This is a genomic window from Thermococcus sp. LS1, from assembly GCF_012027395.1.
Classification (GTDB): domain Archaea; phylum Methanobacteriota_B; class Thermococci; order Thermococcales; family Thermococcaceae; genus Thermococcus.
On sequence record NZ_SNUJ01000006.1, the window covers coordinates 1 to 55,020 of the forward strand.

Here is a 55,020-nt window from a genome sequence, read left to right on the forward strand (position 1 = left end):
TCTCAACACGTCGGGAAGCTTTGCTTCCCACGAAGCGTTGACGGAAAAATTGCGTGCGATTCTGACGTGCTTGATTCTCGAGTGGGTTTACTCTTCAATTGCTGGTTTTACAGTGTTTCACTCTCCACAAGGCGTCCTTCGGACGCCAGAAGAAAGTGAAACCACTTAAAGGAACCATTCTTGGGGTTAAACACTCCTCCTAATGGCAATTCTTGAGAATGCACGCTCTCATCTCAGCCTTTTTGAAGGGAAAGGGACTCTTTTGGTCAAGCTTTTTGAAAAAGCCTGCTTTAGGGGGTCATACAGTCCCGTTTTCTTTAAAACTCCGGGACTAACGCGCCCCACCCCCAAACTTAGCCTTCGCGACGTTTTAATCTTGGACTATCGGGAATTAGTTCTGGGCAAACTTAATTTTGCTAATCTCGTTTAGGAAGATCAAAGAGAGCCAAACAAGAATACTGACACATCCCTTGATGATAGTTCCTATCCATGTTGGATAGGACATATGAAGGACATTGCGACTCACCATTATTGTCTTGTGGTATGTTTTATTTTCATTTAGAACAACATATTTCTCAGCATACAATGGGATAATTCCATCGCTTTTTGCAACTAATGTATAAGCTCCACCTCCAAGTTCTATGGTGCATTTCCCATTGTAGTCTGTTTTGCATATTAGTCCAGTAAATCTACCATCTTTAAAATAGTTATGAGAGAGTACGTAAACTTTAATATTTGGGAGAGGATTCTTGTTAGTATCAACAACATTGATATTTAATGTTGCGGTCTTAGTGTATCTGGAGGTTATATCAACTTTTGAGCCATTGGGATATATTGCGTAGACATAAGAGAGGGCCTTGCCCCATTTATCTTCATAAATTGAGGGAGAAGCGTTAAATATGCCTGCAGATGGGTCTACCACTATCCATGTCCCATTTATTAGAACTTCATCCCATGAATGATCCTCTCCAAGATTGTGTACCATTCTCACGGTTAAATTGGCATATTCTGCCATTCTCATAAACAACATTGCATATTCTCTACATGCACCACATTTTTTGCTCCCAATGATATCAACAACACTGTAATTTTCAATCCTCATACATATAAACCAACCATAATGTTTGCTGTGATACAACGCTACTGAGCCAATGAGGGGGATACTAATGTCGCTAAAATATGTATTTTTCATAGTGGCATGGACATATTCAAAGATAACCTCTGCTTTTTCATAGTCCGTTAAGTTTGGCGGTACTAGGTTTAATGTTGTGTTGTATAACTCTTCACGACTTCTGTGCTCCATATCTGTAAGTAGATATCCAGATGCAAGAGGGGAAAATAATGGACTCACAAGGATCAAAAGAAGTACGAGATAAAGAGGCCTAAATAATTTGATTTCAAGATGAATTCTTGACTGTTCTAGGATTTGGTGGGAATTTTGTTTGAGTATGTCCAACGCCCGAATAGACAAGACCAACCACAGCATCGAAACTCCAATTATGTATATTCCGCTTCGGACGTATGAGAAATGCACAAACAGTAGAAGGAATGCTATGAGCAATAGCACTATTGTAGTTTTCTTTGCTTGTTTAATAGTGAGAGTTATTACTCTGTCGTGCATGATTTAATCTCGAGAGTTTTTAGGACTTAAAATTTTAGGCTAAAAATAAAAAGAAAAGCTCCTCACGGATACAACCTACTGGGCGTCCTCGGGAAGAGCGTGGCCCAGCGGACGTGGTCAAGCTTCAGCACCCAGGCGACGAGCCTCTCCAGGCCGAGGCCGAAGCCGCTGTGTGGAACGCTGCCGTACTTCCTCAGGTCGAGGTACCACTCGTAGTCCTTGGGATCCATGCCCTCGTCGAGAATCCTCTGCACGAGCTTGTCGTAGTCGTCCTCACGCTGGCTTCCACCGATGACCTCGCCGTACCCTTCTGGCGCGAGCATGTCTGCCGCGAGAACCTTCCTCGGGTCCTCCGGGTCTTCCTTCATGTAGAAGGCCTTGATGTGCTTCGGATAGCCGTAGACGAAGAACGGGCTCTCGAACTCCTGCGTTAAAATCCTCTCCTCGTCGGCGCCCATGTCCTCGCCCCACTCTATCTGAACGCCCTTGCTCTGGAGTATGTCTATCGCCTCGTCGTAGCTTATCCTCGGGAACGGTGGAACCGTGTTCTTGAGCGTCGTTAAGTCCTTCCTGAAGGTCTCGATGTCGCTCCTTCTCAGCTCAAGCGTCCTCTGCACCATGTAGCTGACGAGCTCCTCCTCAACCTTCATGATGTCCCAGAGGTCCATCCAGGCAGCCTCAAGCTCGAGGTGCCAGAACTCTGTGAGGTGCCTCCTCGTCCTGCTCTTTTCAGCCCTGAAGCTCGGCGTGAGCGACCAGACCTTCTCGAGGCCGAAGATGGCCGCCTCGAGGTAGAGCTGGGCCGACTGGCTCAGGTAGGCGTAGCGGTCGAAGTACTTGAGCTTGAAGAGCGTTGCGCCGCCTTCAACAGCTCCAGTGACGAGTATCGGCGGGAAGACCTCGTACCAGCCGTCCTGGAGGAGCCACTCGCGAGCGGCCTGCATCATGGTTGCCTTGACCTTCATTATGCTCGCAACCTTCGGCGAGTGAAGGTGCAGGTGTCTCACGTCGAGCAGGAACTCGTCGCTCGCGTCCTTCGTTATCGGGAAGAAGTCCACGTTCTGAATGACCTGAATCTTATCGGCCTGGACTTCCACACCAGTCGGAGCCCTTGGATCGGCCTTAACAACGCCCTCAATGATAACGCTCGACTCAATTCCGACCTTCTTGGCCTCGGCGTAGGCCTCTTCGCTCAGCTCCTTCTTGAATATCGTCTGAACTATTCCGCTCGAGTCTCTAAGCACTATGAAGACCTTCTTTCCGACTTCCCTCTTTCTGTAAACCCATCCGGCGAGCTTGACGCGCTTACCTTCCATATCGGGTCTAACGTCCGCGCAATAAATCTTATCAATCATCATTACCACCTCCAGAGGCTTTGAAAGGGGCTTTATAACGGTAGCGATTCCAGACTACCCACGTTAACAGAAGAGCGTCAATTTATCCACGGCTCAAGGGCGGTTATTCCCTTCCTTATCATCAGTATCGGCGGCATGGCTCTACTTTCCCTTTTCGGCATTTAAATCCTTTGGGCGATTTTATGTCGTTGTGTCAAAATTTTTAAGTATCCAGATGGCAGATATCCAAAGGGTGATGGGATGTTTGCGCTCATTGGTACCCTGGTTGATGCTGAGAAGGTTCTGAAAAATCATGCAGTTTTGGTGGATGGAACCGAGGTAATCAACGTTATTCCCAGAGATAAGCTTGGGGAATACGAAGTTGATGAAATCTACGGCGGCGATGGTTACCTCGTTCTGCCGGGTCTAATCAACACTCACACCCACGTGGCCATGGCCAAACTCCGCGGACTTGGCGAGGATCTGCCAATAGAGCGCTGGCTTAAGGAGGTAATCTGGCCCACTGAGCTCAACTGGACGTCCGAGGAAATCCGCCGCTGGGCGCTCCTTGGAATGGCAGAGGCTTTGGCCAACGGCTCCACAACGATAAATGACCACTACTTCTTTGCCGATGAGATAGCCAGGGCCGCTCGGGAGCTTGGAATCCGCGCCTTCATCGGGCAGACTGTGATGGACCTGGTGGATTTTCCCATCGCGGAGCCTGAAAAGGGCTTCAAATTCTTCAAGCACTGGGAAGGAAAAGACGAACTCGTCAAACCCACTTTAGCTCCCCACGCAACGAATACAGTCTCACTTGAGCTCATGCGCGAAATCGGTGCCTTTGCCCGCGAGAGAAATGCCCTACTTCACGTTCACCTCTCCCAGAGCAGGGAGGAAGTCAGGGCCGTTAAGGAGCGCTACGGACTCGCTCCCGTGGAATACCTTGCTGAGGCCGGCGTTCTCCATGAAAACCTCATCGGCGTGCACGGGATATACTTGAGCGAGGAGGAGGTTCAGCTCTACTCCAGGAGCGGAGCCACTCTCGTCCACTGCTCCCTCAGTATGGCGAAGCTTGAGGCAAGGATAGCTCCGATAATTGAGCTTTACGAGGCAGGGACGAACATAGCGCTGGGCAATGACTCGCCAAACCCCGTTGGCGTTATGGACATGTTCACTGAAATGCGCTTTGCGGCCGTGCTTAACAAGGTCTGGCGGAAAAGGACGGACGTGGCCAGCACGAGGGAAGTTTTCAGCTGGGCCACCGTTGGTGGAGCCAGGGCTCTGAAGCTTAAAGCCGGGCTGATAAAACCCGGCTATCTCGCCGACCTTGTGCTCATAAACGCGAGGAAGCCGCAGTTCCTGCCCGGGGAGAACGTTTACTCTCATCTCGTCTACTCCACAAGGGGAAGCGACGTCGAGCTTGTGATAGTGAACGGGGAAGTAGTCTACAGAAACGGCGTATTCACGAAGCTTGGAAAAACGCTGGAAGAATTATGGGAAGAGCTCAGACCTTCCGAACGATGAGCTTGACGCCATCAACGTTGATGACCTCGACGATGTCCCCTATCTTCAGCCTATCCTCGCTGAGGGCTATCCACTTATCGCCCTCGAGCTCGACGAGGTAGTGCTCCTTTCCGACCTCGACAACCTTTCCCCTTTTACCTTTGAGCTCGAAGGTGTACTTCGGCTTTCCGACGTCCTGGACGTCCCTCTTGATGTACCTCCCGATGACCATGTAGGAAATCACTGCCGCCACGAGTGAAACGACGAAGGACTCTGTGAAGCTCCAGCCGAAGCCGAGGAGCAGCCCGAGGACGGCGAAGGCAACGCCTATTGGAGTGATGAAAGCAGTGACCATCATGTCGAGCACTATTATCAGCAGCCCCAAAATTAAGAGGGAGATGGGAAGGGCATCCATAGCTTCTCACCGTTGGCCGTTAGCCCATAATGTCCTTAAGCTTTTCGAGGTCGGGGTCACTTGAGCTTTCGGTTCCCTCGACGGGTTTCTTCTCGTTTTTTGGTGGCTCTGGCAGGGGGGTATCTTTAACCTTCTGGAGGATTCTCAGGAGGCCTATTAGCGCCTCGGTGTCGTACGGGACGATGAGGTTGCCGTACTTGGCCAGTTCGGGCATCTTCTCGATGTACTGGAGGGTTAGGTACTTCTCATCCGCCATCTTCAGCGCCTCAAGGACCTTCCTTATGGCCTCGGCCTGACCCTCGGCGATGAGTATCTGCCTCTGCTTCTCACCCTCTGCCTTGAGTATCGCCGCCTGCTTCTGTCCTTCAGCCTCTTTGATGGCGCTCTCCTTCTTACCCTCTGCGAGGAGGATCATGGCCCTCTTCTCACGCTCGGCAGTCATCTGCTTGGCCATTGCCTCCTGGATGTCCTTCGGCGGGTCAATCCTCTGTATCTCAACGCGCGTTATCTTGACGCCCCAGCGGTCTGTTATCTTGTCAAGTTCCTCACGGAGGCGGGCGTTGATAATGTCCCTGCCGCTGAGCGTCTCGTCGAGCTCCATCTCACCGATTATTGCACGCAGGTTTGTCTGGGCGAGCTTGACGATGGCCAGGAGGAAGTCGCTGACGTTGTAAACGACCTTAACAGGGTCGAGAATCTGGTAGTAGACGACGGCATCGACGGTGACGACGACGTTATCCTTACAGATGACCTCCTGGGGTGGGACATCCACGACGTGTTCGCGCATGTCCACAACCTTTACTCGCTCCATGAAGGGAATTATGAAGTGTATCCCTGGCTCGAGGATTCTGTTGAACTTTCCGAGCCTCTCGACGAGGCCCTTCTGGTACGGCCGAATTACCTTGACGCTCAGCAGGAGCATTATCAAAAGAAAAACTCCCAGAATCAGCAGGGCGGCACTTGCGAAGGCCGGCATTACTATCGCCTCCAGTTAGTTTTCAAACTAAAAAGAATAAAACTCTTTATAAGCATTTCTGTTGAAGGACGACTTTATAAACCCCTCCACCTTCTGGAGGTCAGGTGAGAGAAAATGGGAAGGCCAGTCTTCCTCGGTAAGGCTTACATTCACTGGTGTGGAGAATGCAACGTCCCGCTCATTGACGAGAGCTGCGCCGTTCACGGAAAGGAGAGCGTTTTCCGCCTCAACATCACACCTCCCGGCGACCTGCGCTTTGCTTTCGAGAGGGACATCGAGTTCATACGCTCGATCTTCAGGGAGCACTACGGGGTCGATGTCGGCGAACTCTTTGACAGAAAGGTGGTTCTCCTCAACAAGACGCCCGGAGAGGACGACGCCTACGAGATAATCGTCGACGGCTACGTTTTCGGCTGGATACGCTTCGACCCAATCGAGCTCCGCTGGAAGCCAGGCTTAAAGGCTGAGGGTGCAATCGCCCTGTGGAAGCGCTTCGGGAAGAGGATGAAGAAGTGGATAATCGTTGATGAGGGTGCGATAAAGCCCATCTTAAGCGGCTCCAACCTCCTCCCGGTTGGCATCCTGGAGGCCGAGGAGAGCATCAAGGTCGGCGACGACGTGGTTCTCATCTCACCTAGCGGTGAGGTCGTGGCGACGGGTATAGCAAAGAAGGATTACAGCTCGCTGATCGCCAGGGAGCGCGGAACAGGTGTCAAAGTCAGAAGACAAAAGAGCGTGAACTACCGTGAGGGAAGAAAGGCCATGATGGAAGATGTCCTCCGGGCGAACAGCATCGAGCTCGAGAAGAAGGTGGCGGAAGCGAAGCGCTTCATGAGAAAAACTGCCATGCGCTACTCTGACCTGCCGATAGCGGTGGCTTTCTCTGGCGGAAAGGACAGCCTCGCCGTTCTCGGCCTTGCTTTGGAGGAGTTCGGCGACGAGGGCTTCACAGTCTTCTTCAACAACACGGGCATAGAATTCCCCGAAACGCTTGAATACGTTGAGGAGCTCAGGAAAGAACTCGAGCCGAAGGGGATAAAGTTCGTCGTTGCAGATGCTGGAGACGCCTTCTGGAGGGCACTTCACGTCTTCTCGCCGCCTGGAAGGGACTACCGCTGGTGCTGTAAGGTCACTAAGCTCGGCCCGATAACGATGGCGATAAAGGAGAACTACCCGAAGGGCGTCCTGATGTTCGTCGGCCAGAGGAAGTACGAGAGCATAAAGCGCTTCAAGCAGCCCAGGATATGGAAGAACCCCTGGGTGCCCAATGAGACTGGTGCCTCTCCGATATTCCACTGGCGCGCTTTGGAGGTATGGCTCTACATCTTCTCCAGGAAGCTGAAATACAACCCGCTCTACGAGGAGAGACTCGATAGGATAGGTTGCTTCCTCTGTCCGAGCTCGTCTCTGGCAGAGATCTACACGCTGAAGGAGGAGAAGCCCGAGCTCTGGGCCAAGTGGGAAAACGAGCTGGAGCGCTGGAGGAGGCGCTTTAACCTTCCTAAGGAGTGGATAACCTACGGTTTCTGGCGCTGGAAGAAGCTGAGCAGGGGCGAGAAGGCGATAGCAAGAGAGCTCGGCATTGAAATTTCGGAGGAGCGCTCCTGGGAGCCGGTCAAATACACCATCGAGGAGGAGGACAGTGTCTTCACGGTGCGCTTTAACACGGTGGTCAACCTTAGGAGGATTAAGGAAGTCGCTCCTATCCTCGGCGATGTTGAGGAAGGCGAAAACTACATAAGGGCGGGGAAAGTTACATTTAGACCAGATGGCGCCTATACCGATGACTTCAACGAAGCCCTGCAGGCTTACTATCTCGTTAAGAGGGCCTACGAATGCGTTGGCTGTGGTGTCTGCGTGGGCAAGTGTCCTGAAGGAGCACTCAGCATAGATCCCGTGAGCAAAAAGATAATGGTGAATCCCGAGCTCTGCATCCACTGCAGGGAGTGTATGGACGTATGCCCGCTCCTGAAAATCAAAAATCCCGAAGAAGGAAGCCAGCTCTGATCGGGCTATTCCTGACTCTCTTCATTTTGGCAGCGTCCCTGGCGGGCGGGCAGACCTATGACTATGAAATAAACGCCTACGCAGTCTATTTTGAGGTCATCAATCCGGACGATATTAAGGAAACTATAGAGATAGACCTGACCTCGCATACAAACCTGAGCCAGTACGTTATCTACACGGACTACCCGGTTGATAACCCGAGCGCCATTGTGGAGTTGGGCAACAGCGTTGAGACAATAAACGTGACCGTCAGAGAGGTGCTCGATGGGACCAACGCGGTCTACCTCAACTTCCCGATGCTTAAACCTGGCCAGAGCGCCAGAATAAAGCTTACCTTCGAGACAAGAGGGATGATAAGTGAGGCCGATGGTAAGGAGCAGTTCACATACTACATCAAGTTCAGCCAGCCAGTTGGGGTTTTCCACATGCAGCTGCTCGTTCCTAAGGGCTACGCGATTCTCTCGCCGATAATCCCATCTCCGGACAAGGTCGAAAGCTCCACCAACAGGCTTCTCCTCGAGTGGACGAGGAATAACATTCGTGCGGGGGACGAGTTTTACTTCATCGTCGGCTTCTCTGGCGAGATAAAGATCGAGAAGCCTTCGCCGCTGACTTACCTTGTCCTCTTCCTCGCAGGCCTGCTCCTTGGCGCCAGTGGTGTTTACGGCTACTTCCTTTACAACGAGCGGAAGCGTGAGAAGGAGATGGAGTTCCTGAGGAGCGACGAGGAGAAGATACTGGCAATCCTCCGTGAGGGTCCAGTTCTCCAGAGTGAGCTCGCTGAAAAGCTCGGCGTTTCCAAAGCGAAGGTCAGCATAATCCTCAGGGAGATGGAGGAGAAGGGCCTCATCACGCGCGTGAAAGAGGGCAGAACCTACCGCATCTATATCAAAGAGTAGCTTTATAAACCGCTCCTCTCTTCTTCCCACTGGTGAGAGACATGGAGGAGTACTTCATCTGTCCTGAGTGCGGTAGCGATGACGTTGAAGTCATCAAAGAGAGAGGAAGGGAGCTTACCCTTCGCTGCAACGAGTGCGGCAACGTGTGGATCATAACGCTTCCCAAGATCGTAAAGGTTCCGCTCATAGTTAGCAAGCACGAGAGGAGCTTCAAGACCTTCGCGGAGCTCCCGGAAGGCGAGGAAATCAAGGTCGGCGACATAGTTGAAACCGAGGATGACGAGGTTAGAATTACCGGCATAGAGCTCGAAGGCGATAAGCGGGTGAATAAGGCCAAGATAGGGGAGATTAAAACGCTGTGGGGCGAGAGTTTAACCTATCCGAAGGTCATCAAGGTCTCCATCTATCTGCCGAAGGGAGTAACGCAGGCCTTCAAGGTTAAGGTGCCGCGCGATGAGGAGTTCGTCATCGGCGAGGTTCTCGAGGTTGGCGGCTACACATTCAAAATAGAGAAGATAAAGACGGAAACCAAGATGCTCCACCACGGCAAGGCCAGGGCTGACAAGATAGTCGCCCTGATGGGGCATCACATACCACGTGCCCACGCGAGGAGGAGCTTAGAAATCTACCGCGGCTATGATGAGAGCTGAGCTTTTCCTTTTCCTGACTCCCGGATGATGAGCTTGGCCGCTGCTGATGGCGGCCGTTTCGTTCTGCCTTTCCCGCCGGCTATCGAAATCCTTTTAAACCATCGCCCAGAATTGAGCACGCAAAACTCGATGAACGATGAGGTATCGGAGGGATGAAGGATGGCGAAGCCAAGCTACGTCAAGTTTGAGGTTCCAGCCGAGCTTGCTGAGAAGGCCCTTGAGGCTGTCGAGCTCGCTCGCGACACCGGAAGGATAAGGAAGGGTACCAACGAGACCACCAAGGCCGTTGAGAGGGGCCAGGCCAAACTCGTTATCATAGCTGAGGACGTTGACCCGGAGGAGATCGTTGCCCACCTCCCGCCGCTGTGTGAGGAGAAGGAGATCCCGTACATCTACGTCCCGAGCAAGAAGGAGCTCGGCGCTGCCGCTGGTATTGAGGTTCCAGCTGCCAGCGTCGCCATCATCGAGCCCGGTAAGGGCAGGGAGCTCGTTGAGGAAATCGCTATGAAGGTTAAGGAGCTCATGAAGTGAGCTCCTTTTCCTCCTTTCACTCACGGAAAGGTTTAAGTTCATCTCTGCGAGTGGATTTTTAGATAAGGGGTGTGAGAAATGAGCGACGAAGGATACCCAGCTGAGGTTATTGAGATCGTCGGCAGGACCGGCGTTACCGGTGGCGTTACTCAGGTCAAGGTCAGGGTTCTTGAGGGCCGCGACAAGGGCCGTGTCATTAGGAGGAACATTAAGGGCCCTGTCCGCGTCGGAGACATAGTCATCCTTAGGGAGACTGAGAGGGAAGCTAGGGAGATCAGAGCCAGGAGGTAATCGCGATGGCCAGGTGGAACGTCTGCTCCTACTGCGGAAGGGAGTTCGAGCCGGGAACCGGCAAGATGTTCGTCAGGAACGACGGCAGAGTGCTCTTCTTCTGCTCCAGCAAGTGCGAGAAGTACTACTTCATGGGCAGGAACCCGAGGAAGCTCAAGTGGACCAAGGCCTTCCAGGAGGCCCGCCTTCAGAGGGCCAAGAAGAGGTGATTTCTTTTTCTTTCGTTCCCTTATTCTGCCACACGTCCTTCTCCAAAAAGCCTTTTAACCGTGCCGTCAACTACTTCTGGTGTTGCCAATGGCGGACAAGAAGATAGAGCGCACCCTGGTTATCCTGAAGCCCGACGCCGTCGTTAGAGGCTTGATGGGTGAAATAATTTCCAGATTTGAGAAGAAGGGTCTGAAAATCGTCGGAATGAAGATGATATGGATTACCCGCGAGCTGGCAGAGAAGCACTACGAGGAGCACAAAGGCAAGCCCTTCTTCGAGCCGCTGATTGACTACGTAACCAAGGCTCCGAGCGTCGTCATGGTCGTCGAGGGCCGCTATGCCATAAGCGTCGTTAGGAAGATGGCAGGAGCAACCGACCCGAAGGATGCCGAGCCAGGAAGCATAAGGGGAGACTACGGCCTTGACGTTGGCGACGCCATATACAACGTTATCCACGCCAGCGACAGCCCGGAGAGCGCAGAGAGGGAAATAAAGCTCTACTTCAGCGAGGACGAGATATTCGAGTACTGGAAGGCCGCCGACTGGTTCTACCACACCCACGCCAGGGCAAAGACGGAATACATGGACAAAATGGAGTGACTTCAGACCTTCTTCATTCTCTTTTCCACGTTTGACATCACCATGACTTCATCGCGCTTCTTGTCGGCCCTTGCCAATGCCACTGCCTTCTTGAGCGTTCTCTCAAGGACATCTTTTCCGAGCTCTTTCGCGACGAACCTGTCTGTCTCTGCCCTAACCTTGGTGATGTAAGCCATGTCTATGCCCCACGAAAGGAACCAGAGAAATACTGCTGCCCCAAGCTTCGTGAGATCCTCTTCAACCTGACTTACTATCATTGCCGACGCCAGGAAGACCAGAAGGCCGAGGATGATGTGCCTCAGCGGAACACCCCGCTTCTCAATGTATGCGACTTCGAGTGTCATAGCTTTTATCTCGTCTGGCTCGAAATCGAGGAGCTTTTCACCTATGAAGAACCTTCTGCCAGTAAGCAGAGCGGTGAAGCAGTTCCTGACGAGGTAGGTTTCTTCGACCTCAACACCGTACTTTCTCAGAAAGCCCCGGATCCAGCCGAGTTCGAATTTTTCAGCCCCAGTCATATTGAGAATCATCTCCCCCTGGTTCTTCAGCGTCCAAACTCCGATGATGATGTAGAGAACTGCGTAGATTGCCGTGAGAGCAGGGTAGTACGCAACCGAGATGAGCGAGATGAGAAGTGTAATCTTTGAGGCGTTCATGAACCACGAGGAGGCACGGTGGAGAGTCATGTTCCCTTTCCTGACGAGGATGTAGGCGATGAGGTAGGATATGTAAACCGAGAAGAACAGTGCCAGACCGATTTCTCTGCGGTAGGAGAGGTCGCCGGGGATGTAGGTGCCCCTGATTGGATTCAAGGTCCCAAAGAAGAACGCCCAGATCAGAGTCAGGGTCATAGAGAGCGAGAGCCCGAACAGAGATGCCCTGAACCTGTTTCTCCGCCAGATGATTAGAGCCAGACCAAACCCAACGAGCGCCCAAAGGGGTGCCGCCAGTAGTTCTGTCAGCATTTTACCACCCTCTTCTGGAATTACCACTCGGACTTTTAATCCTTCCGCCCGAACGAACCCTTTAAAAACTCACGCCGGAGTATCTTCCAGAGGTGAGGGAAATGAAGAGGATTAGACAGCCGATCATAGCGGTTCTCGGTCACGTTGACCATGGAAAAACCACTCTCCTTGACAGGATCAGGCGCACAAACGTCGCCGGCAAAGAGGCCGGCGGAATAACCCAGCACATAGGTGCAACCGAGGTACCGATTGAGACGGTCAAGCAGCTTGCCGGTCCGCTCATCAAACTCTGGAAGGGCGAGATAAAGCTCCCTGGTCTGCTCTTCATCGATACACCCGGTCACGAGGCATTCACGAGCCTGCGCGCGAGGGGTGGTAGCCTCGCTGACCTTGCCGTCCTCGTTGTCGATATAAACGAGGGCTTTCAGCCGCAGACTATAGAGAGTATCGAGATCCTCAGGAAGAACAGGACGCCATTCATCGTTGCAGCCAACAAGATAGACAGGATCAAAGGGTGGAAGATTGAGGAGGACGAGCCTTTCCTCGTGAACATCAAGAAGCAGGATCAGAGGGCCCAGCAAGAGCTTGAGACCAAGCTCTGGGAGCTGATAGGCAAGTTCTACGAGATGGGCTTCCAGGCGAACCGCTTTGACCGCGTCCAGAACTTCACCCGCGAGCTGGCGATAGTACCAATCTCGGCCAAGTACGGCATAGGTGTCCCCGAGCTTCTCGTCCTTATCGCGGGTCTCAGCCAGAAGTACCTGGAGGAGAAGCTCAAGATTGAAGTTGAAGGCCCGGCACGCGGCACAATCCTCGAAGTCAGGGAAGAGATTGGTCTCGGAACTACAATAGACGTCATAATCTACGACGGAACGCTCCACAAAGATGATACAATCGTCGTGGGTGGCAAGGACAAGGCGATAGTGACGAAAATCCGTGCTCTTCTCAAGCCCAAGCCCCTCGACGAGATACGCGACCCGCGCTTCCGCTTTGACCAGGTTGACGAGGTTACAGCTGCTGCGGGTGTCAAGATAGCCGCTCCGGGCCTTGAGGAGGCTCTTGCAGGATCGCCGGTCATCGCCGCCCGCTCCGAGGAGGAGGTCGAGAAGGCCAAGCAGGAGATACTCAGCCAGATACAGAGCGTTGTCATAAGCACCGGCAAGGTCGGTGTGGTAGTCAAGGCCGATACCCTCGGAAGCCTCGAAGCCCTTAGCAAGGAGCTCCAGGAGAAGAACATCCCAATAAGGAAGGCCGACGTCGGGAACATCAGCAAGACCGACGTCATGGAAGCCCTGAGCGTCAAGGACGAGGATCCAAAGTACGGCGTCGTCCTCGGCTTCAACGTCAAGGTGAACGAGGACGCTGAAGAGGTTGCTAAGGCCAGGGGCGTGCCCATATTCACAGGCAACATCATCTACAAGCTCATCGAGGACTACGAGGCCTGGGTCAAGGCAGAGGAGGAGAAGAAGAAGCGCGAGCTACTCAGCAAGGTCACCTTCCCGGGCGTCATCAGGCTCTATCCTGACGAGCGCTACGTCTTCAGGAGGAGCCATCCCGCGATAGTCGGTATCGAAGTCGTTGAGGGCAGGATAAGGCCCGGCGTCACGCTCATCAAGCAGAACGGCCAGAAAGTTGGAGTTATTAAGTCCATCAAGAACCGCAACGACTTCGTGCAGGAGGCCAAGAAGGGCGAGGCGGTGGCAATAGCCATCGAGGGCGCGATAGTCGGCAGGCACATCCACCCCGGCGAGACGCTCTACGTTGACTTAAGCAAGAACGATGTCATAATCCTCGCAAAGCAGCTCAAGAACGAGCTGGACGAGACCGACATAAAGGCCCTAAAGATGACGGCGAAGGTGAAGGCCCAGCAGGATCCGTTCTGGAAGGCGGTTTGACCTCTACTTCTTTTCTAACATTATTACCGCCTCAACGTGCGGCGTATGCGGGAACATATCGACCAGAACGGCCTCCTCGACATGGTAGGCCCTCTTTAAGTGGTTCTCGTAGTCGAGCCTGAAAGCCTTTGGGTTACAGGAGACGTAAACGACCCTCTCAACGCCGCTTTTAATCAAAAGTTCTCCAGCTTCCTTCAGCCCCCTCCTCGGCGGGTCAACTATTACAGTGTCGTAATCGCCGATTGGCGTTTCCTCAGCTCGGCCGATCTTGAAGACGGCATCAACCCCATTCAGCTCGGCGTTTTTTCTCGCCATCTCCACCGCGAAGGGATTCAGCTCGACGCCCTCAACGGTAAAGCTCCTCTTCGCCAGCCAGACGCCGAAAGTTCCGACGCCAGAATAGAGGTCAAGAACTCTCTCCCCATCGGCGAAGCCCTCGACGGCCTTCAGCAGGAGAGCTAAGGCGTAGCTGTTGGTCTGGAAGAAACTGTTTGGATGGATGAGATACACTACGTCCTTAATCCTCTCTCGGATGTAAGGTTGGCCAGCTATAAGCCCCGGCTCTCCCTTCGGATCGTCCCTCTCATCGGCTTTGAAGCTCCAGTAGAGGGAATCCGCGAAAGAGAAGTAGTCCCTAAAGGTCTGCAGAACCTCTCTGGTGGGTTGAACGTGGGTTATAAGGTTCACCATAACCTCTCCCGTGAACTTGCCCTCCTTAATCTGGAGATAGTGAACGTCGCCCCTCTTTTTCCGCAGGTCCCAGGGCCTTAGGCCGCTCTCCTTGAGGAAACCTCTGAGGGCATTCAGATACTCGCGCGTCCTCTTCGAGAAGATTGGACACTCCACAGAATCCACGACGCCGAGCGGGTTTCCGTACTCTTTGAGGCCGATTCCAGCGGTTGTAACGATGAAGTTGCTCACGTTCCTGAAGCCCCAGATTTTGGGAGAGCCCCTTACATCTGCGCTTATCCCTGTTATCCGCTCGAAGAGTTCCGCTTTAAACCTCAGCTGCTCCTTGTACTTCATTCCCTGCCAGAGGCAGCCGCCGCATCTCCCAAAGTGAGGGCATCTCGGAATTTGCCTCAGCGGCGAGGGTTCGAGAAGCTCAAAGTCTGTTGCGATTCTCCTTCCGAAGCGCCGTTTAGTTCGCTTCACCAAGATGTAATCGCCTGGGTAGGCGAAGGGGATGTGGATAATCCTGCCATCTATCCGGAGGGTGCCCAGACCTTCCTCGGTGAAGTCTTCAACTGTCGCTTTAATCATGTAGTTCGTTAATTGGAGCAACTTTAAGAAAGTTTGCCCGATGCTCACGTTCGGTTAGCAAGAAGTGAAGCTACGTGATGATGTTCCACAAGGGAAGGACGATATGGGACTTCGATTGAAAAAGAAAGTGGAGGGTCAGAACTTCTCGCGGTAGAGCTCCGCAAGCCTCTTTATGCCTTCCTCTATCTCCTCTTTGCTCGGCCTTGAGAAGTTTAGCCTTATGGCGTTGCCGCCGCTCTCGTCCGTGTAGAAGGGCTTTCCTGGAACGACAACGACTCCTTTCTTTTCCATTAGCTCGCCCGCAAAGGCCATCCCATCGGCTCCCTCAGGCAGGAAGAGCATTACGAACATCCCTGCTATTGGCCTCGTGAACTCAGCGTCGGGCAGGTTCTCTTCAAGGGCATTCAGCATCGCGTCCCTCTTTTCCTTGTAGCCTGGAAGGCCCTTCTTCAGGTGGTACTCCTCGAAGTAGCCCCTCTTCAGATATTCGAGCGCGATGTACTGGGAAATCGTCGGTGCGCAGAAGTCAACCGGGGACTTCTCCATAAGTACCTTCTTCCCTATTGCGCCTCCGGTTATGAGCCACCCGATCCTGAAGCCCGTTCCCATGACCTTGCTGAGCGTTCCGGCCACAATTACCCTGCCATCCCTGTCCATTGCCTTGAGGGGTGTCGCTTTACCTTCGTAGCGCATGAAGTTGTATGCTGCGTCCTCAACGATTAATAGGTCGTGCTCGCTTGCTATCTCGAGGAGGGCCTTTCTCCGCTCCTTGCTCATAGTCACGCCCATGGGGTTCTGGCCGGTGGGTATGGTGTAGATGAACTTGACCTTCTCCCCCCTGGCTTCGAGCTCCTTGAGCTTCTCCTCCAGGAGGTCAGTCCTCATGCCGTTTTCGTCCATAGGTATTCCCACGATCTTTGCACCCAGCTGCTCAAAGGCAAGGATGCTGTTGATATAGCTCGGATTCTCGGTTATGACGATGTCGCCCTGGTCTATGAGCACCCTTCCGAGGAGGTCAAGGGCGCCGGTGCCACCTACGGTTATGATAATCTCCCCAGGGGATACTTTGTAGCCCTCGTACTTCTCAAGGAACTTCGAAAGCTCTTCTCTGAGCTCCGGAATCCCGTTCGCTGGGGTGTACATTACCGAGGCTGGAATGTTTTCGAGAACTTCCTTCGCAAGCTCGCCCAAAACGCTCCTCGGGATGAGGTTCGGGTCGGGGTCGCCTGCTGAGAGGGAAATGAGTTCCCTTCCCTGCGCTCTAAGCTCGGCGGCTTTCTTCATAACGTCAGCAAGGGCAGAGCCCTTAATCCAGTTGGCCCGTCCAGCCAAAAACTTCACGTCCTTCATAGCCATCACCCGATAATGATATTAGCATTGAGACTTATGTCTAAAGGCATATTTAACGTTTCCAGGTGGTGGATATGAAGCCAAAGATACTAATCACAAGGAAAATCCCCAAGAACGGAATAAAGATGTTGAGGGAGCACTTTGAGGTCGAGGTCTGGGAGGACGAGCACGAGATTCCAAGGGAAGTCCTGCTCGAGAAGGTAAGGGACATCGATGCCTTCGTTTCTATGCTGAGCGAAAGGATTGACGCGGAGCTTTTCGACGCGGCACCAAGGCTCAGAATCGTCGCCAACTATGCAGTGGGCTACGACAACATCGACGTTGAGGAAGCCACCAAACGCGGCATCTATGTCACCAACACGCCCGACGTTCTTACCAATGCCACCGCAGACATGGCCTGGGTTCTCCTCCTGGCAACGGCAAGGAGGCTCATTGAGGCAGACAAATTCGTCCGCTCCGGCGAGTGGAAGAAGCGCGGTGTTGCCTGGCACCCACTGATGTTCCTCGGTTACGACGTCTACGGCAAGACCATAGGAATAGTTGGCTTCGGCAGAATCGGTCAGGCGATAGCGAGGCGCGCTAAGGGCTTCGGGATGAGGATACTCTACAACTCCCGCACGAGGAAGCCAGAAGTTGAGAAGGAGCTCGGCGCTGAGTTCAGGCCATTGGACGAGCTCTTAAAGGAGAGCGATTTCGTTGTCCTGGCCGTTCCACTGACCAAGGAGACCTACCACATGATAAACGAGGAGCGGCTGAAGCTGATGAAGCCGACCGCGATACTCGTCAACATAGCGAGGGGAAAGGTCGTCGATACGGAGGCGCTCGTCAAGGCCCTCAAGGAGGGCTGGATTGCTGGAGCTGGCTTGGATGTCTTCGAGGAGGAGCCCTATTACAACGAGGAGCTCTTCAGCCTGGATAACGTCGTTTTGGCCCCGCACATCGGTAGCGCCACCTACGGCGCGAGGGAGGGAATGGCAGAGCTCGTGGCGAGGAATTTAATAGCCTTCAAGAACGGTGAAGTTCCGCCGACGCTGGTCAATAGAGAAGTTTTAAACGTCAGGAAGCCAGGATTTGAATAAAGTGGAGAGGGAATCCCCGGCGATGATGACCCCACCCTTGGCTGACCCATGATGAGCTGGACCCGTGCCTGAGCCTAGAGCATTGCCTTGAAGCGCTTCGCATCAGTGCACATGTTCGAGTTGTTGAAGTACACGAAGCTCTCCTCCCTGTTCCACCCGATAACCCTTTCCCTTATTTTTCCCAGCTCCTCATCCGTGTAGGTGTGGCTGTAGACTATCCTCCCTTTCTCGTAGCGCCCGTGGAGGCGGTAGTAGTTCACATCGCTGTGGTGGAGCGGAATCCTCACGAGAGGGTCTGTGACGTCTATAACGTCGAACTCCCGGACAAACCGTTTAACTCCCTCCTCACTCCAGCCCCTGAGCTCAACGGCTATCTCAAATTCGCCCCTATCGATCATCGAGAAAAACCTCTCGGCGTTCTCAAAGCTCTCTTCGTTCTCCTTGAAGCTCCTCGGGAGCTGGATGAGTATGAAGCGCGCGCCGAGGATCTCTGCCTCCCGAAGGGTAAGCCTCCAGAAGTGAAGGACGTCGCTCGTCGGCCTCAGAAGGCCGACATCTTTGCTCGGCCTCACGTTGCTCCTCCTCCAGGTGGGGCTGTTCGGAGAATGGGTGACTCCCTGAAAGGCCTTCATCGAGAAGATGAACCCTTCCGGCGCTTCCTTCCGCCAGCGTTCTAGGGTCTTCTCTTGGAGAATACGGTAGAAGGTCTGCTGTATCTCAACCGTGTCAAAGTCCTGAAAGTACCTCGCCCTTGCCTCGCAGAAGCCGCAGGTCCCCACGTGGATCATAACATCACCGGAGAGAATTTGTCCCGGGAGCATTTAGCCCTTTCGTGAAGGCAAAGTTTGTACGAAAGCTCTAAATAGCGGGAACGCCAATCTCCGACCATGAGCCCTCCCGAGCGAATCCTCCTCGTCACCGGCAAGCTCGCCGAACCGCTTGTTCGAAAGTACGGTAAGGGCTGCGACGTTTTCGTTACGCCTGTGAGCGTAGCGGCTTTTCTGACTCCCGAGATGATAGTTCGCTATCTGAAGAAGGCTAAAATCAAAAGCGAGGAGTACGACCTTATTCTCATTCCTGGCCTCGTGAGGGGCTCGACCCAAGAAATCGAGGAAGAGCTTGGCATTCCCACATTCAAGGGACCGAGGAACGCGATGGACCTTCCTCAGGTGCTGAAGGCGGTAAGAGAAGGCTTCAAGCTGAGCAAAGAGGTTCCGGCGGATGACCTCTTCTCCTTCGATGCTCTAAAGCGCGTTGAGGACATAAGGAACCGGACGAGAAACAAGCGCTACATAGAAGAGACCCTCAAAAAGCCCTGGAACGTTCTCATTGGCAACCTTCCTGCTGGGAGGGACTTTCCCACCAGAATCCTCGGCGAGGTCGTCGATGCCCCGAGGCTGGGCGTCGAAGGAACCGTGCAAAAGGCCCGCTACTACCTCCGTGAGGGGGCGGATATAATTGATATCGGCATGATCGCGGGCGAGACGAACCTTGACTTCGTCGAGCTCATCCCCGAAATACGCGAGAGGCTGAGGGAGAATGGGTTCGACGTGCCCATAAGCTTCGACTCTCTAAACACCGCTGAAATCGAAAGGGCTCTCGATTACGCTGATCTGTTCCTCAGCGTGGATGAGAGCAACCTGGAGAGCCTTGTTACCGATAAGCCCGTCGTTCTCATCCCTACCAACCAGGCGAAAGGGTATTTTCCAACAAGACCCGCGGAGAGAGTCGAATTTCTTGAGGGGCTTAAGGCCAGGGCCCTTGATCTGGGTTACAAAACGATAATCTCGGACCTAATCCTGGAGCACGTGCCTCACCTAGCGCGCTCGATAACGGCCTTCCAGCTCTACCGTGAGAGGAACCCGGACGACGTTCTCCTTGCTGGCGTCGGAAACGTCGTCGAACTCTACGACGCCGACAGCGTCGGGATGAACGCCCTTCTTGCTGGAATAGCCAAGGAGCTCTCTATAGGCCTTCTCCTAACGACGGAGACAAGCGCCAAGGCCAGGGGCTCAGTAAGGGAGCTGAGGAGAGCCCTGGACATGAACCTCTTTGAGATGCCAAAGGACCTCGGCTTTGACCTGCTGATACTCAAGGAGAAGAGGGGCAATGACTGGCGCTTTGAGCCTGCCAAAGAAATCGTCAAGGCAGAGGAGAGGCCAGTTGAGCTCGAACCCGTTTACTTCCGCATCTGGCTTGAAGATGGGAAAATATGGGTGAACGCTCACCACGGAACAGAGGCCCTCTTAACCATCGTCGGAGACGAGCCGAACGCGATAATCGACACAATTCTTGAGCGCTTTGAGATAAGTCAGAGGCACGCCTTTTACCTCGGCAGGGAGCTGGAGAAGGCTTACGCCGCGCTGAGACTGAGGAGAAGCTATGTCCAGGAGGTCGAGCTTTTTAAGGACTTCTACTTACAGAACAAGGGAAGTGATGAGCGGAGCTCTCCTGAGGGCTCCCGATGATGACTACAGCCAGGGCTGATAAAATCCTTAGCCCTCGAAAATCGGTGGCTTCGCCTTCCTGAACTGCTCGTCAAGCTCTGCTCTCCTTGCACTGACCCTTTCCAGGAGTTTCACAACCCTCTCATCGCCAGGATACTTGGCCCTTAGGCTCGTCAGTATGCCCTCGGCAAAGCCCAGTATGGAGACTTCTATGAACTCTTTCCCCTTCTTGCTCTCCAGCCCTTCATTAAGGGCCACGAATGAATCTATCCTCGCTATCAGCCCCTTTTCACCGAGCTCTTCACAGAGCTTCTTGAGCTCCTCAATCTCCGGAACGTTCATCATCTCACACCTCCAGCCTGAAAAACTCGACCGTATTCTTCTCTGTTATCCGTTCAACCTCATTAAATTCCAGCCCCTTAAGCTTTGCCACCTCTTCAATGGCCATTCTGACGTAGCAGGGCTTGTTCCTCTGTCCCCTGAAGGGGCTCATGTATGGTGAATCAGTTTCCACGAGGATATCCTCCAGCTCAAGAGCCTCTACTGTCTTCCTAATCTCCGGGATAAAGACTATCCCGGTGCTTATCCCTATTGGATGATCGTTTTCAGCAATCTCCTTAGCAAGCTCGGGACTCCCCGTGAAGGAGTGGAAATAGGCATTAACACCGTATCTCTGAACCAGCTCAAAGGCTTCCCTTTCGGCATCCCTCGCATGGATAACCACGGGGAGCTTGAGCTCGACTGCCAGCTCGAGGAAATGCTGGAATATCGCCCTCTGGTTTTCCCTTTGGGCCTCGTTTTCGGCGTAGTGATAGTCGAGGCCTATCTCGCCCACCGCCACAATTTTGTTCCTGTGCTCCCAGATGAAGTCCTCAACGCGCTTCACCTTTTCCCAGTTGCCCCTGCGTGCTTCGTTCGGATGGTAGCCGAGTGTCGGGAAGAGGAAGCCAAAGTACGGCTTGAGCAGCTCCCAGCTCTTCCAGACGTGGGTTTTTCTGTACTCGGTTATGGAATCAACCACGGCTTTGAGCTCCTTCCTGCACTCTTCTATTACCTGCGGTACTTCCTTCTTATAGAACTCGAAGTGAGCATGGGCGTCAATCACTCTCTCCCCTCCTGTCCTTTCTCGTCTCCCAGATTACCTTCCCATCCTTCCTCACGACCCTCAGAATACGGTGATATGGAATCTGGGCATCCCCGACGAAGAAGTAGCCGTGCCCAAGCTCTATCAGCTCGACGGGGATTTTCTTGACGTCGCCGTAGGCACCGCGGTGCTCGATGATGATGTAGTAATCCCGCTCGTCCTCGCGTGGGTCATACTTGAGCTTGGCGAGGACTTCCTTCACCGAACCCTTCCGCATCAGAGCCACCCCAGGATCTCAGTGATGTTTCCACGCCAGTCTTTTATCACCCAGCCGTGCCCGGGGAGGCCGAAGCTGACGTCGAACTCTAAAAGTTTCTCCAGTGACTCCTGGAGTTGCCAGCCGCTTCCGGTCGGGAGGTCGGTCCTCCCTACGGTGCCTTTGAAGACGGTGTCGCCCGTGAACATCAGCTTTTCCTCCGGCTCGTAGAGGCATGAGCTCCCGGCGGTGTGGCCGGGCGTGTGAATAAGCTCCAGCTTAAGCGAGCCGATTCTAAGTGTATCCCCGTCCTTCAGCTTTATATCGACGGGATGCGCCTCAAAACGCCGTCCATACGAGTACGCTAGTATGATATAGTCGTCGCCCTTTTCAAGGGCTCTCGCAGTGACATCATGGGCCGCGAAGAGAACCTCCATCCCCTTGTTCTCAAAATAGTGTTTCATGATGAGATTGCCCCCGACGTGATCAAAGTGTTCGTGAGTGTTGAAGATTATAACTCGCTTGATCCCCTGGAGATAGCCTTCCTTTTCCCAGATTTCTGTGTAAACGTGCCAGTTCACGCCGGTTCCGGTGTCAACGACCAGAGCCTCCTCTCCGTCGCGGAGCAGGTAAACGTTGGAATCCCAGCTAATCCCGCGGAGCATGACTGTATGTGGTGGAATCTCTATGGGAATTATGTTTCTCGGAAATTCTTCCAGCATGACTTTCCCTCCAAAAGGGCTCGAGGGGGGACCGCGTCCTCATCCGAGGGAGCGAGTCTCGTCAGGAGGGATGAATCTCTTCATCGCCCCTTCAACCTACGCGGGGGAGGTTTATAAACCCAACCACGGAGCTTTATTAGGTGACCCAAATGAAAACTGAGAGAGCAAAGGAAATCCTTCTCAACCTCCTCAAAATTCCGTCCCCCTCGGGGAGCGAGGATCGGATAGCCCTTCACATCATGGAGTTTCTCCACAAGCTCGACTACGACGTCCACATCGAGAGTGACGGCGAGATAATCGACCTCGTCGTCAATCCCGACGCTGAGCTCTTCTACGAGGTCCACATGGACACGATACCGATGAGGGCTGAGCCCTTTGTTAGGGGCAACATCGTTTACGGAACCGGCGCGAGCGACATAAAGGGCGGCATAGCTGCGATTCTGCTTATGCTCGAAGAACTCAAGAAAGAGGGTAAGGATCTCAACGTCGGCATTGTCTTTGTCAGCGACGAAGAGCACGGTGGAAGAGGCTCAGCACTCTTTATGGAGCGGTACAGGCCCAAGATGGCCGTTGTGCTTGAGCCCACTGATCTAGAGGTTCACATAGCCCACGCAGGCAACATAGAGGCCTACTTTGAGGTCGACGGCAAAGAGGCCCACGGAGCCTGCCCTGAGAGTGGAATCAACGCCATAGATCAGACCTTCAGAATGCTTGAGGAGCTCAAGAAGCTCGAACCTTTCAACGCGAAGGGCAAGTATTTCGACGCCCACATCGGCCTTCAGGAGCTAGTCTGCGACAACCCATACTACCTTATCCCTGCCCTCTGCCGTGGTCGTGTGGAGGCTCGCCTTCTGCCAGATCAGGAAGTCGAGGACATCCTTGACCTTATGGAGCCAATATTTGAGGAGTACACCCTCAAGTACGAGTACACGGAGATATGGGACGGTTACGAGCTTGAACCCGATGAGGAGATAGTCGTTCTCGCTAAAAAGGCTATGGAGGTCACGGAGATAGATGAGTTCGGCGGCATGAGGAGCTGGACGGATGCGATAAACTTCGTGTACAACGGAACGAGAACGATAGTCTTCGGCCCAGGCAACCTCGACATCTCACACACAAAGAACGAGCACATCGATGTGAGGGACGTGGTTACAGCAAGTGAGTTTTTGAAGGCCTTGAATGAGATTTTTGGAAAGAGCTGAGGTTCTCCCTTCTTTTTACTTTCCCTTCGTATTACGGCCTTTATATAACTGGTCCACCAACAGATAATTTGTGGAACTCATTATTCCTCGGACTTCTTCTCTTCCTCCTTCTTTGAATCCACCCAGAAGCGCCTCGTCCTTATGAACTGCCGCTCCCGCTCCATGAGGGCAACGAGGAGGGCATCTCCCTTGTACTGCGCCAGAAGCCTCGCCGCCGTGTCTGGTCCGGCCCCGTAGCTGGCCAGAGCCAAGACCGCCTCGAACCCGTAGGAATCCACGAGGTCAGCGGCCTTCAGGAGCTTCCTGTAAGCCCTCTCCTCCTTCCGCTCGAGCCTCTCGCCGTGCCTGACCTTTTTGAGAACGGGCATGAACTCCTCCGCGTCAATTGGATGGGCAACTGCCAGCATCCTCGAGCCGCACTTCGGGCATTCCCAGTGCTTGATTCTTTCCCTCAGGCGTGAAACTCTTGTTTTTGAGCTCCATCCGCAGTTGGTGCAGACCAAGACAACCTCATGGTCGAGGAGCCTTCTCTTGAACAGCTCAAGTATCTCGTCCCTCTCCAGCTCTCCTCCGATCAGAAACTCGCCTCCGACGCTCATGTTAAGCCTCGCCAGCCTTGACGGCTCTCTCCTCAGTTCAGTTTTCACGCGCAGGCTTCCAGCTTTGAGCATGCTCAGAACGAGTTCACCTCTCTTAACATCAACCTTGTCGTGGTACAGCTCGTTCAGGGTTTCCTTCTCGATTACCGTCCCCTCGAAGAGCCGCTCGATTCTCCTTATCTTTGCGTCCCTCCTAAGTGCGCCAAAGCGTTTGGCGACGTTCATCATCCTCCAGCGGTAGGCGTGGGAGTCCCTCAGCGAGCGCGCAACGATGAACTCCAGTGCCTCCGGCTCCTGGTAGAGGTAGCGCTTGACCTCGCTCGGGTTCAGCTGGAAGGGCGTCTTGAATACTATAGCATGGGCCTGGCTTCTCACGGAGAAGACCTTGCCGTAGCGCAGGATCAGGAAGGAATGAACCAGCCGGCCGAGGGCTTCGTTCGCCCTGTTGCCGAAGTCAGCGTGGATTACGAGCGCTTTCGGCGTGCTCTCTATCACAATATCCCTGTCGGTTGAGAAGGGTTCATCCTTTATCTCCTCAAAAGCCCGTCTGAGCTCCTCCTCGCTGAAGTTCACGCCTTCCAGAAGCTCTAAAGCCCGTTTGAAGTCAAAGGCCAGCTCTCGCTTCAACCTTCCCACGTCGAGGGCAATGCCGAAGGGAACGGGAATCATCTCACCCTCCCAGCTCGGTATTGCACTCTCTAGGCTCTTGCTCTCGCGCACCTTCAGCAATTTCGCCTCTTCGTCAATCTTGAGCACTATCCAGCTCCTCCCGTTCATCACGAACTCCATTCCTTCCTCCAGGTCCATAACGAAGCTCTCGTCGAGCCGTCCGATTATGTGTCCGCTCCCTGCGTCGAAGACGCGCCAGGAAACCTCGTCCGGGATCGTCGAGAGGTTCTCGTAGTAGTACTGGAAAGCCCCGCGCTTGAGGTAGAGCAGACCAGTTTTTTCGTCGTAGCCAATTATACGAGCGTCCTCGAGGATTCCCAAAACATCGAGATAGTCCTCCCATTTAAGCTCCCTGTAAACGTAAGCTCGCCTCGCTATCTCGTAGGGCCTTTCCCTCGGCATGCGTTTGTACTCGATAAGAAGCCCAACGAGGAAGTGGGCCAAAACATCGAGGCCGCCAATCGGCTCTACGGCCTCAAACCTTCCCTCCAGCGCGCGCCTGGCTATGATTAGACTCTGAAGGTAGTCCTCAACGTTGGAGGTTATGACGTATCCCTCGCTGACCTCGCCAATCCTGTGTTTCGCCCTTCCCACACGCTGAACCAGGCGGTTCACCTGTCTCGGGCTCATGTACTGAATGACAACGTCCACGTCGCCTATGTCAATTCCCAGCTCCATCGAGGACGTGCAGATGAGAGCCTTGATTTTGCCCTCCTTCAAGGCCCTTTCCGCTTTTATACGGGCCTCTTTCGAGAGGCTTCCATGATGAACTTCAACTGGCTTGCCCCAGGCCTTCAAACGATGTGCCAGAATCTCGGCGAACTGCCTCGTGTTGGTGAATATCAGCGCCTTTCCGTGCTCTTCGACTATTTCCCAAAGCGTTCTGAGACGGGCGGCCACATCTGGGGTCAGGCTCAGCTCCTCCGCGAGCTTGAAGTCATTCTCCTCCGGCCTCGGATAGAGCACGTGGAAGCGGTACACTTTTCTCCAGCTGGGTTTGACTATCGTTTCCGCCCCGAGCCACTCCCTTACCTCGTCCTCGTTGCCGACCGTCGCGGTCATTCCGACGCGTTTGAAGTCCGCTATCTCTGCCAGCCTCTCAAGGTTCAGCAGGAGCTGTGCCCCACGCTTGTTGTCGACCAGCTCGGCTATCTCGTCAACAATGACGAACTTGACGTTCTCCAGAGCTTTTCGGAGTGATTTTACCGTTAGAATAACACCAAGAGTCTCGGGGGTGATGATGAGCATCTGAGGCGGGTTCTTCGTCTGCTTGGCCTTTTTGTAGGCAGAAGTGTCCCCGTGCCTCACCTCGACGCTTATTCCAAGCCTCTCTCCCCACCACTCCAGGCGCTCGAGCAGATCCCTGTTGAGGGCCTTTAGGGGAGCTATGTAGAGGGCGGAGATTGGCTTGAGGCCTTCTTCAAGGATGGCGTTGAAGACGGGCAGAACGGCCGCCTCGGTCTTTCCCGAGCCTGTGGGGGCGATGATTAAAACGCTCTTCCCGGAGCTAACCTCACGAAAAGCTTTCATCTGAAGCTCGTTGAGCTTTCCAAAGCGCTCCCTGATGATCTTCTTGAGGAGAAGGTGCATGGTGGAAACTGGGTCAAGATAGTTTATAAGTGCAACCTCAGTTAAATTTATAAACGATATATCGTTCGACATATCGGTGATAGAGATGGAAGTCGCGAGGAACGGCGGAACCTACGATATGGCTTACGCCAAAAAGGCGATGCTGGTGGTGGTCATCCTTCCCCTGCTCGTCATGTACACCGAGGCAATGCTCACACCAGCCCTTCCGACCATACAGAAGGAGTTCGGCATAAACCCCAACAACGTCAGCTAGGTGCTCACCATATATCTCCTCGTCGGGACGGTGAGCGCCGCAATAATGGGGCAAGCTTGGCGATATGTACGGGAAAAAGAAGATGTTCCTTGTTGCTTTGGGCTTCTACACGCTCGGTGTAATCCTCAACGGCTTCGCACCGAGCTGCCAGTGGCTCCTCGTCTCGCGTGGGATTCAGGGCCTTGGAATGGCGATATTTCCTCTGGCGTTCAGCCTAGTCCGTGAGGAGTTCCCACCGGAGATGGTGCCGCAGTTCAGGGAATGATAAGCGCGATGTTTGGAGTTGGAATGGTTATAGCCCTTCCGCTCGGAGCCTACGTAACCCAGAACTTCAGCTGGCGCTGGACGTACCACTCGGCCGCCCCTCTTGCGGCGCTCATGTTCATACTCGCGGCAAAATCCTCCGTGAGAGCCGCTACATAAACTGCGGAAGGCTTGACTGGCCCGGAACCCTGCTGCTCGTTATGGCTGTCGTCCCTGCCCTGGTGGCGGTAACGAGAGCACCAAACGTAGGCTGGAGGCAGAGCAAACGCTCATCCTTTTTGGAATAGCAATCGTTGGTGTGACCCTGCTCGTCCTGTGGGAGAGAAAAGCTGAGAATTCACTCATCCCGCTCGACATAATCTCTGCCAGAAACCCCGCGATAGTCAACATCGGTATAATGTTCGCGGCCTTTGGAATCTCCATGATGAGCCAGGCCAACACTTACATATTCCAGATGAAGCCTCCCTACGGCTTCGGCAAGACGATACTTGAAAGTGGTCTTCTCATGACGCCAATGGCGGGCGTGATGCTCGTGATAGCACCTTTAGCCGGAAAGCTGATGCCCAAGACCGGCGCAAAGCCGATAGCGATGGTCGGTGCATTGACGGCAAGCGCAGGCTTGGCCTTCATGGCAAAGTACGTCACCAGCCTGAGCCTTTGGCAATTCGTCGCCATGATAACAATCATCGGGACGGGGATAACCCTCATGAACATCTCCCTGATCAACGTGCTCGTCTTTTCAGTCCCGCCGAGGGTCATGGGAATAGCTACCGGTGCCAACAGCCTGTTCCGTAACTTCGGCTCGACATGGGGGCCGGCAATAGCCGGAACGGTGATGAGCACCTACTACATCCTCTTTCACCCACCCGGTGCTCCCCAGTGGGTGCAGATAAAAATACCAACCTCCAAGGCCTATGGGGTGCTCTTCGGCACCGCCGCGGGATTGTATCTCTTCCTCGCCCTACTAATCCATGCAATAGTTGAGGTCATGAAGGAAGGGAAGATACGGGAGATTGAGGATAATGGAGAAAAGGAAGTCGTCGTGGAGTGATTCCTTTTGTTTTGTCATGTTTTCCACCCTATTCCTAGTACTGTGGAGGTAACTGTGGGACATCTATTGTAATTTACTAAACGAAAAGTGGATCCTAATAAGTAAAACAGGAAGAATACAAACAGGAAAACAAACCCGTGAATCCTCCAGTTCTCAGCTCTGGAATTATTCTACCAGAAGCGCTTGTCTCCTCATCAATAGTCTCACTGCTGATTTTTATTACAGTCTAGTCAACTGCGATGAATTTCCTCTGTCCCTCTGAGTGCAAAGGGCTTTGGCTGATAAACTGCTTCTGCAAGCAGTATCGGGACGAAATCTTGAGTTGGATTTTTAAACTAGAACAGAGAGGTATAACTCATGCCAAAGACGAGAAAACAGAAAATGAACTCGTTCAAGTTATTAAAATGCGGAAAAGTTAATGCTCCAATGCTTCTGCAAGCTAAGTGTTTTAAGGTTGAAATCACGTAATAGCTAATTGGTTTCAGCCAGCATTTCTCTACGACATAACACCACTCACTACTTATACTGACAGTGTCTTTTCTTTGCAAAGTATATGTGACCTCTAGGTAGTCTAATTAGAGTATGTTTTGGGTACTCTTTTGAGTTTAGCGTTTGCCTCTTCTACGGAGAGTGGGATAGTGAGTGCTTTTATTGAGAGATGATCTACGATTTTGTGAACTTTGAAAAACTCTTGGAAGGACTTGACGGGAGGTTCTGATGTTTTGTCTCCTGTTCATCCATGAGCGGCGCACACTTTGCATTTTTGCCCCATCCGGCATAATGCTCTCTATTGTCTTTTCCAGTGCTGTTCCTTTGAATGCGTTCCTAAGGTGTCCCCAATTGAGTATGTAAGCTATTGATACCACAAATACAACGATCATGAATGGGGTTATCTGGACAGCGTAGTAACTGTACTGACTCTTACCGCCTAAGAAATACATCAGGACATACATCACTATAATACTACTTCCCCCAAGGTACTCCAAGGCAAATTCAGTCCTATACTTTTTATGAACTAGGTAAATTCCTAGAAATCCTATAATAACAGCTAGATTCCACATAAACCAGTTAGTTTGAATCAGTATTCTGGGGTCGGAATATATCATAAACGGATTCTTATTAAAGAACCAGTTCCAAACTGGAGATGTAAAAGGGTGATCTCCTTTATAACTTAGGTGCCAACTAAAACTTGCCAATAGACCATCTTTCCACTCTTGGGGGCTTATGAATAAAAACACCGGAATGTTACCAATTGCAAATCCTACTGCTCCTAACAGGAGGTATTTACTGATGTTCTTGATAAATGTTTTTATGGCCTCTGTTGTTGTTTTACTGGTTCTCCATGCTTTACTTAAGGCGAACAGTCCTATCCCAAGTCCAACAAATGCTCCGTTGAGTTTTACGGCTGTTGCGAATCCAGTGAAGAGGCTAGCATGTGTAAGATTGCGCTTGCTGAAGTAGTAAGCTACAAGGGCCATGAAAAAGGCCACGTATATATCGAGCATTGCAGTTGCCCCGAGCATTCTGAGGCCGGGATCAATGGCCGCGAGGGTGGCCGCAACACCTCCCCAGAAATAACTCCCGGTGAGGTTTTTAACTGTGAATGCCAACAACACTATTATTGATAAGAATGATAAAAGGCTAGGGATTCTCCACGCGACAGGGCGATCCCCAAATACTAACATTGATAGCATTATGAAAGACTTCCCCAGAAATGGGTGCTCAAGGTTGTAGTATTTATCTATGCCAAACTTGTCTCCATATCTAAATCCCGGGCGTACATTAAAAATTTTTTCACCTTTCTTAAATACTGTTATAGTTGTGGTGCAAGTCTGATTATTATCCATTTTGTATTCTATAGTTTCCACTATGTCCTCAGGGGCAGTGATATTCCTGATGGCATCAACAAAAACGTTAAATTCATCTTCCGGAACATAATAATAGCGTCCATAGTTTATTTCTTGCCAGTCAAAGGCATATATATTTGAAAGTTTGTATTTTGAAATGACAGAATACACGTACTTATCATATTTTTCCCAATCGTACCAGTTGGGATCCACTGGTGTGTTTTCAGAGGTCGACTCAGGCATTCTTACAAAGACATTAACTCCATAGAAAGTCGCTATGTGGCTGGAATTTGGGGTATATGGAAGCTCAGTAACATGGAGAACTGTCAAGTTATTTTTATACAAATAATTTCTCGCTGCGTCTACGTACCAGACCTCATCACCTTTATAATCCTGAACTTTTTCTCCAGCTATATAGTTTGGCCACAGACTTATGACGCTCGCAATGAGAAGAGAGACCAAGAAAATCGCAAATATTAGTCCTTCATCATCCATTTAAACTCCTCCACATTTTTGATAGGGCCCAGTTGCACTAGTCACTCCTGTTTTTGTACCTTTAAATCCAATTTTCTATGTCTCAGTATCTTGTGCTTCTACAATGAAATTTAAAAAGTTTTTGATAAAAAAATAAAATAATTACAACGCAATAACGTCACTCGATTATTGTTCCGTAAATTGTCGTGAAGTGGTCAGAGGATCCCCTTGATAACATGAATTTCCAAGTTCCACTTCCAAGGTAAACTAGGGTTAACCTACCGACACCGGCGTCAAGAATCATGGTGTTTCCGGTCGTTGTTATGATCTCCTCATCATGAAAGATCCAAGTACTTTCGACGAATGAGCGTGGGCCAGTACTTAGTATACTTTCTATTGTTTCTCCGTTTTTGACGACCACCAGTCGTCTTGTTCCGTCATCATATGTCTCGTCGTACCTAAAGTGCCACGTGCTTTGTGGGTTGAGCTCGGTTTCCCACACACTGTGGCTCATCCAGTTTTTGTCCACATATACTGTGTAGTGTTCAAGATGTTTGCCTGTAGTGTAACCACTCGAGTATGTAATGCTTATATGTTGAATGTAGGTCTTGTAGGTATATGGCACCGTGTCTGGGAGTTGCTCATGTAAACCTATTCCACCTATGCATCCCGACGTTGCGACGACGAGCATCGCAACGAGTATAGGCAGGATCAATATAGGCAGTATGATACCGCGCCTCATGATTATATCTTATGACAAAGAAATTTAAAAAATTTTTGGTAAAATGTCTAGGAGGTGTAGAGGAAATTAAAACCAATATCTTAAGCTTAAAATAAAAGCGAGAATAGGAGTAGAAACAGTGCCATAATTTATTGAGAGATACTACCTTTAGAAAAATGAAAAAAACTCGATACTCTTGGATTGAGATTGGAAATTGCATGCATCAATTTTCGCAATGTTGAGCATGAGGATTATAAAACGCTATGAACTCTGAAGAGAATGGCAATAAAGAAAAGTTTATCGAAAGTGTTTTCTTATCCTCACTCCCCGTAGAATGCCTCCAAATAGAGCTCCCTTATCTCATCCGGCTTCGGCTCAACCGGGTTGAACGCCACCAGCCCGTCGCGGTAGGCCTTCTCCGCCATCTCCTCGACCCTGCTCACGAAAGTTTCTTCGTCAACCAGCTCGCTCAGCTTCGGAACGCCGAGCATCTCGTTGAGCTCCTTAACGACTTCCACTAAATCTTTGGCGCTTGAGAAGCCCAGCTCCCTTGCTATCTCTGCGTAGCGCTTCCTCGCGTAGTCGTTCCTCATGTTGAACTCCATGACGTACGGCAGGAATATCGCATTGAGCAGGCCGTGCGGGCCTATCCAAGCAGCTTTGTGACTCATGGCATGGCAGAGGCCGAGACGAGCGTTGAGGAACGCTATGCCGGCCATAGTGGCCGCGTAATGAACTTTTGCCCTCGCGTCCTCGTCGCCCTTGACCGACAGGGGCAGCCACTTGTAGACAGTCTTTATCGCCTTTATCGCCATCGCGTCGCTGAAGGGGTTTGCGACCTTCGTTGTGTAGGCCTCTATCCCGTGAACGAGTACGTCTAAACCGGAGTTCCTCGCAACCTCAGCCGGCATTGTTCTTGGCAGTCTCGGGTCGAGAATAGCTATATCCGGCGCTATTTCGGGAGTGACGATGTTGTACTTCACGTCACCCTTCTTGAGGACGCTCGCAGCAGATACCTCGCTTCCGGCGCCGCTTGTTGAAGGTATCGCTATCAGTGGAGTTTTAAGCTTAGGAACCGGCTTCGGTTTGGAGAAGCGGTCGATGAAGGCTATCTTCTCGAACTCGACTTCTGGAGCATCATAGAAGACCTTCAGCGCCTTGGTAGTGTCTATGACGCTTCCGCCGCCCAACGCCACCAGAAGATCGGGGTTAAACTCCCTGACCTTTGGCAGGAACTCCTCTATGACTTCCACACTTGGCTCTGCCGGAAGGCCTGCTATCGAGAAGACCTCGGCTCCGGCTTCCTTCACGTAGTCCTCGGCCTCCTTCAGGAAGCCGTGCCTCTTCATTGAGCGGGATGAGAGAATCAGAACGCGTTCGTAACCCTTCACTGCTTTGGAGAGGTGGCTTAGGCTTCCCTCCCCTTCGACTATCCTTGTCTTCAGCCAGAACATGGGCACCACCATGATTCCCTATGCTCAAGTGCTTTTAACGTTCTCGCTTCTTAAACATGGATTGAATTAGTTGCGGGCATTTTATTTCCTGAACTTCCGGTTTTTAACCTTTGGGGTTGGGAAACGCTTTAATCTTCGCGCTCTTTTTCTTCATCGATGCTCGTGAGAGGTAAGATCGTCGGAAAGAACTGCAGCGCTCCCTTCGTAGTGCGCAAAGACAAGGGCGGTGTTAGTGTCAGGGTAGAACTTGGGGATAAGGACTTTACTTATTCAATTGACTGCCCCTGTCTCGAGCCGCTGGAGCTTCTCGGCCTTCTGCTGCCGTCCCTTGAAGAAGAGCTCGGGGAGATTCAAGGAGTCTTCGTGGAGGAGGTAAAAGAGGAGAAGAGTCACTCCCGCTTGAAGAGCCTCTTGAGGTTTCTCTCGAAGGGCGGGTAAACGACTCCTTTGTCTGTGATTATGCCCGTCAGATACTTGTGCGGCGTCACGTCGAAAGCTGGATTATAGACGTCGACATCTGGAGCAATCCTGCAGCCACCGCAGGTGAGAACCTCCTCCTTGCTGCGCTCCTCTATTGGTATCTCCTTTCCACTCTTGAGGCTCATGTCTATGGTCGAAAGGGGCGCGACGGTGAAGAACGGTATCCCGTGCTCCTTGGCCAGAACCGCGAGGGTGTAGGTTCCTATCTTGTTAGCGAAGTCGCCGTTTGCCACTATCCTGTCCGCACCGACTATAATCGCGTCAACCTTTCCCTGCTGCATCACGAAGCCGGCCATGTTGTCGCTTATAAGCTTGAGTGGAATTCCGTCGTAGTGGTACTCCCAGGCGCTAAGCCTTGCACCCTGAAGGACGGGCCTCGTCTCGTCCACCCAGAGGAGCTTTAGAGTACCCTCCTTGTTCATGACCCTGAGAACTGCCCCAACTGTTCCGAGGTGGACGGTTGCCAAGCTGCCAGCGTTGCAGTGGGTCAATACGTTTCCTTCCGGCAAAGCCTCGGCACCGTAGTGACCCATCCGGAGGTTTGCTTCCACGTCTTCGTCCGCTATCTTTTGGGTCTCTTCAACTATAAGGCGCTTTATCTCATCAAGTGAATCCTCTCTGTGCTCCTCAACCAGCTTTTTAACCCTGTTGAGGGCCCAGAAGAGGTTTACGGCTGTTGGCCTTGTGTTCTTGAGCTTATCGTAGGCGGCGTAAAAGCTGTCCATGAACTCATCTTTGGTCTTTGCCTTCGTCGTCTCAGCGTAGAGGGCCAGGCCAAAGGCTGCCGCGGCTCCTATCGCCGGCGCCCCGCGCACCTGCATCGTAACTATCGCCCTCGCAACCTCATCAACCGTCGTCAGCTCGATGACCTTAAACTCCTTTGGCAGAAGGCGCTGGTCTATGAGCTTGACCTTTCCGCTCTCGTAGATAACGCTCCTCGGGAGCCTCGTGAGCTCTTCCGGTTTATACTTCAGCTCCATCACGACCACCCTAAAGGGTTTAAGGGAGAAGCTTAAAACTCGTTCGGTGGTGACTATGAGGATATTCATAACCGGCCCGGCAGGAGTTGGGAAGACAACGCTTGTGAGCAGAGTTGCCAGGGAAGTCGACCGCTGGGGCTACATCGTCGGCGGCATGATAACTCAAGAAGTAAGGGAGCGCGGTAGGAGAATGGGGTTCAAGATAACAGCCCTCGACACGGGTGAGGAGGGAACCCTCGCATGGGTCGGAAACGGCCGGCCAAGGATAGGAAAATACGTAGTCTATGTTGACGAGCTCAACCGCGTTGGCGTTTCCGCGATAAGGAGAGCCTTAATCGAGGCCGACCTAATCGTCATAGATGAAATCGGCCCGATGGAGTATATGAGCGATGAGTTTGTACGGATTGTGGGAGAAGTCCTGAAGTCAGAAAAGCCGCTTCTGGCAGTGGTTCACAGACGCTTTGCGGACAAGTTCAGACCACTTGGAAAACTCTACACACTGAGCGTCGAGAACAGAAACAGAGTCTTCACTGGGATAATGGATGAAGTTATGAAAGAGCTAAGGGAAGGTTAAAGGTTCACGGAGTCCTTGCAGTTCTCGCATACCCACTTTTCGTCGCCTTCGATGTAGACCCTGTAGAGCGAACCGTACTGGCCGCAGAGCTCGCAGATTCCATAGACGTCTGTCTCTGGCTCGGGCTCCTCCTCAGCCGCCTCCTCAGCTTCGCTGGCATAGGTATTGAGCGCCGCGAGAAGGTCCGCAGCAGTTACGAACCCTATCGGCTTTCCAAAGCGGGTAACGAGGAGCCTCCTTATGCCCTTGTCCATCATCTTGTCGATGGCATCCTGTACCTCGTAGTCATCCTCGATTGTTACGGGGTTCTTGGTCATTACTTCCTCGACTTTAACGTCCTTGGGATCCCTACCTTTTGCCACGACCTTGTCGAGTATGTCCCTGTCGGTTATTATTCCAACGATTTCGTCGTCCTTGACGACGACAGCGCTTCCGACCTTGTTTCTTGAGAGGATTCTGGCGATTCTGTGGACTGTGTCGTCTGGTTTGACTATGACTGCCTTCCTTTTAACCACTTGTCCCACGGCGATTCTCGGTGCCATTTTACCACCTCGCTAACGGGGGTTAGAGAGGAAACTTAAAAACCTTTCCTCAGCGCCTGCGCTCCAAAAGATACGAGACGAGGAGAAACGTTAAGATGAACGCCGCAAGGGAGAGCACTACTGGAAGGACCGAAGCAGAAGTCTGTATTAATGGTGTGGTAGTTGTTCCCTGCGTGGTGTTGGCTGTGAGCACGGTTATTTCCCTGCCCGCTTCCATCACGGCAAAGTTCCCCGATTGAGTCGTATTGCTATAGGTTGGTATGTCCTTTGGACTCAGCAAGTCCGTTGAGGCCTTGTAGACGCCGGCCGCCATCATTCCCGCAATGGCCAAACTTATCACGTGGAGCCTCTCAAAGCCGGGCACGGCCTTCTTCTTAACTTTGGCCACGCTCTTCCTGGGAACAAGCAGAATGGGTCTGTCTGAAGCACTGTACAGCTTTACCTCCTGCAAACGCTTGCCGTACTTCTTGCCAGCGACCTCAACAAGCCCCACCTTGAGCATCTTGTCGATATGGTACGAGACTGTTGAGATGGGAAGGTTCAGCTCCCTCGCTATCTCGCTCATCGAAAGGGCCCTATCTTCCAGCAGGTGAAGGATGGCTATAGCTTTATCGTTCATTAGAATCTGAGCAAGCTCTTTTGCTCTCTCATCGTGTATGTCTATGGTCTCATAGTCCAAGGGAGCCACCTACGGAGAATACGGTGGGCGAATATTAAAGCTTTTCACAGCTTCAAACTGAGTTGAAGTCAATCCAGAAAAGCGCGATAGTAAAAGGAAAGGAAGTCAAATTCACGGCTTCTCGAGGATGATCTCGATGGTCGAGGTGTTGGCAGTCCTGCCGTCGGCAGTCGGAAGCTCCTCGGTACCGATCTTGATCTCCTTGACCCTGACCTCTGGGAGGAACCTGTTCCTGACGATCTCGGCGACGTCGACGGCCCTGCTGATGGCCCTACCGCGAGCCTTGACGCTGACCTCCTTAGCGCCCTCGTTGAACTGGGTTATCACGGCGAGGACGTAGTTCATAACCGGCTTCTTTCCAATGTAGACAACATGCTCCTCTGCCATCTTTGGCACCTCCAGGAATTTTGTCGTTAGCATCTCGAGGGATTTCGGTTAAATACTTTTCGGTCTTTCCTGACGTTATTGGACAGTCCTATGGCTTTAATGAATTTATCGAATGTCCATCTCTGCTCCTGCATGTTTCTGTTAAAGCAAAATGTTTTAAGCCGTAAGAATTGCCATAGACCTGGTGATAGGATGGCCGTTCATCCGATTGATTATCGCTACGGTAGCGAGGAGATGCGGAGAATTTGGGACGAGGAAAACAAGCTCCAGAAGCTCCTCGACGTTGAGGCTGCCTTGGCTAGGGCTCACGCCAAGCTTGGCAACATCCCCGAAGAGAGCGCCCGCGTTATTTCCGAGAGGGCTAACACTGAGCGGGTCAAGCTTGAGCGCGTCAAGGAGATAGAGAACGAGATACACCATGACATAATGGCCGTCGTTAAAGCCCTAAGTGAGGTCTGCGGCGAGCACGGCAAGTACGTTCATCTAGGTGCGACCTCAAACGATATCATCGACACCGCTAACGCTCTTCTCATCAAGGAGTCCATTGCGATAATCGAGAAGGATCTTAGGGAGCTCCGCTCAATCCTCAAGAAGCTCGCGGAGGAGCACAAGTACACGGTCTGCATCGGGAGAACCCACGGACAACATGCTGTTCCTACTACATACGGCATGAAGTTTGCCCTCTGGCTCGATGAGATACAGAGACACATAGACAGGATAGAGGAGCTGAAGGAAAGGGTTTTAGTTGGTCAGATAAGCGGTGCAGTTGGAACGATGGCGTCTTTCGGCGATAAGGGTCTCGAAATTCAGCGTCTCGTCATGGAGGATCTCGGTCTCAGGCCTGCCAGAATAAGCAGCCAGATAATCCAGCGCGACGTTTACGCGGAACTAATGATGGTTCTCGCGCTTATAGCTTCCACCCTCGACAAGATAGCCCTTGAAATCAGAAACCTTCAGAGAACTGAAATCCTCGAGGTGAGCGAGCCCTTCGGAAAGAAGCAGGTGGGCTCCTCGACAATGCCCCACAAGAGGAACCCCATACGGAGCGAGAAGGTGAGTGGCTTGGCGAGGGTTCTCTACTCCAACGTCATTCCTGCACTGCTCAACAACCCCCTATGGCACGAGAGGGATCTGACGAACTCCTCTGTCGAGCGCGTTATCCTTCCTGAGAGCTTTGTTCTACTTGACGAGATGCTCAAGAGCATGAAGAAGGTTCTCTCGGGGCTGGAGTTCTTCCCGGAGAACATTAAGAGGAACCTCTACATGACTCACAACCTCATAATGGCCGAGCCGCTTATGCTCAAGCTTACTGAGAGGGGCATGGGAAGGCAGGAGGCGCATGAATTGGTGAGAGGACTGGCAATGAGGGCGTTCTACGAGAAGAGGGACCTCATGGAGATCGCAAAGGAGAGTGAAGAGGTCAGAAAGTTCCTCAGTGAGGAAGACTTTGAGAGCCTAACGCCGGAGAACTACATTGGTCTCGCGCCGCAGATAGTTGATAACGTAATTGCCTATATAGAGGAGAAAGAGCGAAAAGAAGGGCTGTGAGGCTTTAATTTCTTGCCTCTTATCCTCTACATCGTTTTTGTTGTTTTGTCCACTTCGTCGGATTCATCTCTCAAATTTTTGGGCGAATTGTTACTTTTAATTATGGTAATTTTTATGCTTTTTATTCAAGTTCTATTTATGCCGAAATCTCATTATGAATTTGATTCTTGTTTATATGGCTCAAAAATCACTCTTTAAAATATTAAAAAATCCAGATTTTTAACTTTTTATTAGCGTAATTTTCGCAACGATTTCTGGTGTGGTAAGATGTGTGGCTGACGTATGCCGATGAAGGAAGTTTGTTCCCTACCAATGCCGTCCTTGAGTCTAGTTCACCCGTAGTCTCCACCGACTGGAATTGATACTACCTTTAATTGTAACCAACTTTTGGTCTGTAGAAGCCCGATCTTATCGATAAAAATCCCTGATTCAGAAAGAAGGGTGTCCATGGTTACACCATCATGCCCGATTGGGAGGGATAGTCTGGCTATATAGATATTTAGTTGTGTTATCTATTATCTTTCCTAAGTACATCATGATCATTTTATTTTTAGCTCATGGCAGCTGTAACTTTGTTTCGGAGCTGGGATGCAAATTGGAGAGTTTTTGACTCCTCCAACACCTTATACTCCACGGCAGATGATTATCACTTCAACCTGTCTTGGCATTTGTGTATTCAGTCCCATCCATATCCCCAGAATAACTGCCGTTTCAGATAGCACGGGCGGCCCTTAACTAAAACAAAGCTTTAAGCATGTAGGCGAGCCTCCCTATACAGTGCACTCATCGGCCGATCTATTTCTGCCTCATGTTAATGCTCAGGAATGTCCACGAATTTTAGATATAAGGTACATTATATGACAATTATGTATAGTGGTAAAATTAACAAAGTTTAAAAAGACAGGAACATTATTGGTCATGGGGAGAGATATGTGTGGAGCATATAATTTGACCAAACATGAAAGTCTCTATCTGAACCTTACCCCTTGGGCAGGAGATGATATATTGAAGCCCTTTCGATGGTACTACTCGAAACAGCTCAGAATTGGGGGATTAAATCCAAGAACCGCTGCCATTTTATTAACACGAGCAGAGACAGGAGCTGATACATATACCACAGCAATATACTTGAGTCATACTCTGAAAGCAAAGCTAACAAGTCTTCAGTCCATAGCATCATGGAAACGCCAAATAACCGCAGAGTACATAGTTAAAACTGTAAGAAAAACACCCAAATCACTAACGCAGGAGGGTATTTTGGATGTGATAAAATCCGGAGTGAAGAATGCAGTCAATAGACTCAGTGAGATTTCGATTGATAACGTAAAGTCAAAGGTGCCTCACTGGTTAATAAAAACACACATTTCTAAGGCACTTTCTGAGCATACTATAAGCTTGATAGAATGGACATCCGGCAACAGTCGGCATGATATTTATCTGCCGCTAGAGAATTTAACGATTGAGGTAAAATATGTTTGGGGGTACACCATAAATTACCGTGAGTATGCTGAGAGAAAAGGGGCCATCTATGTTATCGTGGGTGAAAATGTCTCATGGGAAAAACTCAAAAGAATAAGCGAAGCTAAAGGTATAAACTATATTTTGTATCGTGCAGATTACGGTAGATTCTTTTCAAATCTTAAGGATATGGGTGAGTGACATGGTGGGGGGTGGTACTGTAAGGTATGCTCACCTCGGGCCTCTTGCGAGGGAAATACTCATGACAAAACTCCAACAGGCCGTTCTCCATCGGAATATGGTTCAGCCATTTTTCAGAGAAAACCAGAAAAATGGATACCTAGAACTGGTGATCCCTACTAACTGTCTCTCTCCACTGGAGAAATACGTTTTAGAAGAGGCTGGTTATCCGAAAAAGCCTGTGAGGCTTGGGGATAGCATTATCAGGGCGTTTGTAATAAATGTCCACCGCGTCAAACAGAATGATCCGGAGCTGTCAAAGGAGATAATTGATATCTACAACAAACGTCTAGAAGAGAGTTGTGTCGGTCCGTGCTACAAATATGCGGATGACTACCTTTAATTGTAACCTAATATTCGGTTCGAGATAGCTGACCTATCCGGCACTGATTGTGGATTTTGCGAGATATTGAGGTTGCTGTGTACCGTCCTTCTGCCAATGTTCTGAATGGGTTCTTTTTGCCCAATAATTTCTTTCTGAAGGGGTAAATTTTTTGAAATTTTTACTATTTTAAAAAGTTGTATTTTTCTTGCAAAATTATTGTAATTAAAATGTATCAAAAATCGAATAAAAAATTTAATCTTTAAGATAGTTTAAATAACACTTTATAAATTTGTTTGATTTTATCTATTTCAAAAAGTAAAAATCTGCTGAAAAATTTGAGAGATCACTCGACACAAAAATTAGGCTTTCCTAAAAGAGGAAACAGGCATAAAACGCCCCCAATAATATGATACTCTAATAAAAGAAGGTTTTTCATCGAACAAACAGCTTATGGACCTTCTTCAGCAATGTCCTTTGGGATCTCGTTGCCCTGAGGGAGGATTATCAGCTCTCTGCCCTCAACCAGCATCTGAGCAACTTTCTTTCTGGCCGAGCTCAGGGCTCTCCAGACTGTTCCTCTTGAAACACCCATTCGCTTTCCGGCCTCCTCCTGGGTCAACCCCTCAAAATCAACCAGCCTCAGGGCTTCAAACTCCTCATAAGTCATGAAAATCGGTGGCTTGGGCTGTCCAAGGGGCGGCAGTGCAGGATAGAAATGTCTAACCTGAGGGATGAAGCCTATCATCCTCATCTTTCTTCTTCTGCCCCTTCCTCTTCCCCAACCGCGTCCCATTCCCATCGGCATGATTATCAGTAGCCTTAAGGTAGCTTGGTTTATAGGTTTTCCTATCCCCCAAAGCCGCTCAGTAATTGTTATAACTAATTTGCTCTACTCAGAAGTGGTGAGAAAAATGGGATTTCGTTTAACTGAGAGAAAGATTGGCTGGCACAAGGACTTCGATAGCTCGCACTTTCTCGCTCTTCCCTATGGAAGCAAGTGCCTCAGAATTCACGGCCACACCTACAACGTTGACGTGGAGATATGGGGCGACGTCAACGAAAGCGGCATGATATTCGACTTCAACCACCTCAGCAATCTCATTAAGCTCCTGGACCACAGGATTCTTGTGAGTGAGGAGTGGGTTGTAGAAAGAAAAGACGGTCTGATAGTTATCGAAAAGAACGGCAAGCGTCTGGAGCTTCCCGAGAACGAAGCAGTCGTCCTTGATAAGCCCAACGTTACCGCGGAGTACATAGCCGAGTGGTTCGCGGAGAGGATAACTGAAAAAGCCGGGGACAACGTGAGAAAGATAAGAGTGAAAATCTGGGAAGATCCGAGGAGCTACGCAGAAGTAACACTGGAGCGTTAACAGGGATTCTTTCTTTTCTTCTCCGGCACGGGTGTCTCGATACCGCATTTTTCCCTCAGGTCTCTGAGGTGTTTTGCCGCCGTTGCTGCCAGCTCCTGGAAATACTCCTCCGGAAACGTTTCCTTTGCTTCGAGCGTTAGGCTGTGAATCAGCGTGAGGTACGCGTTGGCCATGTCACAGTCTTCGGATTCTGCTATGTGTGGCATCATGTCCACCAAGTAACCTAGGAAGTTGTGAAAGATGTTGAGCCAGTCTCTCTCATAACCGTTCTCAATCAGCCAGCCCTTTAGGGTTATGAAGATTTTCACCGACGGAATGATTACCTCCCGTTCACCGTACCTGCGGTACCTTATGAGCAGATACTGGAGGAGCGATATAATGAATCTTCCAACTATTGCTCTCTCGCCACCGTTTTCTTCAACGAACCTCTGGAACTCCAGTAGGCCCTTGCCATCGCTTTTTTCAAACTTGGTGAGAAGTGGAGTGTAGGGAGTGGCGTACTGGGAGAAATCAACATCCTTTAACTCAGGAATCTCAGGGAATATCTTTACGACAGCTTCTTTAATGTTCATTCTCTCACCCAAACTATTAAATCCTGCTTGTCTTATTAGTTTTGGGGGTGATAGTTATGAGATTCTCAAGGGGGAGGAATTTTCTGTTCAGGGTTCCTGAGGGCAAGGAACTGCTGAGCTTCATCAACGAATTTGCGAGAAAAAATAACGTTTTAATTGGGACGGTGAGTGCCATTGGAAGTCTCAGGAATCCCAAAATTGGCTACTTTGTGGAAACGGAAGGGCGGTACAAAGTTATTGAGCTGAAAGGCATCTACGAGCTCGTTTCACTCTCTGGGAACATAAGCCTTAAGGATGATGAACCCTTCGTCCACATCCACGTCGCACTCGGCGATTCGGAGGGGAGGCTCTGGGGCGGTCATCTCGTTGAAGGGGAAGTCTTTGTCGCGGAGGTTCACATCCAAGAGCTCCTAGGCGAGCCGCTTGAGAGGAAGCCCCAGGAGAGTGGGCTGGCACTGTGGGACGAAGAGTCTTAATTTTTCCTCTGCTTTTCTGTTTTGTAGAATTTTGCCCATAGCACTGTGTAGTGCCAGATTATAATCCCAAAAATTCCAATGAACTCTGCGATGGCCACACCTTCGAAATTCCTGAAGGCCCATCTCGCCAGAATCCACGCGACCACAAAGACGGTAACTGTAAAAATTCCGATATCCCCTCTTCCCTCAAGCCAGAGGCCGAGGCCGGCTATCAGAAGTCCTATGCTACCTGTTATGAAGAAACCCCAGCTGACGTAGTAGTGCGGATCTGTTCCCTCGGGAAAGAGGCCGATTCCAATCAGAAATAGGAGAGCGACAATGAATACTCCGGCTCCTACCTTCTCTACTACGTTTCCGAGCTCGCTGAAGAGGCCGATCGTGTAGTATGTGCCCAAAATCGCAGTTGCAATGAGCGCAAGGTTCATCACCCAGTTGTAAGGTAACCCAACTTTTTCCAAGGTTGCTTATGGCGTTCTCGGTAATCCGCCACAAGAGCGGTTGATGTATGCGGCAGCCCCTATACCTGCGAAGGCCACCACAGGGGCAAGGAGCCCGGAAACCAGTTCGAAACGGTTCAAAGTCCCACCCAATAAAAAATAGGCAAAAGTGATTTTAAACTTTCACCAGCCGCCCCTGCCACGACCGTAGCCGCCTCCACCGCGGCCTCTTCCCATTTCACCGCCGGCTCCTCTTCCGCGGCCCATTCCTCTGCCCATGCCGCCACCGCGGCCGTAACCGGCTCCGTAGCCGCCTCCCATTCCACCGCCTTCGGGGCCCATGGTGGCGCCCGAAAGCTCGCCGCGGAGGAAGGCCTCAACGGCCTCGCGGACGGTCATGTTTGCCGGTGCCGAAACCATCCTTATCCCTGCTGCCTGAAGGACGCCGTAGGAATTCGGCCCGAACTGGCCGGCTATGACGACCTCTGCCCCCTGGTCAATGGCGAACTGTGCCGCCGTGACCCCGGCCCCCCTTGGCTGGGAGTAACCTGGGTTTGGAAGAACCTGAACGCCGGTTATCGCGCCGTTCTCGACGTCTACTATCGTGAAGGTCGGAGTCCTTCCAAAAGCGGGGTTCACCCCGTCATCAAGGCCCCCGTTAACCGTTGACACGATTATCCTCATCACTACCACCTCCGCTGAAATTAGGAAAACCGAACTTAAAAAAGTTTGCATAAGCTCAGAATGGCCTGAACCAGGTTCTCGGGCGCGGCCTGATAAACTCCCTGATTATGAGGAGCACCAGCAGGCCGAGGGCGTACGGGAGAGCCACCAGGAAAAGCTTGATCAGGAAGTAGAGTATACCTATTAGTATCAGCAGCTCAATGATTCCGTAGGCCCCTCCGAGCGAATAGAACCCGCGTCCCCTTCCATAACCTCTTCCCATCCCTCGTGGCATATGCTTTACCTCCTTTATAATTCATGATTCAAAATAAAAGGGCAAGAAGCCAGAAGGGGCGTCACCACCAGCCGAAGAACCTGGCGAGCCACGTCCTCCTGCTTGGCTGGCCGGTCCATGGGCAGTAGCCGAGCCTCGCTCCCCAGCCTCTGCCTCCTCTGCCCCATCCACGGCCCCAACTGCGTCCTCTTCCCCAGCCGCCACCGCGGCCCCAGCCCCTGCCCCATCCGGGGCCGTAGCCGTAGGCCGGGTACAGCGGGTAAGCCGGTGTAGTCGGGTACGGGCCGTATGCTGGGGCGGGAGTCGTTGGGGTCCCCGGGGCCACCGGTGCAGCCGGTACTGGTGCTGTGAACTGCCCGACGCTTCCGCTGGTGACTGCTTTTATGGCCTCCTCAACCGGAGTTCCAGGGGCGACCTGGTAGAGCCTTATGCCCGCCGCCTGTATTGCCCCGAGGGCGTTCGGACCGACCTGCGGTGCTACTATTGCCTCAACTCCCTCGTTGATGAGTGTCTGAACTGCCATTGGGCCGGCTCCGCCGCCAGCCATGGCCGCTCCGTTCTGGATGACCTTCTCGCTGGTTACGTTTCCCTTCTCGTCAACGTCCGCTATGTAGAACGCAGGGGCGCGCGCGAACACCGGGGCGACGGTATCGTTGAGCCCCCCTCCGTTGGTTGGGATTGCGATCCTCATACCAACCACCTCCATTTTCTCCTTCATTATTTTGTGCATATGCACAAGATTTAAAGTTTTCGGTTCACCTAACTATCGATGAGCATTTAAGGATGAGCGCCTAACACCGAGGGGTGTGAGGAATGCTGCTCGGAGAGATCAAGAGGAAGACACTGCCGCTTACGGATGGCCTTGAACTGGTTGACTTCGGCTTCGCACTGCCATACACGTGGGTCCTTGTCGAAGGGCCGGAAGGTAGAGCACTGGGGGTCGCGATGACCCTTCCAGAAGAGGTACAGCGCTACACGAACTCCGTGACGGAGCCTTCTATTGAGGCGTTCATCGAGAGGGCCGACAGCCTGAACGTCATAGAGAGAACCCTAGGTTTGGCTGCCATCAACGCGGTCTCGCAGTACCACATCGACCTGAGCAACGCGGAGTGGGCCGACGTCCTTGAGTTATTGCCCGAAGATGTGGGTAAAATCGCCATGATAGGCAACATGCCGCCGCTGGCGAGGACACTCCGGGAGAGGGACTTCAACGTATTCGTCTTCGAGAGGAACGCCAAGCTCTGGGATAAGGACACCTACAGCGACGCCCTGGAGTACCATCTTTTACCGGAGATGGACGCGGTCATAGCGAGCGCCACGTGCCTGGTTAACGGCACGATAGACATGCTTATCGACAGGGCGAAGAAGGCGAGGCTCTTCGTATTGACAGGGCCAACAGGTCAGCTTCTCCCGGAGTTCCTGAGCGGGACGCGCGTCACGCACCTCGCCGCGATGAAGGTGGTTGACATCGAGAGGGCCCTCCTTGGCCTCAAGCTCGGCTCCTTCAGGGGCTTTGAGGAGGGGAATAAGAAGTACGTGGTGGAGGTGTGAGCACGAGGCTCATAATCCTGAACGACAACGCCCCCTCGAAGGGCCTCCTCAACGACTGGGGCTGGAGCCTCCTGGTTGAAGGGAATTACCGCTTCCTCTTTGACGCCGGTATGAACCCGCTCGTTCTGGCCCACAACTCAAAAGCCCTGGGAGCTTCCCTGAAGGGATTGGACTTCGTGGTTCTGAGCCACTGGCACGGCGACCACTGCGGCGGCTTTCCCTACATAGCGGAGCTTAACCCCGGGATTCCACTCTATGCACCCCCGGGAAACAAAGCCCTCGCGATGCGCTGGGGCTTTGATGCCATGGAGGTGCTGAAGGCCGGGGAGATCGTCCCCGGAATCTGGACTTCCGGCCCGCTGGACGGCTTTGAGCAGGCGGCTGGCGTGGAGACCCCTTCCGGATTGGTTGTCATCGTCGGCTGTTCCCATCCGGGCGTGGACAGGCTCACAGGGGCCGTTCTTGAGGTTTCCGGCTACAAAAAAGCCCACCTCGTCATGGGCAGCTTCCACTATCCCTCTCCGGGAACGCTGGACAAACTCGCTGCCATGGCCGAGTTCATAGCCCCTGCCCACTGCTCTGGAAACTTGGCCAAGGCGTATGTGAGGAAGAGGTACCCGGGGAAGTTCGTGGAAGTAAAGACGGGGAGCGTTCTGGAGGTCTAGCTCATTCAACAAAAAATAAAAAGGCGGTGATGTCCCCGTGGCGTGGAAGCTCAGGCCTTCACTTTCAGGGGTTCCTTTGAGACGTCCTTGACGGGGGAATAAGCCACGAGTGAGAGCAGGCCCAGCACGAAGTACGTGGTTACGTCGTCCATTGGGCTCCAGCCGACGAAGTCTTCACTGTGGAGCAGGTATGCCTCGATGGCATCCGCCCCCATGACGAGCACTGCCAGGACGGCGAAGCCGATGCCCAGGAGCGCACCCACGTAGAGGTAGGAGACGCTTCTGGGGTCGTTTTCAATGGCCCTCTTGAGCCCCGTGAGGTAAACCGCACTTATCGTGAACAGGGCGAAGGCCACGAAGAGATCTCCCGTTGGAACCCCGATAGCTTTTATTTCCTTTCCAAAGTAGGCGAGCGCCTCGATTACCCCTCCGATGAGGTAGAGGACGCCGAAGATTCCCGTCAGCCATTTGACCTGCTCCAGACTTATCTCGCCCATCAGAGCACACCCCCTATCCCGACTATGGCCAGGGCGACGATGTACGCGAGAATTATCTCGTAGACCACCGCGAAGAGCGCCCACTTCCAACCCGCTTCCTGCTTTATGACGGCTATTGTGGCAACACAGGGCACGTATATCAGCGAGAACGCCATGAAGGCGTAGGCGGTCACTGGATTAAATGTCCCGCTTGCCGCTATTGCATTGGAAACGGCGTGCACATCGTCCCCAACGCCGTAGAGCACTCCAAGTGTTCCAACAACAACCTCCTTTGCTATGAAGCCGAAGAACAGCGCTACTGCCCCCCTCCAGTCCCAGCCCATCGGGCTGAAGAGCGGCTGGAGGGCGTGTCCAAGCGCTGCCACCCATGACTTCGCAAGCACTGCCCCGTTCTCAAGGGCCTCAGAGCCAAGGTATCCGCTTGGTCCGGTGACGGAGAGTAACCAGACCACAACAACGCCGGCAAAGATGACAGTTCCGGCCTTCTTGAGGAATTTCTCTGTCCTCGTCCAGGTCGTCCCGAGGATGACTCTCCAGTTGGGCCTGTTGTAGGGCGGAAGCTCCATGATGAAGTAGGATGGCTCACCCTTGAAGAGGAGCTTTCTGAAGAGCCATGCTATTACAAGGGCAAGCGCTATGCCAAGGAGGTACATACTCGTTATCACAGTCCCCTCCCTTCCGGCGAAGAACGCCCCCGCGAAAACGGCATATATCGGCAGCCTCGCGGGGCAGGACATCAGTGGGTTCACGAGTATCGTCAGTAGCCTGTCCTTCTCGTCTTCCAGAGTTCTCGTCGCCATTATAGCCGGGACGTTGCAGCCGAAGCCCATTATCATCGGTATCACGGACTTGCCGTGAAGGCCGAAGCGGTGCATGACCCTGTCCATAACGAAGGCCGCCCTGGCCATGTAGCCGCTGTCCTCAAGCCACGAGAACGCGAGGAACAGGAACGCTATCGGCGGAAGGAACACTAGGACGCTGCCGAGACCTGCTATGATGCCGTCCCTCAGGAGAGAAGCTAATGCATCGTTCGCAACGTGGGTACCAACGGCATCCCCAAGCCAGCCGAAGAACCAGTCTATTATGTCGCTGAATGGTGCCGAAACGTCGAAGGTGAACTTGAAGACGACCCACATCAGGCTGATGAAAATGGGGATTCCAAGGTACTTGTGGGTGAAGACCTCGTCCAGCATGTCGCTGAAAGTCATCCTCTCCTCCTTCTTCACGATGGCTTTCTTGACTATTTCCCCTATCACCCCGTAGCGCTCGTCTGCCAGCGCAAGCTCAACGTCCCCGTACTTCTTATGAAGCTCCTCGGAGACCTCTATAAGCTCCCGCAGGATATCGTCCCTCGTTCTGCTTTCTTCGACTATCCCCTTTGCCTCATCATCGCCCTCGAGGAGCTTTATGGCGAGCCACCTCGGGTTGTACCTCCTCGACAGTTCCTCGTCCCTCTCAATAACCCTCGTGAGGCGCTCGGTGTAGGCCTCGAAGTTCGGGTACTCAACCGGGCGCGGCTTTCTCTCCAGGGCCTCGACGATCTTTGCTTTGAGCTCCTCGATGCCCTTTCCCTCGGCCGCCACCATCGGGACGACCGGAACGCCGAGGGCATCTTCGAGCTTCTTTGGGTCTATCTTGTAGCCCTTCTCCTTGGCGAGGTCCATCTTGTTCAGCGCAACGACGACGTTCGCCCCAATCTCGAGGAGCTGGAGGGTGAGATAGAGGTTGCGCTGAAGGTTTGAGGCGTCAACTATGTCCACCACGAGGTCCGGTTTCTCCCTGACTATGAAGTCCCTCGCTATCTTCTCGTCGATGGAATATGCCGTCAGAGCGTAAACACCCGGCAGATCCACCACATGAAACTTCTTTCCGCCGTGCTCGAACTCCCCTTCCTTCTTTTCCACAGTGACACCCGGCCAGTTGCCAACGTGCTGCTTCAGGCCAGTTAAGGCGTTAAAAATCGTGGTCTTTCCAACGTTGGGGTTTCCTATTAGTGCTATTAAGGTGCCCTCCATCATTCCACCTCCACGAGGATTTTCATTGCCATACCCCTTCCTATCGCCACCTGTGTGTCTCCGCTCGCCACGACAAGGGGGCCGGCCATCTGGTTCCTAACGACCTTAACCTCCCTTCCAGGGCCAAAACCCATCGCTGTAAGCCTCACGAGAACTCCATGGCCGCCAGTTATCCTGACGATCCTCCCCCTTGCCCCCTCGTCAAGAAATGCGAGCGGGACCATTCACTCCACCTCTATGAACTTTGCTTCTTCAAGCCTCAGGGAAAGCTTATAGCCGCGTACTTCAACCTCTATTGGGTCTCCGAGGGGAGCCCTCTTCAGAACTTTCAGCTCGGTACCTCTGCTGAGGCCCATCGCTGCGAAGCGGGCCTTTGGCCCCCCGGTTATCTCCTTAACTCGAACCTTCTTTCCCGGTTCCGCTTCACTCAGCCGCATCCCCCTCACCCCCATGTATGTATTTGTACGTTTTGATTAGGTTTCCCTAACAACTTCAGAGTAGGCTAACCTAACATCCCCTTAAATAATTTTCTGTTTGTAAAAGAATACCTGAATGTTTGAAAAGTGTAAAATTCGATTAGACTAACCTAACCGAAACGCTCCGAAATGTACAACATGGGGCAACTAAAATTAATAATGCATGGATCCAAAACAGAACCAAAGGATCTCGAAATCGGAAATGGAGTCACAAATCTGTCCCGTTTTAAATTTCCGTGCATATGCACGAATTAGAGTTTAAAAACTTTGTGGATTGCACTCCAAAAATACCCAATCAAATTCCCAGAAACTCCACCAGCAGTTTGAAAAACTTCGTCTTCCTCCCGCTGGGGGTGATAAAACCGTGCAGGAGGAGTTCTTCTCTTACTTCTTTTTTTCTCATCTCCTTTGGCAAGGTCTCGAAGCTTCTCGTGTCTTTGAGGGCCCGAACAACCTTCCAGCCATCGGGGAGGAGCAAGTTGAAGTACTCTTTAAGCCACTTTTCATCAATCGAGCGGACGAAGAGTTCCCCCTTCCGCGAGAGACGGTAGTAGGTGTGGTGCTTGTGAACCTCGAAGGCCTTCTTGAAGCGCGCCCTGCTCCTTTTTATCGCGCTTCCGGAATCGCGCTCGATCAGACCCGCTTCCATAAGATCCTTTATCGCGGTTTCTACCGTCTGAAGTGGTAGCTCGCTCATCCTCGCCATCATCTTGGCGTAATCCACCCCTGCCCTCTTCAGGTGGGCCAAGACGTAGAGGTGAACCGGGAGCAAATCGTGGTAAAAACCTCCGCGTTCTCCCCGCGTACTCCTGCCACTCATAGCCGACCCCCTCCTCAAGGGCTTTTACCTCCTCACCTATAAACCTCACTACCGCGAGCCAGTAGACGAAAGGCAGACCTAGCATGAAGCCACCGATAACGAGCGAGAAGCCGGGAAGGATGAGGAATCCCCAGATTGAGTATATCGGGTGCCGGACCTTGGAATAAGGGCCGGTCGTGAGGAGCTTCCCCTTGGAGTAAGCCCTTGAAACCTGAAGGTAGCAGAGGAGCCAGAGAACTACTCCAACGCTCAAAAGGGCAACCCCTATACTGGGGAGCTGGAGAAAAGATTGGGAGAGCTTTGAGTTTAGATAAAATGCGAGGAGCGCGTAGGGGACCGCGAAAAACGAGACCTTCAGCTCAATCCCCCAAAAGCGCATCGCTTACTCCTCTATCGGGGGCTTCTCGGCCTTCTTTTCCTGCACCTGCTCCCAGAGGTCATCGAAGTTCTCGGCAACCCTCTGGAGGGCGAGCTTTAGGTCCCTCGTTCTCGTGAAGAAGGCCACCTTGTCGCTCTGGTCTCTTATCCTTAGAAAGTTCGGCCCCATTCTAAAGGCAGCCAGAACGTCAACGTCCATGAGCTGACCAACTATCGCCCTGAACTTCCTCGGGTCGCCGTGTCCTTCGTCGTGCTCCTCCATATCCTTGGCTTTGTTGTCCCTTTTCTCAAGGAGCTTAATGCTCCCATTCTCACAAACCTCGTATATTGCAAAGAACTCAGAATCGCCGTAGTGGGCATCTATGAGCGTCTCATCATTCTCCATCCCAAAGGCAACCTTCAGGCACTTCATCTACACCACCGTGTGAGCATATGCACAAAGCTTAAAAACTTTTAGATTAGCCTAATTCTGGAGGTGAGGTAATGCAGATCGCAGTGAGCGGAGGAAAAGGTGGAACCGGAAAATCCACCATTGCGATAAATCTCGCGATAGCCCTTAGAGAGCACTTTGATCTTGTTCTGGCCGATTTGGATGTTGAGGCACCAAACGACCATCTGCTCCTTGGAGTTGAGCTCCAGAACGAGGAGCCCGTTGAGCTCTTCATGCCGCGCTTTGACTACTCCAAGTGCACCCGCTGCAGGAAGTGCGCGGAAGTTTGTGAGGAGCACGCGATAATAACCATGCGTGACGGAACTCCCTTCCTGATGCCCAACCTCTGCTCTGGCTGCGCCGCCTGTGAGATAGTCTGCCCAGTTCCCGGGGCGATACTTCCGGGGAAGAAGCTCATGGGCCACACATATCTAACGGAGACACCCTACGGCTTCCCGCTCGTTACGGGCAGGCTTTTGGAGGGCGAGGAGAGGGCCATGCCCATCGTTTCAAGAGCGAAGAAGAGGGCCCAAAGCTTAAATAAGGAGCTCCTGCTCGTTGACACTGCCGCCGGAACGAGCAATACCGTTTCGAAGGCACTTGAAGATTCTAAGCTCATCATAGCCGTTACCGAACCGACACCGCTCGGGCTTCATGACAGCGAACTTATCCTCCGGCTGGCTCAGCTCATGGACATTCCGGCTATGATAATCGTTAACCGCTCCGATCTGAGCGACGTTGGAAAGGTCAGGGAAATTGCCGAGCGCTACAGCGCCGAGATAATAGCCGAGATCCCCTACAGCGAGAACGTCATACGAAGCTACGTGGAAGGAAGGCCGATAGTTCTGAGCGACTATCCTGAGGCCCAAATTTTCAGGAAGATTGCCGAGAGGGTTGTCGAGTTCATCGGAGGTGGTGAGTGATGCAGCTCGTCATAGCGAGCGGTAAGGGCGGCGTCGGAAAGAGCACCGTAACTGCTTCGCTCCTCTACCTTCTAAAGGATGAATACGACTTCGTGGCGGTGGATGCGGACGCAGATGCGCCGAACCTCGACCTCCTTCTCGGCGTCGAGCGCTGGGAAGATGAGAGGGGGCTGGTTGGCGCCAAGGTTGCTCGTATAAATACGGGGAGCTGCATCCGCTGCGGCATCTGTCAGGAACGCTGCCCCTACGACTGTATCAAGGTCATTGACGGCGACTACGTCGTGAGTGAGCTCACCTGTGAAGGCTGCAACGTCTGCGGTCTGGTCTGTCCGGTTCCAGGAACCATAACCCTCGAGGAAGTCCGCTCTGGGGTAATAAGGAAGACCACCACGAAGTACGGCTTCCCGCTAATCTCCGCCCAGCTCGACGTCGGCAGGCCCAACAGCGGCAAGCTCGTAACCGAGGAGAAGGAGTGGGCGAAGAGCCTGATGAAGGAGCTTGGCCTTAAGCACATGATAGTGGACAGCGCAGCTGGAATAGGCTGTCAGGTTATAGCGAGCATCGGCGGTGCAGATTTGACAATACTCATTGCCGAGCCGACGCCAGCCTCCCTCAGCGATGTTCAGAGGGCTTATAGGGTCGTTCAGCACTTCAGGCAGCCGGCTTACCTCATAATCAACAAGGCCGACTTCAACCCGGGATTTAAAGCCCTCCACGAGTGGGCAGAGAGCGAGGGAATCCCGATACTCGGCGAGGTTCCCTACGACAGGGCGGTACCGAAGAGCATGGGGATGCTCAAGCCTGTTGTGGAGGCCTTTCCAGACTCAAAGGCATCCCAGGCGATAAAAGAAATTGCCGAGAGGGTTAAGGTTGAAATACTGAAATGAATCCACAGTTTCGGAATTCCCTCTTCCCATTTCTTATCCTTGTTAGAGCTCGTGCGTGGTCTGGTTCTGTAACCTTTCGTGGTTTGTGGCAAAGGCAACCCAAACCTTAAAAGCCTCCCATCCAAATCCAATCGGTGGTGCAAAATGGCGGAGAGAAACGAGCAGCTTGAAAGGCTCGCTTACGAGTATCAGCTCCTGCAGGCTCAGGCTCAGCTTTTAGCCCAGAACCTTGAGCTCCTAACCCTCGGAAGGAACGAGTTCCAGGCCGTTAAGGAGACCCTCGAGGAGCTCAAAAAGGTCGAGGAGGAGAAGCCAGAAATTCTGGTGCCCATCGGCGCGGGCTCCTTCCTGAAAGGCATGATAGTGGACAAGAACAGCGCGATAGTCAGCGTCGGTTCTGGCTATGCTATCGAGAAGAGCCTCGACGACGCTATAGGCTACCTAGATGCCAGAATAAAAGAGTATGACGAGGCAATAAGGAAGACGCAGGAGGCTCTGGCAAAGCTTGAGGGTCAGCTCCAGGAGCTTGCCCAGAAGGCACAGAAGCTCCAGCAGGAAGCTGCGATGGACTTCAGCGTGAAGAAGTGATATTTTCGAGCTTCTTCTCCCCCACTTTTGCGGGTTTGAAAAGCAAAATTGGGAGATAATATTTTAAACTTTTCCTGTCACAATGCATTTTAAGATGCAGAAGTTGAGATTGACATCAGCCGTGCTTACACTCATGCTTCTTCTGACGACGCTTGGGTTAGCTGTGCCTAGCATTAACGTTTCCGTACAGGAGATTGGTGTTGGTGCTCAGAAAGTAGTATCTCCTGTACTTCAGGGATCTATATGGTTCAATACGGGATTGACCAGTGGTGAGCTTGTATTCTCTAACGATCTGCCCGGGGGCACTAAGATTTATGTCATGTTATATGATTCCGGCGGGAATCTTCTGGCATATAACTACACCATCCAGCTAACGACTATCCTTTCGGCTGGCAGTGTTCTTAGGTATAGTTTGAATAATCCTGCCGGAGCTACGCGATCCCAGGTGAGTTATGCCCACGTTGTTGTGTTGTCTCCGGAATATGAGACAACTATTGTCTCAGGAAATATCCATGTCAACACACAGAAGTTGGGCCTTGGAGTTTCGGATACAACAAAATTCTGCACTCCAATAACGATAACGGAAAACAGCGGAAATACACTCTATAACTACAGCGTCGAGATTGTAATTGATGACTCTGCGACTACCAACCCCGAACTATGGAAACTTGACTGGAATATCGTGAATGGAAGCAACCTCTATTTCACAGATGACAACGACAGGCCTTTGTACTTCTGGATTCAGCAGCTTGATACAAACAACAGGATTGCGGTTTTTTGGGTTAATATCCCATATCTGCCGGCTAATGGAAAAGTTGTGGTGTGTCTAAACTACGGTGTGTGGCCTAACCCTTACAATAAATATCAGGACTTATACAAGGTATTTCTGTTCGTTGATGACTTTAACACGTTTAATCCAGATGCCTGGGATAGTAACAGCCAGGTTACAGTGAACAACGGAATATTGACTCTTAATGGGGGTCAGTGGGTATGGACAAAGCAGAATTTTGGAGAACATTATGCTGTCCATATGTTGGCATATCTCGGTTACGAGAATGGCACACAATTTAAAAATGCTCCAAACACAGCGAAAAGATATTACTCCCTTGGACCATTCATTATGGGGTATATCTCCCCTTCTGATGTTGCATACTCCGAAGGAATAGGTGGGAGATATGGTGGGATTTTCGTACAAGACGCAAAAGGAGAACTAACTTTCACTCTTCCCGATGATCCTGACTCGAATGGTTACTGGGACGCTTCCATATCAAGTCCCCAGTATACTTGGAACCAGTGGACATATCTAACGGTTACCCTTTACAACGGCAACTTGGTGTTTTACCAGAAAACCTCAGGCTGGAACTGGGGTAACATTAGTACTTATATTCAGATGTCAAGCTATACTGTTACCATATCTGGGGATGGAAGAATAGGTATAGGGCAGTGGAGCGGAGGTCCTAGTTATTACGGGTGGATAGTTGTTCGCAACTACGTTGACCCAGAACCCTCTGTCTCTGTCGGGTACTGGTACTATCAGCTCACGTTCTATCCTCGGACTTGACTGTTAGGTCACGCGCTTTGTTGTTCTTATACCACTCCACAGTCTTCTTCAGTCCATCCTCCAGTGTCCATTCCGGCTCAAAACCGAGTTTCCTAATCTCGCTTATGTCTGCCTGACTGTGTCTTATATCTCCCGGCCTTGGCTTGTCGAAGAGTATCGAGCTGGTGGCGTTGGTTATTTCAATTATTTTCATCGCCAGCTCAAGAATAGTTGTCTGCCTCCCAGTTGCGACGTTGAAGACCCTTCCATTGGCTTTTCTGCTCTCTGCAACCAGGATGTTGGCCCTGACAACGTCCTTGACATAGATGAAGTCTCTCGTCTGCTTTCCGTCGCCGAAGATTACGAGCGGCTCGTTCTTCAGCGCACGGTTGATGAAGATGCTTATAACCCCCGCGTACTGGTTGGCACTCTGCCTCGGGCCGAAGACGTTGAAGTAGCGCAGGGAAACTGCTGGTATCCCATAGAGCTCGTTGAAAACTCTAAGGTACTGCTCTGCCGTTAGCTTCGTGACGCCATAAGGAGAGAGTGGTTTCGGCGTTTCCATCTCTTTGAGCGGCAGATTCGGATTGTCGCCATAAACAGCGGCGGAAGATGCGAAAATCAGCTTTCCATGACCTTCCATCAGGGCTCTCAAAATGTTGAGCGTGCCTATAACGTTGACCTCTTCCGTGAAAATCGGGTCCCTAACGCTCTCGACGACGCTGACTTGGGCAGCCTCGTGAAAAACGTAATCGGCGTGGCTTATCAGCTCGGCTATCGATTCGTAGTCCCTGATGTCGGCCTGAACGAACTTCGCCGCCGGCGGAACGTTTTCCCTCTTTCCAGTGTGGAGGTTGTCGATGACGATTACCTCGTTATCTTTGCTTAGTTCCCAGGCAATATGGGAGCCGATGAAGCCTGCCCCTCCAGTAACCACGACCAGCTTGTTTCTCATCTCTCTACCCCCGTAAGTAGTGTTTGCCGTGGGTTTTAACCTTTTGC

General features: G+C 51.9%; 60 protein-coding genes and 1 pseudogene. 28 read left to right on the top strand and 33 right to left on the bottom strand.

What is annotated here, in order from left to right; genetic code table 11:
- Positions 1–391: 391 nt before the first annotated feature.
- On the bottom strand, positions 392–1,621 hold the full coding sequence (locus E3E26_RS10635) for a transglutaminase domain-containing protein (RefSeq protein WP_167901301.1): 1,230 nt from the start codon (positions 1,619–1,621) through the stop codon (positions 392–394).
- A gap of 62 nt (positions 1,622–1,683) precedes the next feature.
- Complete coding sequence (gene asnS / locus E3E26_RS10640) at positions 1,684–2,976, bottom strand: asparagine--tRNA ligase (protein WP_167901351.1); 1,293 nt, start codon at positions 2,974–2,976, stop codon at positions 1,684–1,686.
- 240 nt (positions 2,977–3,216) lie between these two features.
- On the opposite strand from asnS, the gene E3E26_RS10645 reads away from it, so the two are divergent.
- Complete coding sequence (locus E3E26_RS10645; protein WP_167901302.1) at positions 3,217–4,479, top strand: amidohydrolase; 1,263 nt, start codon at positions 3,217–3,219, stop codon at positions 4,477–4,479.
- Here the strand turns inward: E3E26_RS10645 and E3E26_RS10650 are convergent.
- Entirely contained in the window at positions 4,460–4,873 is a 414-nt protein-coding gene (locus E3E26_RS10650) for an NfeD family protein (protein WP_167901303.1), read from the bottom strand. The genes E3E26_RS10645 and E3E26_RS10650 overlap by 20 nt on opposite strands.
- Before the next feature lie 19 nt (positions 4,874–4,892).
- Entirely contained in the window at positions 4,893–5,849 is a 957-nt protein-coding gene (locus E3E26_RS10655) for an SPFH domain-containing protein (RefSeq protein ID WP_167901304.1), read from the bottom strand.
- 114 nt (positions 5,850–5,963) lie between these two features.
- On the opposite strand from E3E26_RS10655, the gene E3E26_RS10660 reads away from it, so the two are divergent.
- From E3E26_RS10660 to ndk, 7 genes are all read left to right on the top strand, one after another.
- Positions 5,964–7,856, top strand: coding sequence for a phosphoadenosine phosphosulfate reductase family protein (locus E3E26_RS10660; RefSeq protein ID WP_167901305.1), 1,893 nt, complete (start codon positions 5,964–5,966; stop codon positions 7,854–7,856).
- Positions 7,857–7,882: 26 nt separating this feature from the next.
- Entirely contained in the window at positions 7,883–8,755 is an 873-nt protein-coding gene (locus E3E26_RS10665; protein WP_240911730.1) for a winged helix-turn-helix domain-containing protein, read from the top strand.
- Between the two features lie 41 nt (positions 8,756–8,796).
- Positions 8,797–9,405 carry an HVO_0476 family zinc finger protein gene (locus tag E3E26_RS10670; protein WP_167901352.1) on the top strand — a complete coding sequence of 203 codons (609 nt, stop codon included), beginning with the start codon at positions 8,797–8,799 and terminating at the stop codon, positions 9,403–9,405.
- Positions 9,406–9,564: 159 nt separating this feature from the next.
- Positions 9,565–9,936 (top strand): 50S ribosomal protein L7Ae, encoded by a 372-nt coding sequence (gene rpl7ae, locus E3E26_RS10675; protein ID WP_167901307.1) that lies wholly within the window; start codon positions 9,565–9,567, stop codon positions 9,934–9,936.
- A gap of 78 nt (positions 9,937–10,014) precedes the next feature.
- Entirely contained in the window at positions 10,015–10,227 is a 213-nt protein-coding gene (locus E3E26_RS10680) for a 30S ribosomal protein S28e (protein WP_012571913.1), read from the top strand.
- Positions 10,228–10,232: 5 nt separating this feature from the next.
- Positions 10,233–10,436 carry a 50S ribosomal protein L24e gene (locus E3E26_RS10685; protein WP_167901308.1) on the top strand — a complete coding sequence of 68 codons (204 nt, stop codon included), beginning with the start codon at positions 10,233–10,235 and terminating at the stop codon, positions 10,434–10,436.
- Between the two features lie 88 nt (positions 10,437–10,524).
- On the top strand, positions 10,525–11,037 hold the full coding sequence (gene ndk / locus E3E26_RS10690; RefSeq protein ID WP_167901353.1) for a nucleoside-diphosphate kinase: 513 nt from the start codon (positions 10,525–10,527) through the stop codon (positions 11,035–11,037).
- Positions 11,038–11,039: 2 nt separating this feature from the next.
- Here the strand turns inward: ndk and E3E26_RS10695 are convergent, their stop codons facing one another.
- The gene (locus E3E26_RS10695) at positions 11,040–12,002 is read right to left on the bottom strand and encodes a hypothetical protein (RefSeq protein ID WP_167901309.1); all 963 of its coding nucleotides are present in this window, start codon (positions 12,000–12,002) and stop codon (positions 11,040–11,042) included.
- 101 nt (positions 12,003–12,103) lie between these two features.
- On the opposite strand from E3E26_RS10695, the gene infB reads away from it, so the two are divergent.
- Complete coding sequence (gene infB / locus E3E26_RS10700) at positions 12,104–13,897, top strand: translation initiation factor IF-2 (protein ID WP_167901310.1); 1,794 nt, start codon at positions 12,104–12,106, stop codon at positions 13,895–13,897.
- 3 nt (positions 13,898–13,900) lie between these two features.
- Here the strand turns inward: infB and rlmD are convergent, their stop codons facing one another.
- Both rlmD and E3E26_RS10710 read right to left on the bottom strand, forming a co-directional pair.
- Positions 13,901–15,160 (bottom strand): 23S rRNA (uracil(1939)-C(5))-methyltransferase RlmD, encoded by a 1,260-nt coding sequence (gene rlmD, locus E3E26_RS10705; protein ID WP_167901311.1) that lies wholly within the window; start codon positions 15,158–15,160, stop codon positions 13,901–13,903.
- A 135-nt stretch (positions 15,161–15,295) separates the two neighbouring features.
- Positions 15,296–16,516 carry a PLP-dependent aminotransferase family protein gene (locus E3E26_RS10710; protein WP_240911731.1) on the bottom strand — a complete coding sequence of 407 codons (1,221 nt, stop codon included), beginning with the start codon at positions 16,514–16,516 and terminating at the stop codon, positions 15,296–15,298.
- Between the two features lie 68 nt (positions 16,517–16,584).
- Here E3E26_RS10710 and gyaR point away from each other — a divergent pair, with 68 nt between their 5' ends.
- Complete coding sequence (gene gyaR, locus E3E26_RS10715; protein ID WP_167901355.1) at positions 16,585–17,589, top strand: glyoxylate reductase; 1,005 nt, start codon at positions 16,585–16,587, stop codon at positions 17,587–17,589.
- A gap of 74 nt (positions 17,590–17,663) precedes the next feature.
- Here gyaR and E3E26_RS10720 read toward each other — a convergent pair whose 3' ends face one another.
- Positions 17,664–18,377: a DUF72 domain-containing protein gene (locus E3E26_RS10720; protein ID WP_167901312.1), complete on the bottom strand. Its 714-nt coding sequence runs from the start codon at positions 18,375–18,377 to the stop codon at positions 17,664–17,666.
- Between the two features lie 99 nt (positions 18,378–18,476).
- On the opposite strand from E3E26_RS10720, the gene E3E26_RS10725 reads away from it, so the two are divergent.
- Positions 18,477–20,057, top strand: a complete 1,581-nt coding sequence (locus E3E26_RS10725; protein WP_167901313.1) for a dihydropteroate synthase-like protein — start codon at positions 18,477–18,479, stop codon at positions 20,055–20,057.
- A gap of 27 nt (positions 20,058–20,084) precedes the next feature.
- Here E3E26_RS10725 and E3E26_RS10730 read toward each other — a convergent pair whose 3' ends face one another.
- Genes E3E26_RS10730 through E3E26_RS10745 form a run of 4 tightly spaced genes read right to left on the bottom strand, consistent with a single transcriptional unit; the run spans position 20,085 to position 22,098 of the window.
- Complete coding sequence (locus E3E26_RS10730; protein ID WP_167901314.1) at positions 20,085–20,378, bottom strand: DUF3216 domain-containing protein; 294 nt, start codon at positions 20,376–20,378, stop codon at positions 20,085–20,087.
- Positions 20,379–20,382: 4 nt separating this feature from the next.
- Positions 20,383–21,141, bottom strand: coding sequence for a YchF/TatD family DNA exonuclease (locus E3E26_RS10735; RefSeq protein ID WP_167901315.1), 759 nt, complete (start codon positions 21,139–21,141; stop codon positions 20,383–20,385).
- Complete coding sequence (locus E3E26_RS10740) at positions 21,134–21,397, bottom strand: DUF504 domain-containing protein (protein ID WP_167901316.1); 264 nt, start codon at positions 21,395–21,397, stop codon at positions 21,134–21,136. Before E3E26_RS10740 ends, E3E26_RS10735 begins: the two co-directional genes overlap by 8 nt.
- Positions 21,397–22,098 (bottom strand): MBL fold metallo-hydrolase, encoded by a 702-nt coding sequence (locus E3E26_RS10745; protein WP_167901317.1) that lies wholly within the window; start codon positions 22,096–22,098, stop codon positions 21,397–21,399. Before E3E26_RS10745 ends, E3E26_RS10740 begins: the two co-directional genes overlap by 1 nt.
- 149 nt (positions 22,099–22,247) lie before the next feature.
- On the opposite strand from E3E26_RS10745, the gene E3E26_RS10750 reads away from it, so the two are divergent.
- A complete protein-coding gene (locus E3E26_RS10750; protein ID WP_167901356.1) occupies positions 22,248–23,300 on the top strand; it encodes a M20/M25/M40 family metallo-hydrolase in 1,053 nt (350 codons plus the stop codon).
- An 80-nt stretch (positions 23,301–23,380) separates the two neighbouring features.
- Here the strand turns inward: E3E26_RS10750 and E3E26_RS10755 are convergent, their stop codons facing one another.
- Positions 23,381–26,158 carry a DEAD/DEAH box helicase gene (locus tag E3E26_RS10755; RefSeq protein ID WP_167901318.1) on the bottom strand — a complete coding sequence of 926 codons (2,778 nt, stop codon included), beginning with the start codon at positions 26,156–26,158 and terminating at the stop codon, positions 23,381–23,383.
- A 76-nt stretch (positions 26,159–26,234) separates the two neighbouring features.
- On the opposite strand from E3E26_RS10755, the gene E3E26_RS11225 reads away from it, so the two are divergent.
- From E3E26_RS11225 to E3E26_RS11290, 3 genes and pseudogenes are all read left to right on the top strand, one after another.
- Positions 26,235–26,411: a hypothetical protein gene (locus E3E26_RS11225; RefSeq protein WP_240911732.1), complete on the top strand. Its 177-nt coding sequence runs from the start codon at positions 26,235–26,237 to the stop codon at positions 26,409–26,411.
- Between the two features lie 82 nt (positions 26,412–26,493).
- Positions 26,494–26,834: pseudogene (locus E3E26_RS11410) on the top strand (MFS transporter).
- A gap of 139 nt (positions 26,835–26,973) precedes the next feature.
- Complete coding sequence (locus E3E26_RS11290) at positions 26,974–27,726, top strand: MFS transporter (protein ID WP_370520120.1); 753 nt, start codon at positions 26,974–26,976, stop codon at positions 27,724–27,726.
- Positions 27,727–28,331: 605 nt separating this feature from the next.
- Here E3E26_RS11290 and E3E26_RS10765 read toward each other — a convergent pair.
- The 3 genes from E3E26_RS10765 to E3E26_RS10775 form a co-directional block, all read right to left on the bottom strand.
- Entirely contained in the window at positions 28,332–30,068 is a 1,737-nt protein-coding gene (locus E3E26_RS10765) for a glycosyltransferase family 39 protein (RefSeq protein ID WP_167901319.1), read from the bottom strand.
- Between the two features lie 157 nt (positions 30,069–30,225).
- Complete coding sequence (locus E3E26_RS10770; protein ID WP_167901320.1) at positions 30,226–30,789, bottom strand: hypothetical protein; 564 nt, start codon at positions 30,787–30,789, stop codon at positions 30,226–30,228.
- A gap of 299 nt (positions 30,790–31,088) precedes the next feature.
- On the bottom strand, positions 31,089–32,222 hold the full coding sequence (locus tag E3E26_RS10775; protein WP_167901357.1) for an iron-containing alcohol dehydrogenase: 1,134 nt from the start codon (positions 32,220–32,222) through the stop codon (positions 31,089–31,091).
- 156 nt (positions 32,223–32,378) lie between these two features.
- Between E3E26_RS10775 and E3E26_RS10780 the strand changes: the two genes are divergently transcribed.
- Complete coding sequence (locus E3E26_RS10780; RefSeq protein WP_167729858.1) at positions 32,379–32,660, top strand: hypothetical protein; 282 nt, start codon at positions 32,379–32,381, stop codon at positions 32,658–32,660.
- Here E3E26_RS10780 and mtnA read toward each other — a convergent pair.
- The gene (gene mtnA, locus E3E26_RS10785; protein ID WP_167901321.1) at positions 32,612–33,682 is read right to left on the bottom strand and encodes an S-methyl-5-thioribose-1-phosphate isomerase; all 1,071 of its coding nucleotides are present in this window, start codon (positions 33,680–33,682) and stop codon (positions 32,612–32,614) included. The genes E3E26_RS10780 and mtnA overlap by 49 nt on opposite strands.
- Before the next feature lie 55 nt (positions 33,683–33,737).
- On the opposite strand from mtnA, the gene E3E26_RS10790 reads away from it, so the two are divergent.
- Entirely contained in the window at positions 33,738–34,256 is a 519-nt protein-coding gene (locus E3E26_RS10790) for an NTPase (protein ID WP_167901358.1), read from the top strand.
- Here the strand turns inward: E3E26_RS10790 and E3E26_RS10795 are convergent.
- From E3E26_RS10795 to albA, 3 genes are all read right to left on the bottom strand, one after another.
- The gene (locus E3E26_RS10795; RefSeq protein WP_167901322.1) at positions 34,253–34,798 is read right to left on the bottom strand and encodes a cyclic nucleotide-binding/CBS domain-containing protein; all 546 of its coding nucleotides are present in this window, start codon (positions 34,796–34,798) and stop codon (positions 34,253–34,255) included. The genes E3E26_RS10790 and E3E26_RS10795 overlap by 4 nt on opposite strands.
- Positions 34,799–34,847: 49 nt before the next feature.
- On the bottom strand, positions 34,848–35,477 hold the full coding sequence (locus E3E26_RS10800) for a transcriptional regulator (RefSeq protein WP_167901359.1): 630 nt from the start codon (positions 35,475–35,477) through the stop codon (positions 34,848–34,850).
- Positions 35,478–35,588: 111 nt separating this feature from the next.
- Complete coding sequence (albA, locus tag E3E26_RS10805; protein WP_012571890.1) at positions 35,589–35,864, bottom strand: DNA-binding protein Alba; 276 nt, start codon at positions 35,862–35,864, stop codon at positions 35,589–35,591.
- 192 nt (positions 35,865–36,056) lie between these two features.
- Here albA and purB point away from each other — a divergent pair, with 192 nt between their 5' ends.
- The 3 genes from purB (at position 36,057) to E3E26_RS10820 (ending at position 39,453) form a co-directional block, all read left to right on the top strand.
- Positions 36,057–37,412, top strand: coding sequence for an adenylosuccinate lyase (purB, locus tag E3E26_RS10810; protein ID WP_167901323.1), 1,356 nt, complete (start codon positions 36,057–36,059; stop codon positions 37,410–37,412).
- Positions 37,413–38,330: 918 nt separating this feature from the next.
- On the top strand, positions 38,331–39,071 hold the full coding sequence (locus tag E3E26_RS10815; protein ID WP_167901324.1) for a hypothetical protein: 741 nt from the start codon (positions 38,331–38,333) through the stop codon (positions 39,069–39,071).
- 1 nt (position 39,072) lies between these two features.
- Positions 39,073–39,453, top strand: a complete 381-nt coding sequence (locus E3E26_RS10820) for a hypothetical protein (protein ID WP_167901325.1) — start codon at positions 39,073–39,075, stop codon at positions 39,451–39,453.
- Between the two features lie 430 nt (positions 39,454–39,883).
- Here the strand turns inward: E3E26_RS10820 and E3E26_RS10825 are convergent, their stop codons facing one another.
- Positions 39,884–40,240 carry a DUF134 domain-containing protein gene (locus E3E26_RS10825; protein ID WP_167901326.1) on the bottom strand — a complete coding sequence of 119 codons (357 nt, stop codon included), beginning with the start codon at positions 40,238–40,240 and terminating at the stop codon, positions 39,884–39,886.
- A gap of 106 nt (positions 40,241–40,346) precedes the next feature.
- On the opposite strand from E3E26_RS10825, the gene E3E26_RS10830 reads away from it, so the two are divergent.
- Positions 40,347–40,805, top strand: coding sequence for a 6-carboxytetrahydropterin synthase (locus E3E26_RS10830; protein ID WP_167901327.1), 459 nt, complete (start codon positions 40,347–40,349; stop codon positions 40,803–40,805).
- Here the strand turns inward: E3E26_RS10830 and E3E26_RS10835 are convergent.
- Positions 40,802–41,377, bottom strand: coding sequence for a hypothetical protein (locus E3E26_RS10835; RefSeq protein ID WP_167901328.1), 576 nt, complete (start codon positions 41,375–41,377; stop codon positions 40,802–40,804). The two genes, E3E26_RS10830 and E3E26_RS10835, sit on opposite strands and share 4 nt — an antisense overlap.
- Before the next feature lie 56 nt (positions 41,378–41,433).
- On the opposite strand from E3E26_RS10835, the gene E3E26_RS10840 reads away from it, so the two are divergent.
- Complete coding sequence (locus E3E26_RS10840; protein WP_167901329.1) at positions 41,434–41,853, top strand: PPC domain-containing DNA-binding protein; 420 nt, start codon at positions 41,434–41,436, stop codon at positions 41,851–41,853.
- On the opposite strand, the gene E3E26_RS10845 is transcribed toward E3E26_RS10840, so the two are convergent.
- From E3E26_RS10845 to E3E26_RS10860, 4 genes are all read right to left on the bottom strand, one after another.
- Entirely contained in the window at positions 41,850–42,311 is a 462-nt protein-coding gene (locus E3E26_RS10845) for a DUF998 domain-containing protein (protein WP_255453749.1), read from the bottom strand. The two genes, E3E26_RS10840 and E3E26_RS10845, sit on opposite strands and share 4 nt — an antisense overlap.
- 162 nt (positions 42,312–42,473) lie before the next feature.
- Entirely contained in the window at positions 42,474–42,974 is a 501-nt protein-coding gene (locus E3E26_RS10850) for a NifB/NifX family molybdenum-iron cluster-binding protein (RefSeq protein WP_167901330.1), read from the bottom strand.
- Positions 42,975–43,029: 55 nt separating this feature from the next.
- Positions 43,030–43,248 (bottom strand): hypothetical protein, encoded by a 219-nt coding sequence (locus tag E3E26_RS10855; protein WP_167901331.1) that lies wholly within the window; start codon positions 43,246–43,248, stop codon positions 43,030–43,032.
- A gap of 61 nt (positions 43,249–43,309) precedes the next feature.
- Entirely contained in the window at positions 43,310–43,939 is a 630-nt protein-coding gene (locus tag E3E26_RS10860) for a NifB/NifX family molybdenum-iron cluster-binding protein (protein ID WP_167901360.1), read from the bottom strand.
- A gap of 122 nt (positions 43,940–44,061) precedes the next feature.
- Between E3E26_RS10860 and E3E26_RS10865 the strand changes: the two genes are divergently transcribed.
- A complete protein-coding gene (locus E3E26_RS10865) occupies positions 44,062–44,799 on the top strand; it encodes a Rossmann-like domain-containing protein (protein WP_167901332.1) in 738 nt (245 codons plus the stop codon).
- Positions 44,796–45,464, top strand: a complete 669-nt coding sequence (locus tag E3E26_RS10870) for an MBL fold metallo-hydrolase (protein ID WP_167901333.1) — start codon at positions 44,796–44,798, stop codon at positions 45,462–45,464. Before E3E26_RS10865 ends, E3E26_RS10870 begins: the two co-directional genes overlap by 4 nt.
- Before the next feature lie 50 nt (positions 45,465–45,514).
- Here E3E26_RS10870 and E3E26_RS10875 read toward each other — a convergent pair whose 3' ends face one another.
- The 6 genes from E3E26_RS10875 to E3E26_RS10900 form a co-directional block, all read right to left on the bottom strand.
- Positions 45,515–45,961, bottom strand: coding sequence for a hypothetical protein (locus tag E3E26_RS10875; RefSeq protein ID WP_167901334.1), 447 nt, complete (start codon positions 45,959–45,961; stop codon positions 45,515–45,517).
- Positions 45,961–47,976: a ferrous iron transport protein B gene (gene feoB, locus E3E26_RS10880; protein ID WP_167901335.1), complete on the bottom strand. Its 2,016-nt coding sequence runs from the start codon at positions 47,974–47,976 to the stop codon at positions 45,961–45,963. Before feoB ends, E3E26_RS10875 begins: the two co-directional genes overlap by 1 nt.
- Positions 47,976–48,200, bottom strand: a complete 225-nt coding sequence (locus E3E26_RS10885; RefSeq protein WP_167901336.1) for a FeoA family protein — start codon at positions 48,198–48,200, stop codon at positions 47,976–47,978. The genes feoB and E3E26_RS10885 overlap by 1 nt, the downstream gene beginning before the upstream one ends.
- Positions 48,201–48,413: a FeoA family protein gene (locus E3E26_RS10890; RefSeq protein ID WP_167901337.1), complete on the bottom strand. Its 213-nt coding sequence runs from the start codon at positions 48,411–48,413 to the stop codon at positions 48,201–48,203.
- Positions 48,414–48,747: 334 nt separating this feature from the next.
- A complete protein-coding gene (locus E3E26_RS10895; protein ID WP_167901338.1) occupies positions 48,748–49,272 on the bottom strand; it encodes a DUF2250 domain-containing protein in 525 nt (174 codons plus the stop codon).
- 382 nt (positions 49,273–49,654) lie between these two features.
- Entirely contained in the window at positions 49,655–50,062 is a 408-nt protein-coding gene (locus tag E3E26_RS10900) for a NifB/NifX family molybdenum-iron cluster-binding protein (RefSeq protein ID WP_167901339.1), read from the bottom strand.
- 71 nt (positions 50,063–50,133) lie between these two features.
- Between E3E26_RS10900 and E3E26_RS10905 the strand changes: the two genes are divergently transcribed.
- The 4 genes from E3E26_RS10905 (at position 50,134) to E3E26_RS10920 (ending at position 54,039) form a co-directional block, all read left to right on the top strand.
- The gene (locus E3E26_RS10905) at positions 50,134–51,003 is read left to right on the top strand and encodes a P-loop NTPase (protein WP_167901340.1); all 870 of its coding nucleotides are present in this window, start codon (positions 50,134–50,136) and stop codon (positions 51,001–51,003) included.
- Entirely contained in the window at positions 51,003–51,890 is an 888-nt protein-coding gene (locus E3E26_RS10910; protein ID WP_167901341.1) for a P-loop NTPase, read from the top strand. The genes E3E26_RS10905 and E3E26_RS10910 overlap by 1 nt, the downstream gene beginning before the upstream one ends.
- A 144-nt stretch (positions 51,891–52,034) precedes the next feature.
- Positions 52,035–52,478: a prefoldin subunit alpha gene (gene pfdA, locus E3E26_RS10915; RefSeq protein ID WP_167901342.1), complete on the top strand. Its 444-nt coding sequence runs from the start codon at positions 52,035–52,037 to the stop codon at positions 52,476–52,478.
- Positions 52,479–52,572: 94 nt separating this feature from the next.
- Positions 52,573–54,039: a DUF2341 domain-containing protein gene (locus E3E26_RS10920; protein WP_167901343.1), complete on the top strand. Its 1,467-nt coding sequence runs from the start codon at positions 52,573–52,575 to the stop codon at positions 54,037–54,039.
- On the opposite strand, the gene E3E26_RS10925 is transcribed toward E3E26_RS10920, so the two are convergent.
- Positions 54,017–54,973 carry an SDR family oxidoreductase gene (locus E3E26_RS10925; RefSeq protein ID WP_167901344.1) on the bottom strand — a complete coding sequence of 319 codons (957 nt, stop codon included), beginning with the start codon at positions 54,971–54,973 and terminating at the stop codon, positions 54,017–54,019. The two genes, E3E26_RS10920 and E3E26_RS10925, sit on opposite strands and share 23 nt — an antisense overlap.
- Positions 54,974–55,020 lie beyond the last annotated feature (47 nt).

Coding starts and splice junctions, on each gene's coding strand:
- E3E26_RS10885 (WP_167901336.1), bottom strand. CDS start 48,200: ATGGTCCCGCTCGCATTTCTTGACGAGGGGGCAAGGGGGAGGATCGTC.
- E3E26_RS10775 (WP_167901357.1), bottom strand. CDS start 32,222: ATGTTCTGGCTGAAGACAAGGATAGTCGAAGGGGAGGGAAGCCTAAGC.
- E3E26_RS10635 (WP_167901301.1), bottom strand. CDS start 1,621: ATGCACGACAGAGTAATAACTCTCACTATTAAACAAGCAAAGAAAACT.
- E3E26_RS10745 (WP_167901317.1), bottom strand. CDS start 22,098: ATGCTGGAAGAATTTCCGAGAAACATAATTCCCATAGAGATTCCACCA.
- E3E26_RS10925 (WP_167901344.1), bottom strand. CDS start 54,973: ATGAGAAACAAGCTGGTCGTGGTTACTGGAGGGGCAGGCTTCATCGGC.
- E3E26_RS10645 (WP_167901302.1), top strand. CDS start 3,217: ATGTTTGCGCTCATTGGTACCCTGGTTGATGCTGAGAAGGTTCTGAAA.
- E3E26_RS10655 (WP_167901304.1), bottom strand. CDS start 5,849: ATGCCGGCCTTCGCAAGTGCCGCCCTGCTGATTCTGGGAGTTTTTCTT.
- mtnA (WP_167901321.1), bottom strand. CDS start 33,682: ATGGAGCTGAAGTATAAACCGGAAGAGCTCACGAGGCTCCCGAGGAGC.
- E3E26_RS10820 (WP_167901325.1), top strand. CDS start 39,073: ATGGTGGGGGGTGGTACTGTAAGGTATGCTCACCTCGGGCCTCTTGCG.
- E3E26_RS10905 (WP_167901340.1), top strand. CDS start 50,134: ATGCAGATCGCAGTGAGCGGAGGAAAAGGTGGAACCGGAAAATCCACC.
- E3E26_RS10920 (WP_167901343.1), top strand. CDS start 52,573: ATGCAGAAGTTGAGATTGACATCAGCCGTGCTTACACTCATGCTTCTT.
- rpl7ae (WP_167901307.1), top strand. CDS start 9,565: ATGGCGAAGCCAAGCTACGTCAAGTTTGAGGTTCCAGCCGAGCTTGCT.
- E3E26_RS10680 (WP_012571913.1), top strand. CDS start 10,015: ATGAGCGACGAAGGATACCCAGCTGAGGTTATTGAGATCGTCGGCAGG.
- E3E26_RS10670 (WP_167901352.1), top strand. CDS start 8,797: ATGGAGGAGTACTTCATCTGTCCTGAGTGCGGTAGCGATGACGTTGAA.
- E3E26_RS10825 (WP_167901326.1), bottom strand. CDS start 40,240: ATGCCGATGGGAATGGGACGCGGTTGGGGAAGAGGAAGGGGCAGAAGA.
- purB (WP_167901323.1), top strand. CDS start 36,057: ATGGCCGTTCATCCGATTGATTATCGCTACGGTAGCGAGGAGATGCGG.
- pfdA (WP_167901342.1), top strand. CDS start 52,035: ATGGCGGAGAGAAACGAGCAGCTTGAAAGGCTCGCTTACGAGTATCAG.
- E3E26_RS10855 (WP_167901331.1), bottom strand. CDS start 43,248: ATGCCACGAGGGATGGGAAGAGGTTATGGAAGGGGACGCGGGTTCTAT.
- ndk (WP_167901353.1), top strand. CDS start 10,525: ATGGCGGACAAGAAGATAGAGCGCACCCTGGTTATCCTGAAGCCCGAC.
- E3E26_RS10750 (WP_167901356.1), top strand. CDS start 22,248: ATGAAAACTGAGAGAGCAAAGGAAATCCTTCTCAACCTCCTCAAAATT.
- E3E26_RS10685 (WP_167901308.1), top strand. CDS start 10,233: ATGGCCAGGTGGAACGTCTGCTCCTACTGCGGAAGGGAGTTCGAGCCG.
- E3E26_RS10840 (WP_167901329.1), top strand. CDS start 41,434: ATGAGATTCTCAAGGGGGAGGAATTTTCTGTTCAGGGTTCCTGAGGGC.
- E3E26_RS10765 (WP_167901319.1), bottom strand. CDS start 30,068: ATGGATGATGAAGGACTAATATTTGCGATTTTCTTGGTCTCTCTTCTC.
- E3E26_RS10725 (WP_167901313.1), top strand. CDS start 18,477: ATGAGCCCTCCCGAGCGAATCCTCCTCGTCACCGGCAAGCTCGCCGAA.
- E3E26_RS10815 (WP_167901324.1), top strand. CDS start 38,331: ATGGGGAGAGATATGTGTGGAGCATATAATTTGACCAAACATGAAAGT.
- E3E26_RS10860 (WP_167901360.1), bottom strand. CDS start 43,939: ATGAGGATCGCAATCCCAACCAACGGAGGGGGGCTCAACGATACCGTC.
- E3E26_RS10650 (WP_167901303.1), bottom strand. CDS start 4,873: ATGGATGCCCTTCCCATCTCCCTCTTAATTTTGGGGCTGCTGATAATA.
- E3E26_RS10835 (WP_167901328.1), bottom strand. CDS start 41,377: ATGAACATTAAAGAAGCTGTCGTAAAGATATTCCCTGAGATTCCTGAG.
- E3E26_RS10740 (WP_167901316.1), bottom strand. CDS start 21,397: ATGCGGAAGGGTTCGGTGAAGGAAGTCCTCGCCAAGCTCAAGTATGAC.
- E3E26_RS10850 (WP_167901330.1), bottom strand. CDS start 42,974: ATGAGGATAATCGTGTCAACGGTTAACGGGGGCCTTGATGACGGGGTG.
- E3E26_RS10695 (WP_167901309.1), bottom strand. CDS start 12,002: ATGCTGACAGAACTACTGGCGGCACCCCTTTGGGCGCTCGTTGGGTTT.
- albA (WP_012571890.1), bottom strand. CDS start 35,864: ATGGCAGAGGAGCATGTTGTCTACATTGGAAAGAAGCCGGTTATGAAC.
- E3E26_RS10720 (WP_167901312.1), bottom strand. CDS start 18,377: ATGATCCACGTGGGGACCTGCGGCTTCTGCGAGGCAAGGGCGAGGTAC.
- E3E26_RS10865 (WP_167901332.1), top strand. CDS start 44,062: ATGCTGCTCGGAGAGATCAAGAGGAAGACACTGCCGCTTACGGATGGC.
- E3E26_RS10790 (WP_167901358.1), top strand. CDS start 33,738: ATGAGGATATTCATAACCGGCCCGGCAGGAGTTGGGAAGACAACGCTT.
- E3E26_RS10900 (WP_167901339.1), bottom strand. CDS start 50,062: ATGAAGTGCCTGAAGGTTGCCTTTGGGATGGAGAATGATGAGACGCTC.
- E3E26_RS10710 (WP_240911731.1), bottom strand. CDS start 16,516: ATGGCTATGAAGGACGTGAAGTTTTTGGCTGGACGGGCCAACTGGATT.
- E3E26_RS10795 (WP_167901322.1), bottom strand. CDS start 34,798: ATGGCACCGAGAATCGCCGTGGGACAAGTGGTTAAAAGGAAGGCAGTC.
- E3E26_RS10830 (WP_167901327.1), top strand. CDS start 40,347: ATGGGATTTCGTTTAACTGAGAGAAAGATTGGCTGGCACAAGGACTTC.
- E3E26_RS10890 (WP_167901337.1), bottom strand. CDS start 48,413: ATGCGGCTGAGTGAAGCGGAACCGGGAAAGAAGGTTCGAGTTAAGGAG.
- E3E26_RS10780 (WP_167729858.1), top strand. CDS start 32,379: ATGCTCGTGAGAGGTAAGATCGTCGGAAAGAACTGCAGCGCTCCCTTC.
- E3E26_RS10730 (WP_167901314.1), bottom strand. CDS start 20,378: ATGAACGTTCCGGAGATTGAGGAGCTCAAGAAGCTCTGTGAAGAGCTC.
- rlmD (WP_167901311.1), bottom strand. CDS start 15,160: ATGATTAAAGCGACAGTTGAAGACTTCACCGAGGAAGGTCTGGGCACC.
- infB (WP_167901310.1), top strand. CDS start 12,104: ATGAAGAGGATTAGACAGCCGATCATAGCGGTTCTCGGTCACGTTGAC.
- gyaR (WP_167901355.1), top strand. CDS start 16,585: ATGAAGCCAAAGATACTAATCACAAGGAAAATCCCCAAGAACGGAATA.
- asnS (WP_167901351.1), bottom strand. CDS start 2,976: ATGATTGATAAGATTTATTGCGCGGACGTTAGACCCGATATGGAAGGT.
- E3E26_RS10910 (WP_167901341.1), top strand. CDS start 51,003: ATGCAGCTCGTCATAGCGAGCGGTAAGGGCGGCGTCGGAAAGAGCACC.
- E3E26_RS10660 (WP_167901305.1), top strand. CDS start 5,964: ATGGGAAGGCCAGTCTTCCTCGGTAAGGCTTACATTCACTGGTGTGGA.
- E3E26_RS10875 (WP_167901334.1), bottom strand. CDS start 45,961: ATGGGCGAGATAAGTCTGGAGCAGGTCAAATGGCTGACGGGAATCTTC.
- E3E26_RS10895 (WP_167901338.1), bottom strand. CDS start 49,272: ATGAGTGGCAGGAGTACGCGGGGAGAACGCGGAGGTTTTTACCACGAT.
- E3E26_RS10770 (WP_167901320.1), bottom strand. CDS start 30,789: ATGAGGCGCGGTATCATACTGCCTATATTGATCCTGCCTATACTCGTT.
- E3E26_RS10755 (WP_167901318.1), bottom strand. CDS start 26,158: ATGCACCTTCTCCTCAAGAAGATCATCAGGGAGCGCTTTGGAAAGCTC.
- feoB (WP_167901335.1), bottom strand. CDS start 47,976: ATGGAGGGCACCTTAATAGCACTAATAGGAAACCCCAACGTTGGAAAG.